Genomic DNA, 55,553 nt, shown 5'->3' with positions numbered 1-55,553 from the left:
GTACACAGTTGCTGACCCGTCGGGCCTGGCTGGTCGCCGCGCTCCAGCAGCTCCAGACGGCTCAGGCCCGCCCGTTGCTCCAGCCGCAGTGGCAGGCGCCGAGGCCGCCCGGCCCGACGCCCGGCGCAGGCCCCCGCCCCGACGCGAGCGCACCGAGCGTGCAGAACGTGCTCCTGGTCCTCGGCGGCCTCCTGCTCACGGTCGCGGCGATGGTGTTCACGCTGGTCAGCTGGGGGCAGATGGGGATCACCGGCCGGGCCCTGGTGCTCGGCGCGGTCACCGTGGCGGCACTCGGCTCCCCGCTTCTCCTGCTGAAGCGCGGGCTGCGCTCGACGGCCGAGTCGGTGGCGGGCCTCGGCCTGGCCCTGACGGTCCTGGACGCGGTCGCGCTGCACGGGGCCGTGTTCCCCGAGACCGCCGGCGCCCCCTACACGGCTCTCGCCTCCGCGCTGCTGGCCGGCCTGTGGACGGCATACGGCCTCCTGCCGGGCGCCGACACCCTGCGTCTGCCCCGCCCGGCCGCCGTGGTCGCGGCCCAACTCCCGCTGCTCTTCTGGGCGATCGCGGCTGACGCCGGCTCCTTCGGGATCACGGCGGTGCTTCTGGTGACGGCCGCCTGCGACACCCTCCTGGCACTCCGGGTGACGCGCGGGTCCGTCCGCGTGGTCGCCACGGTGGGCGCGTACGGCGTGGGCGCCGCGGGCACCCTGGCGGCCGGCTGGCTGACCTGGACAGCCTCCGGCCCGAGCGCCGCCGCCCGTGCGGCGGCGCTCCTCCTCCTCGCGAGCGCGATCGCGCTGGTCGCCGCCTGGCAGGGCAGCCGTACGCCGACCCGCGCGCCCGGCGCGGAGCACTCCCTCGGTCTCGCCCTCACCGCCGGTCTGCTCACGGTGGCCGCCCTCGGCGGCGTGGCCCGGTCCGTGCTGCCCGAGGTGTGGACGGTCCCGGTCCATCTGGCCCTCGGCATCGCCCTGTTGGCGGCGCTACGGGCCGACCGGCTGCCGGAGACGGTACGGCGGGGTCTGCTGTGGGCGTCCGGTTCGGTGCAGGCGCTGTCCCTCCTGTGGACGCTGCCCGTGGTCGGCCTGGTCGTGCTGGGGCCGCTCTCCTGGGCCTCGCAGGCGTGGACCGGCACCCCGCCGGATGCCCGCGCCGCGGTGACCGCCCACCTGACGTGGCCGCCGTACGCCGGGACGGTCCCGCTGGTCCTGGCGGCCCTGGCCGGCGTCCTGTTCCTGGCCGTGCGCGACACGACCTGGCGTCCGAGGGCCCTGACGGCCGCTCCGATCCTGGCCTGGACCGCGCTCCTCACCGTCCCTGCGGTACTGGAACTGCCCTACGCGGCAGGCCTGTTGATCCAGGGTGCCGCGACCGCGGGTGCCCTCGCGGTGGCCGTGTCGCGGTCCCGGACCGTCGAGCTCGTCCCGGCGCTGGTCGCCTCCGCAAGCCTCGCCCTCCTGTCCCTCGCCACCCAGTCGGCGACCATCGTCACGCTGGGCGCCCTGGTCGTGCTGTTCGCGGCGGCCTCCTGGCGGGCCGCGGCCGTCACGGCACCGACCGCCCTCGGGTACGCCGCCGCCCTCGCCTGCGCGACCGGCGCCGCCGCCGACTGGTCGGCCCCGCACACGGCCCTGCTCGTCCTGACGGTCCCGGCGGCCGCGGCCCTGCTGGCCTGGCGGCTCGGCGACTCCCCCGCCACTGTGCCGATCGAACTGACGGGAGCCGCGACGGCACTCGTGGCGATCGTCATGACCGTCACCGACCTCCCGATGTTCGCCCTGGTCCTGGCCCTGTGCGCGGTGATCACCGCGGGCACGGCGATCCGTGAGGACCGCCGCCCCCTCGGCTACGCGGCCACCGCCCTGTTCCTCCTGGCGACCTGGGTCCGGCTGGCGGCCTGGGAGGTCGACATCCCCGAGGCGTACACCCTCCCGGTGACGATCCCGGCCCTGCTCCTCGGCCACCTCCGCAGGCGGCGCGTCCCGGAGACCTCGTCCTGGACGGCGTACGGCCCGGGTCTGGCCGCCACTCTGCTGCCGAGCCTGGTCATGGCCTGGGACGACCCCGGCTGGACCCGCCCGCTGCTCCTGGGCCTGGCGGCGCTGTCCGTCACCCTGATGGGCGGCGGCTACAACCTCCAGGCCCCCATGGTCCTGGGCGGCTCGGTCCTGACCCTGGACGCCCTCCATGAACTGGCCCCGTACATAGTCCAGGTGGCGGACGCCCTCCCCCGCTGGGTACCCCCGGCGCTGGCAGGCCTCCTGCTCCTCGCGCTGGGAGCGACCTACGAGCGCCGGATCAGGGACGTCCGAAGGATGCGGGACATCCTGGGAAGGATGAACTGACTCCCTGGGGGCGTGGGGAACTGCGCGACCAGCCACGATGGTCGCGCAGTTCCCCACCGCCTCAGCCCCTACGAAGGCATCTTGTCCCCGAGCAACGCCAGGTTCTCAATGGCGGCAAGCCCGTACAGCGCGGTGTCGTTGCTCGACACCCAGGCCGCCTCACTGCCCGCAACCAAGGACACCGGCCCGCTCAACGCCTCCGTCTTCCACGGCGCCGACTCCTTGTACCCGTCGGAGTTGTAGAACTTGTCCCACGCCCGAGCGGCCAGCTTCGCGTCCCCGGTCTTCACCGCCGCGTACGCGTCGAGCCGCGAGTGCCCCTGGAACAGCAGCAGCGTGCCGAAGTTGGACCCGTACCGCGCCGCCTGCTCGGCCTTGGTCGCGTTGAAGTACCGGCAGTAGTCGAAGTACGCCTCATTGAACTTCGGCATGTCGACGAGGTCGATCAGCTCGGCGCACAGCTCGTTGAGTCCGAACACCGCGGACAGGTGCGAGACGCCCACGACCGGCGCAGAGGCGACCGCGAACCTGCCCGTGTCGAGGTCGTACAGCCCACTGCCCTGCACGAACCCGTTGGGCTGGGCGGCGATGCCCTCCATGGTCGACAGCACGCGCGCCTTGGCCTTCTCCCACTTCGGACCCTTGCGCTCCCACTCCGTCAGCCAGGCCGAGACCAGCCCGCTCCAGTCCGTGCCGAAGCCGATGGACAGGGCGTGCCGGTCGGGCGTGTACGGATCGGTGCGTATCTTGCGCAGCGGGTCGAGTACGAGGAACGTCTCGTCGGAGTCGACGTTGGCGTGCATGAGGTCGCCGACACGCTCGTCCGCGGTGAGGAAGTAGTAGTAGCGCCGGTACGTCGTGTTGGCGATGCGCTGCTGCTTGGCGCTGTCGGCGTAGTGCTGCACTCCGTGCCGGGTGCCGAGGCCTGCCCACTTGCCCAGGTGGTACACGTCGACCTCACCGGTGTGCCGGGTCATGGACTCGGCGAAGCGGAAGATGTCCGCCCGGCCCGACCTGAGGTAGGCGAACCAGAGCCAGAGGTCGGGCGACAGCTCGGAGTTGTCCCAGGCGTAGCCGCCGATGTCGTAGCGCCACTGGTGCCGGACGGTGTCGTAGGTGTGCATGATGTCGCCGTGGTCCCAGAAGCCGTACCAACGGCGTTGCTCCACCTGGTCCTTGTAGTAGGTGAAGAGGAAGTCGAGGTGGTCCTCGATCTTCGCCTTGGCCGGGGTGGAGCGGTCGGGCTCGGAGTACAGGCCCGGCCCGAAGACCTTCGCCTTGATGAGCTGCTTCGGCTCCGCGGCTAGCTGCGGCAACACCCGTACGGCCGCGACCTGTTCGGCCAGGATCTCCGGTGTCGGCGTGGACTCGTTGGCCCAGAACAGCAGTTCCGAGGTGCGGGCGATGCCGTAGGGCGTGCCGAACTCGGGTTCGTAGTCCTCGTAGGTGATGTTGAGGCCTTCGAGCTGTTCGGCGAAGGTGTCCTGGCCCATGCCGTCGTGGTAGAAGCGCAGGTCCATGGGCTGGGCTTCGGGCGACCAGAGCCAGAGGGTGACCTCGGCCTCGTCGGTCTGGGCGTCGCGGATGTCGAGCTGGGAGGGGTGGCGCTCCCAGAAGTCCCGCAGTCCGAAGGAGAGTCCGCCGCTCGCGCCGCCGACGTACCCGAAGCCGGAGGCCCGCCGGCCGCCGCCGGCGCCGATCCAGCCGTGGCCCTTCTTGGTGCGCTTGCGCAGGGTGAAGCCGTCGGCGGAGAGCTGGGAGAGGGTGTAGTCGCCCCATTCGGGGATGTACTGGAGCCGGGTGGTGACCCGCTGGTCCCAGGTGGCGGGGTCGGGCAGCTTCCTGCCCGCGTACTGGGCCTCCTGCACGGCGATGCCGGGGTCGCGCCGCAGCCCGGTGATGCCCTTGACGGCCTCGCGCAGCAGTCCGGTGCCCTCGCCGCCGATGCGGATGTGGCGGTCGTACGCCTGGTCGCGCATCGGCACGGTGAAACGGACGCCGAGACCGCGGATGAAGTCGCCGCTCGCCTTGCCGGGCTCCTGTGTGCCGTCGTAGGTGATGGTGTGCACCATGCGGAAGGAGTCGGCGCCCGCGTAGAAGTAGAGGCGGATCGAGAACGGCAGCCAACTCCGCTTGCCCTTGCGGTGCTTGCCGTCGATACGGACCACCGCCCGTACCGGACCGTCCTGTTCGACGGCCACGGAGGAGATGGCACCCTCGAAGCGCTCGGTCCGGACCGTGCCCTGGTCCTCGTCCTCGATCTCGGGCTGGCGGATCAGGACCAACCGGCCGTTCCTGGCGATCTCCGTCGAGCCGCGGGTGACCGACTTGACGATCGTGGCGCCCGAGGTGCCGATCCTCGCGGTGATGACCCCGGTGGAGACGGTGATCACGCCGCCGCTTCTGCCGACGGTGACCTTCCTGTCGGGTACGGCGGCCTCGCCCGCGGTCAGGGAGAGCTTGCCCTGGCCCGAACCGACCGCGTGGGCCGTCCACTTGAGCGAGCCGTCGGGCCAGTAGGCGAGTGGCCAGGACTGGACCGGTACGGCCTTGCCGTCCGCGTCGGTGACCGCGAACTTCTGGTCCTCCTGGTGGACGCCCTTCGGCCAGGGGACACCGACGGTTGAGCCGGGTGCGGCACCGAGGCCGCCGTCCTCCAGCCAGTCCAGGGTCACGGGTGAGTCGTCGGCCTCGGCGGCTCTCGGCGCGGCCTGCGCGTCCTTGGTCCCGAGCGCCCAGCTGAACTGCGCGGCGGCACCGGCGACGGCGGCGGCTTTGAGGAGGGACCTGCGGGGAATGGGGGACATGGCCGTTCCTTTCCATGGACAAGCTGGTCAGGGGCATGACAGAGAGAGGTGCGGCGCGCACGGCACCGACCTTGGGACGAGGGCGGAGGCTCGTCAGCGGCGCCGGTAGCGCTCCTCCACGGCGACGGCCGCCGCAGCGAGGGCTCCGAGCACGGGAACCGCCAGCGGTGCGAGGAACCCCGCGGTCAGGGCCACGACAGCCAGACCGGCGACGAGCAGGAAGGACCCGGCGGGGTCGCGCAGGGTCCGCCGTACGGCGTCGGCGAGCAGCGCCCGCCAGGAGGCACCCGGCGTCCAGACCGCCGCCGCGCGCAGCCCGGCCACCACGAGGCCGATCAGCGCGAGCAGTCCGACGGCTCCGACGAGCGGGCCGCCGGGGATCCCGGCCCGGGCGGCCTGGACGTCGACCCGGACCGCGGCGGCCACGGCCCACCCGGCGACCCCGACGAGCCACCCGCGGCGCACGGCCGTACGGAAGTCCGCGACGAACTCCCGCAGGCCACCGCCCTCGTGGCGCGTGCGGCGCCGCAGATGCCGGGCACCCGCGGCGAAGGCCGCGGGGTAGGTGACCAGCCCGAGACAGGCCACGGCGATCCACACGCCGGTGAGCAGGGTCTCGGCGAAGACCGCGAAGCGCTCACCGCCGAACACCGAGGCCCTGCGGGCCTTCACACGTGCTTGCGCCATGCTGACCGCCTCACTTCAGTCCGGACGTGGCCATACCGTCGATGAGGTAGCGCTGGAAGGCCATGAAGAAGGCGATGACCGGGATCAGCGCCACCAGCGACATCGCGATCATGCTGCCGTAGTTGGAGATGCCCTCCTGGTCGCGGAACATCATCAGGCCGAGCGAGACGGTGTACTTGTCGGGGGTGTTGAGGTAGATCAACGGGCCCATGAAGTCGTTCCACGCGTTGATGAAGGTGAAGATCGCGCTGGTGATGAGGGCCGGCCGGCACAGCGGCAGCACGATCGACCAGTAGGTGCGCAGATGGCCGCAGCCGTCGAGCTTGGCGGCCTCGTCCAGCTCGCGCGGCAGCCCGCGCATGAACTGCACCATCAGGAAGACGAAGAACGCCTCGGTGGCGAGGAACTTGCCGGCCACGAGCGGCACCAGCGTGTCGACGAGTTCCAGCTTGCGGAACATCACGTACTGCGGGATGAGCAGGACGTGGTACGGCAGCAGCAGGGTGCCGATCATCAGGGTGAACAGCAGGTTCCGCCCGGCGAACCTGATCTTGGCGAAGGCGTAGGCGGTCAGCGAACTCGACAGCACCACACCGGCCACGGCGAGCCCGGCGTACGTCAGCGAGTTGAGGAAGAAGGTGCTGATGGAGATGCCGGAGATGCCGTCGGCGAGACCGGAGAAGTTCGCCCACACCGGCTTGGCCGGCAGCAGGTCGATGCTGGCGACGATGTCCTTGCTCGGCTTGAACGAGGCACCCAGGACCCAGATCACCGGGTAGAGGATGACCGCGAGGACGACGAGCGCGCCGAGGTGCCAGGCGAGCGAGCCGAGGCGCCGCCGCTCGTTCGCGGTGCGCACGGCAGGGCTGGTGGCGGTGGTCACTTGGCGGCCTCCTCGTAGTGCACCCATTTCTTCTGCGACCAGAACAGGACCGCCGTGACGAGGGCCACAGCGAGCACCAGCGTCCAGGCCATGGCGGCGGCGAAGCCCATCTGGGCCTCCTTGAAGCCCTTCTGGTAGAGGTAGCAGGTGTAGACGAGGGTGGCGTCGGCCGGCCCGCACTGCGTGTTGGAGACGACGTACGCGGAGCCGAACACCTGGAACGCGTGGATGGACTCCAGCAGCACGTTGAAGAAGAGCACCGGGGAGATCATCGGCAGGGTGATGTTCCAGAACCGCCGCAGGGGCCCGGCCCCGTCCATCTCGGCGGCCTCGTACAGCTCCTGCGGGACCTGCTTGAGACCGGCCAGGAAGATGACCATCGGCGCCCCGAACTGCCAGACGCTCAGGGCCACCAGGGAGTAGAGGACGTAGTCCGGGTTGCCGATCCAGCCGCCCACGTCGACGCCGAAGACCTTCTGCGTGCGGTCCACGATCGCGTCGTCGGAGAACAGCGCGCGCCACACGAAGCCGACGGAGACACTGGCCCCGATGAGCGAGGGCATGTAGAACGCGGCCCGGTACAGGCCCTGTCCGCGCCGCTTCTGCGCGAGCAGCATGGCGACGCCCAGGGCCAGCAGCAGCTTGAGCGGGGTGGCCACGACGACGTACTTGAGCGTGACCTCCACCGACTTCTGCCAGCGCGGGTCCTGGAGCATCGTGGTGAAGTTGTCGAGGCCGACCCACTCGGGCGGCGTGAACAGGTTGTACCGGGTGAACGCGTAGTACAGCGACGCGACCATCGGCCCCGCCGTGAGCAGCAGGAACCCCGCGAGCCACGGCGACATGAAGAGATAGCCGACGAGGTTCTCGCGGCGCCTGCCGTGCCGCCCGGCGGCGGGAGCGGCGGACCGCTTCCCGGCCGGGCGTACGGGCGCTTCCTTGACGAGCGTCATGGTGGTACGTCCCCTCAGCCCGCGAACGCGGCCTTGGCCTCGCCGAACAGCGCCTTGGCCGCGTCGGCCGGCTTGGTCTTGCCCTGGGCGACCTCACCGCCGATGCGCAGGAAGGCCGCCTCGACGACGTCGGCGCCGGACGGGTGCGGGGTGATCTTCCCGAGCACCCCGGCCTTGGCGACCTCGTCCTCGTAGGCCGCGACCCCCTTGTTGTTGGGGTCGGTGGGCTTGAAGGCGTCGTACTGCTCGGTGGTGGCGAGGATGCCGCGGTCGTAGCCCATGATCTTGCCGACCTCGGGGTCGTGGACCATGAAGGAGATGAACTGGGCGGCTTCCTTCGGATGCTTGGTCCCGGCGAAGGCGCTGAGCATCAGCGAGCCGAGGTACTGGCCGGTCTGCTTGCCGTCCGTGGTAGGGATCGGCGCGAGGCCGTAGTCCGAGGCGCCCTCGCCCTCGTAGCGGATGGAGAAGTTGTCCCAGGTGAACTCGGAGGCGGCGAGACCGGCCGAGAGGCCCGACTTGGGCTGGACCTGCTCGATCTTCTTGGGGTCGGCGACCAGCCCGGACTTCACCCGCTTGTAGCCGTCCGCCCACCACTGCGTCAGGTCGTCCTCGGTGAACCCGAGACCGGACTCGGTGAAGAAGGCCTTGCCGTGCTGACGCAGATACAGGTCGTAGAGGTACATGATGCCGAAGTAACCGGTGTCTCCGGCGATCTTCAGCTTGTCCTGGACGGTCTGGAGCGCCTCGAAGTACTCGTCCCAGGTCCAGCCGAACTTCGCCTCGACACCCGCCTTCTTGAAGGCCCTGAGGTCGATGACGAGCGCCATGGTGTTGGCTCCGACGGGGACGCCGAGCTGCTTGCCGTCGACCTGACCGTTCGCCAGAACACCGTTGCGGAAGTTGTCCAGGCTCAGATTCCCGGCGTCCGCCTGGGTCTTGAGATCCAGCAGAACACCGCGCTTGTCGTACTTGCGCAGGAAACCGACCGCATTTTGGAAAACGTCCGGCGGATTCCCGCCGGAGGCCTGGGTCTGGAACTTCTCCCAGAACGCCGCGTAATCGGTGAATTCAGGCTTGATCTTGATCTTCGGGTACTTCTTCTCGAAGAGCGCGATGGACTTCTTGATGGCGATGGTGCGCGGCTCGCCGCCCCACCACGCATAACGGAGTGTCACATTCCCGTCTCCGGAACTGCCGCTGCCGCCACCGCACCCGGTCGTCGCGGCCAGCCCCAGCGTCGCCGCCGTCGCCCCGGCCGCCTTCAAGATCGTTCGCCGCTCGACATTTCTGCTGGTTCCCACGGTCGGACCCCTCCCCGCAGCGTCGCCGCCTGCATGAATCGTTTCAAGTAAGCGCTTGCTGGCACAAGCTACGGAGGGCCCGGAGATGCGTCAATGATTCGGACAGGAATTTCTTGAGAGGCCGGTGAGAGACCGGTGCGCCTCCAACCACCCAGCGCAGTGCGGAATCTGACGATGCCGCAGGTGAGGGGCGCCGGATCGACCGGTCGAACGGGACGCACGCCGCCGTACGAGATCAGTGGGCGGCCGGAAAACGACGGAGGGCGGGAGACGCTCGCTGCGGACCGTCACACCCGCGGACCGTCATACGTGGGGGACCGTCATACGCGGGGGCCGTCATCCGCATGGGTCATACGCGGGGGGGGAGCCCGCCTGCCTGACCTCGGCGTCCGGCCGTGCACACGCCGACGGCCCGTCCGCGATCTCGCAGACGGGCCGTCGGTCCGGGTGGGCGATACTGGGTTCGAACCAGTGACCTCTTCGGTGTGAACGAAGCGCTCTCCCACTGAGCTAATCGCCCGGACGCAGGAAGAACATTACCCCATGTCAGGGGGTGCCCCGTCGCACGTGCCGCTCTCCCCCGCGCGCCTCACTGGTCCTTGATGTTCCAGGGCATCTCGAAGCCGAACTTCCAGAGGTAGACCCCGAGGATCGCAGCGATGATCACCAGGCCGATCGAGGTCAGGATGATGTTGCGACGGCGCACCTTGGGATCGAGGGCCCGCTGGGCCGCCTCGGTCACCTTCCGCTTGGTCCAGCGGAGCACGAGCTGCGCCCAGACGAACTCGGTCGCCCAGATCGCCATACCGGCGAAGATCACGACCCAGCCGGGTCCCGGCAGCGGCAGCATGACGATGCCGGCGGCCACGACCGCGAGACCGATGACGAAGACCAGAACCTGCCAGCTCAGATGCAGCAGACGCCTCGACTTGATGAACTCCGGCGCCTTGGAACCGAGCCCCTGTCCGTCCGGCGTCTCGTCCGGATTCCGGCCAATCCGCTCGTCAGGTGCCACGGCGACCTCGCGCGGTTCGTCACTCCCCGTATTCATACAGACAAACCCTACCCGAGAGAAACCGGTCACCGGAATGGTCGTACCCCCCGAAGGACCTCTCGGCCGGAAGAGTTACGTAAAGGCACGCAAAACACTCAGAGGGGTTTACAACGGCACCGTAGGTGGCATGTCGATTTCGCCGACGTGCGAATCCCCGAGCGCACACTGAGCGAAAGGCCCTGGCGCTTATGAACACCACGGTCAGCTGCGAGCTGCACCTGCGCCTCGTTGTGTCGAGCGAGTCCTCCCTGCCTGTCCCCGCAGGCCTGCGGTACGACACGGCCGACCCCTACGCCGTGCACGCCACCTTCCACACCGGAGCCGAGGAGACCGTCGAGTGGGTGTTCGCCCGCGACCTTCTCGCGGAGGGCCTCCACCGGCCCACCGGAACCGGCGACGTCCGAGTCTGGCCGTCGCGCAGTCATGGTCAGGGCGTCGTGTGCATCGCCCTGAGCTCCCCTGAGGGCGAGGCGCTGCTCGAGGCCCCGGCGCGGGCCCTGGAGTCCTTCCTGAAGCGGACGGACGCCGCCGTGCCCCCGGGCACCGAGCACCGCCACTTCGATCTGGATCAGGAGCTCTCGCACATCCTGGCGGAAAGCTAGGGGCGAGACCGCACAGAGCCGCCCGGCGCCGTCCACTCGGGGAGACGGCTCGGGCTCGTACAACCGAATAGAGAATGACAGGCGCCGTGGCTGCGGAGCGCTCCGCAGCCACGGCGCCTGTCGTGCGGCCCGCCACCGGGGCCCTGCGAGCCGTTACCATCGGCCAGCATCGGCGGGCGTCCGCCCGACCCCCAGGCCAGGGAGCGAATCGTGCTGATCACCCACGACACCCGGTGCGCCCTCGACACCGTGGTCGATCTGGTGAACACCGCACCGGAGGACGACGCGGCGCCGGAGGCGCTGCCCGATGTCGCGGCGCTGGAGGATTTCGTACGAAACCACGACATCAGTGATGTCGGGGTGCTCTCGGAGTTCGACCTGTCGGCGGTGCGCAAGATCCGCGGACGGTTCGCCTCCGTCTTCGCCGCGCCGGACGCCCGGGCCGCCGCGAACCTCATCAACGACCTCGTCGCCGCCGCGGGCACCACGCCCCGGCTCACCGACCACGACGGCTACGACTGGCATGTGCACTACTTCGCCCCCGGCGCCTCGGTCGCCGATCACCTGGCGGCCGACTGCGGGATGGCCCTGGCGTTCTTCGTGGTCGCCGGTGAACAGGAACGGCTGCGGCGCTGCGAGGCACCGGACTGCCGGCGCGCCTTCGTCGATCTGTCCCGCAACCGCTCGCGGCGCTACTGCGACAGCCGGACCTGCGGAAACCGTCTGCATGTGGCCGCGTACCGGGCGCGCCGCAAGGAGGCCGCAGGCTGAGGCCCGGGCGGATGCGACGTGGTCCCCGGCGGGTGGCGCCGGGGACCACGGGTACGGCTCAGAGCAGCAGCAGGTCGTGCAGCGCAGCCATGAGCAGCAGACACCCGATCACCGCAAGGAAGATCATCAGCGGTGGCTGGGAAAGGGCGAAAAGGCATCCACGCGGCTCGTCCTGAGGCGGCGCGGCGTCGCTCTGTGTCGTATCCAGCATCTCGCCGCGATGATGACGCAGCCGACACCCCCGACGCGATCAACACGCCCGGAATAGGCGGGAGTTCGCCGGATTCCGTGATGTCCGTTTCGGTTCGTGATCACTTACGGACGGGCCCGGATCCCCCTGCGAACGTTTCCGTCCGCACGGCGGACGTCATATGCCGTGCTTCTTGAGGATGGCCTCGATGTCGCTGAAGTCGTCCGTGGGCCTCTGGCTGGCCTGCGGCTTGTTCGCGGGACGGGCGGCCTGGGTGCGAGCGGCGGGACCGAGCGAGGGCGCCGAGGCGGTGGGGGCCACCGCCTCCTGGGACCGGGCACCCCGGGCCGCCCTGCGCTCCTTGCGGGTGCCACCCCTGCGGCGCTCCACCGCGCGCGTGGTCGAGAAGAGCACCCATGACAGGCCGAGCACGCCGAAGCCCGCCCACGCGGTCGGGCTGAACGCGGTGTCGGCGAGCCAGTCGACCACCCCGGTCATCACCAGGCCGAGCGGGACGAGGGAGTAGGCGGCGATACGGGTGGCCGCGAGGAAGCGCTTGCGGTACGCGGTGACCGCCGCGATGCCCAGGCCGGCCGCGGCGACTGCGGAACAGACGGTCTCGGCAATCATCCGGTCCTCCAGGCAGGGTTCGGCAGTCTGTGTGCCACTTCGTCACTGTCCATCCTGCACCTCCCGGCCCCCGCCGAGCCATCCTCCGGCAGGACATCAGGGACATCTCCGGGTCGCCTCCTCCCAGGGTGCCGGTCCGGGCCGTAGCGAGGAGGCGGACGGCTCCGGAGGATTACGGCGACCCGGCACGGGGGGCGTGACCGGGGGCGATTCGGGGCGGTGGCGCGGAGCTGGGAGACTGGGGGCATGAGCGACCTCTCCCCCGCCGCACCCGTGCTCGACGTGTGGTGCGAGCTGCAGTGCCCCGACGGCCGCAGCGCCCTGGACGACCTGCGCGCCCTGCGGGCCCGTTACGGCGACCGTCTGGAACTGCGGCTGCGGCACTTCCCGCTGGAGAAGCACAAGCACTCCTTCGCCGCCGCCCAGGCCGCCGAGGAGGCGCTGGAGCAGGGCAAGGGCTGGGAGTACACCGAGGCCGTGCTCGGGCGGGTCGAGGAGCTGGACCGTCGGGGAGAACCCTTCCTGGTCGAGATCGCCCGTGAACTGGGGATGGACGCCGAGGAGTTCGACACCGCGCTGATCGACGGCCGGCACATCCTGATCGTGGACGCCGACCAGGCCGAGGGCAAGGCGATCGGCGTGACCGGCACCCCGACGTACGTCATCGGCGGCGAGCGTCTCGACGGCGGCAAGAGCCAGGACGGCCTGCGCGAGCGGATCGAGGAGATCGCCGACCGGCTGCTCGCCGGCCAGGACTGAATCCGCCTCGGCGCAGGCTCTCCCGGTCAGACAAGGCTCTTGTACATCGAGTAGCCGACCGTCTCGTATCCGAGGGACTCGTACAGCCGCTCGGCCGGGGTGTTGCCCGCGAAGACGTTCAGGCCGAGGACCCGCCGCCCGGAGGCGATCGCCTGGCCCTCGGCCAGCAGCATCAGGGAACGGCCGTGCCCGCGGCCGCGGAAGGGCTCCTCGGCCTCGACGTCGTAGACGAACGCCTTCTCGCCGATGAACTCCACCCACAGGAACCCGACCCGGACGCCGTCGTGCTCCAGGATGCTGTACAGGGCCTCGTCGGTCGCCAGGCCGCGCGTGACGAGCTGGTGGTGGTCCTTGCGCGACCTCTCCTTCGCCTCGGCCTCGGGCACCCCTCGCTCGCTCCAGTCCCGGGCGTACTCCTCGATGCCGCGCTCCGCCCACGGGCCGAACTCGGCCTGCGTCATGGGCCTGCTGCGGCTGCCTGCGGGCAGTTCGGGCGCGGTGGGGCCGAGCCGTTTCTCCATGCCGCGGTTGCGGTGGACGTAGCCGAGCGCGGTGGCGAGCCGCAGCGCGGGAGCGGCGTCGGCCGGGACCCGGATCTCCAGCTGCCCGCAGCCCCAGCCTCGTGCCACCTCCTCGGCGGCGAGCGCGGCGACCGCGCCCCGGCCGCGTCCGCGGTCCGGCTCCTCGATGCGCAGGTCCTTGATCTGGGCGACGGTCCGCCCGAAGGAGGGGTGGGTCGCGAGATGTATCGCTCCGACGGGACGGCTGTTCACGCACACCGTGTAGTGGCGGGACAGCGCCCCGTCGGCACCGCGCTGAAGCGGCTCGGTCGGCCGCAGGGTGGTGGTCATCAACGGAGTTCTACCCGCTGACGGACGCCGGGGCAGCTCAATATCGCGGCCCTTTACGGCCTCTTACGGGTAGGGGCTCTCACGGGTACGGGCCTGTCACGGTACGGCCGCTCACGGATCGAGGTCGTCCCCGGCCCGCTCGTCGAAGATCCGCATGGCCTTCGCGGTCACCGGCCCCGGCGCGCCCGGCAGTTCGCGCGCGTCGACGCGGTGCACGGCCTGGACGTCCCGCAGGGTCGACGTGAGGAAGACCTCGTCGGCCCGCTCCAGGACGTCCAGCGGCAGCTCGGCCTCCCTGGCCCCGGTCCATTCGACGGTCAACGCGCGCGTGATGCCCGCCAGACAGCCGGAGGCGAGCGGCGGGGTGTGGATCTCGCCGTCGAGCACCACGAACACGTTCGACCCGGTGCCCTCGCACAACTGCCCGACGGTGTTGGCGAACAGCGCCTCGGAGGCACCGTCGGCACGCGCGCGGGCGAGCGCGACGACGTTCTCGGCGTACGACGTGGTCTTGAGGCCGGTGAGGGCGCCGCGCTCGTTGCGGGTCCACGGGACGGTGATCACGGCCGTGGAGTCGGGCCGCGGGGTGGACTCGCCGAGCGCGACCACGAGAGTCGGTCCGTGCTCCCCCCGGTCGGAGCCGAGCGGACCGTGGCCGCCGGTGTAGGTGATGCGCAGCCGGCCCAGCGGCATCGGATTGGCCTCGAGCACGGCGGCGCAGGCGCGGCGCACCTCGTCGTGGTCGGGATCTGGCAGCCCGAGACCGCGTGCCGACAGGGTCAGCCGGTCGAGATGCCGGGTGAGCGCGAAGAGCCGGCCGTCCACCGCCTTCACGGTCTCGAAGATGCCGTCGCCCACGGTCAGCCCGTGGTCGAAGACCGAGACGCGGGCGGTCTCGATGTCCTGAAGCCCGCCGTCGAGCCAGATCTTCACGTCAGGGTCCCTCCACTCGCCTCGTACGCCCCCGACGCTACCGCGAGCAGCCGGGCCGCCTTCAGTTCGGTCTCCCGCCACTCCCCCTCGGGGTCGGAGCCCCAGGTGATCCCGGCGCCGGTCCCGAAGCGCAGCGCCCCTTCGGCGCGGTCGATCCAGAAGGTACGTATGCCGACGGCCAGCTCCGCGGTGCCCCGGTCGGCGTCGACCCACCCGATCCCCCCGCAGTACGGCCCCCGGGGCGCGGCCTCCAGGGCGTCGATGATCCGCAGCGCACTGGACTTGGGCGCGCCGGTGACCGAACCGGGAGGAAAGGCCGCGTCGAGCAGCTCGGCCCAGCCGGCTCCCTCGCGCAGCTCGCCCCGCACGGTCGACACGAGATGGACCAGGCCCGGATGCTTCTCGACGGCACACAGGTCGGGGACGGTGACGCTGCCGGTGGCGCACACCCGTCCCAGGTCGTTGCGGACCAGGTCCACGATCATCACGTTCTCGGCGTAGTCCTTGGCCAGCAGGTCGTCCTCGGTCCGGCCGGTCCCCTTGATCGGCCCCGACTCCACGACCCGCCCCTCCCGGCGCAGGAACAGCTCGGGGGACGCGGTGGCGATCTCCACCCCGTGCCCGGGCAACCGAATCGTTCCTGCGTACGGCGCCGGGTTGCCCCGGGCGAGCAGTGCGGTCAGCGCGTCCACGTCGGCGCCGGGCGCGAGCGGCGCGCTCAGGACACGGCAGAGGTTGGCCTGGTAGACCTCGCCGGTCGCGATGTGCGCGCGAATCCGCCGTACGCCCTCCATGTACGCGGCGCGATCGAGGGACGACGTCCAGTCACCGGCCGTCGGCCCCCGCCATTCTCCCGGCACCGGAGCGGGCACCGGTTCCCGGCGTACGTCGGCGAAGCGGGCGCAGGTCAGACCGCCCTCGAAATCGGCGGCGACGGCCCAGAAACCGGCGGAGTCCAGCGCCGCGGGGTCGCTGGTGACATCGAGGAGGCCGGTGGCGAGGCGGTCGCCGAAGCGGGCGAGAGGAGCGAGGTCGAGCACGTGGACGAGTCTATGGCGGGTGTCCCGCAGGTGACCTGGCCATGTCGTTCAGGGCGCCCTGACCGCACACGTCGACATGCGCACCGCAGCACGCTGCGCAAACGCGTTTTTGTACTGGCCCCGGAATCCGCTAGAGTTCAACACGTCGCCGAGCCGCGCAAGCGGATCGGAAGGACAGGCGAACGTAGCTCAGTTGGTAGAGCGCAACCTTGCCAAGGTTGAGGTCGCGAGTTCGAACCTCGTCGTTCGCTCGGAAGAGCAAGGGGATCATCCCGACCCCCAACACTCCTGGTGGAGTGGCCGAGAGGCGAGGCAACGGCCTGCAAAGCCGTCTACACGGGTTCAAATCCCGTCTCCACCTCCACGGACGATTAGCTCAGCGGGAGAGCGCTTCCCTGACACGGAAGAGGTCACTGGTTCAATCCCAGTATCGTCCACTGGATCTTCGACGGATCGTCGAAGGTCTGACCCGCGCGATTAGCTCAGCGGGAGAGCGCTTCCCTGACACGGAAGAGGTCACTGGTTCAATCCCAGTATCGTCCACTGGATCTTCGACGGATCGTCGAAGGTCTGACCCGCGCGATTAGCTCAGCGGGAGAGCGCTTCCCTGACACGGAAGAGGTCACTGGTTCAATCCCAGTATCGCGCACACACCGAAGCCCCCGGCCCTGCGGCCGGGGGCTTCTTCGTCTCTGCCGACCGGTACCGGTCAGCTGGAGAACAGCATGTGGCCGAAGCCGCGGTTGCGGTGGTGGCCGCCGTGATGACCGCCGTGGCCGCCGTAGTGACCGCCGCCGTGCTGCGGGGCACCCCAGGCCGGGGCGCCGGGCTGGGCCGGGTACTGCGGAGCGGCCGGCGGCGGCGGAACGGCGGGACCACCGCCCCACTGCCCCTCCAGGCGGGTCAGCGCCTCCAGCTCGCCGTAGTCGAGAAAGATCCCGCGGCAGCCGCTGCACTGCTCGATCTGGACACCGTTGCGGTTGTAGGTGTGCATCGGTGCGTGACACTTCGGACACTGCATCGTCGGCTCAACTCCTCGCCCGTTGGTCCTGCTTGGCATTTCCCCAGGACAGACTCCGTCCAGCCCTGGTCGGTTGCACCTTACTTCGCGAAACGGTCAGCCAACTCCGGCGGGACCGAACTCATCCGGTCACAGGCGTCCACGACGGCCCGCTCCACGTCGTCCAGCGGCCGGCCGGCGTCGATCGCCTTGGCGACGGCCCGTGCCGCGGTCTGCACGGTGAGGGCGCGGGCGGGCACGTCCAGGGCGGGCCACGGGTCGCCGTCGGCCGGTACGGCCGGTCCGCCGGCCGCGCGGTAGGCGGCGAGGAAGAGGTCCCAGTCCTCGGGGGACAGCAGGCCGCAGGCGTACCAGGCGGCGGGACGGGCGAGGTCCCAGGCGGGCTCCCCCACGCCCAGATCGTCGACGTCGATGAGACGCCAGGGGCCGTCCGAGGCGGGGTGCCGCACGAGTTGTCCGAGGTGCAGGTCGCCGTGGCAGAGGGTCGTGGTGTCCCGCATGGGGCTCTCTCCCCGTGCCCAGGACGGCAGCGCGGACCAGGCTCGGAGAACGGGGGCGAGGGCGGGGTGGCGGTCCTGCCGGGCGGCGCCGAGCAGCCGGGCGACGGCGAGGGCGGCCTTGGCCGGGCCCCGCATGGCGGGCAGGCCGGGTGGGGCGGGGGTGCGGTGGAGCCGGGCGAGGAGGGTGGCGGCGGGTGCCCATGGGGCGGCGTCGGGATCCTCCGGGTCCACGGGTTCGCCGTACGGCCAGAACGTGACGAGTCGGCCGTGCAGGTCGACGTGCGTCGCCTGGAGCGGGGGCAGGAGGATGCCGGGGAGGTGAGCGGCCGCGGAGAGGCGGTGCGCGAGGTCGGCGGCGGCCGTGTCGGGAGCGTGCGCCTTCGCGACGGTGCGGGCGTGCCGGACGACGGTGGCGTCGGGGCGGTCGGCGAGGGTGGCTGCGCCGCAGGGGCAGGTCGCGGGGTCCCTCGAGTGAGCCTCGGCTCTGACTCTGAGAGTGAGCTCGGTGAGGAGGGGGTGCGTCACGGAGCGGCTCCCTGGGCGGCGGGGGTCTGGCGCCTCAGTATGTGCCGCTCCGCTGCGCTGGGCTTGGGCCGAGCGCCTGTGGGGGTGCCGGGTTCGGTTGTCGGGCGGCTTGAGGTCCGTCGTGGCTGGTCGCGCAGTTCCCCGCGCCCCCGCTGCGCTGGGCTTGGGCCGGGCGCCTGTGAGGGTGCCGGGTTCGGTTGACGGGCGGCTTGAGGTCCGTCGTGGCTGGTCGCGCAGTTCCCCGCGCCCCTGGGACCTGCGCCACGACGGGGACGGCAGCTGCGCGCGCCCGCCCCCACCGGGCCGCAGGCAGAACCGGCTCGACCGCCGGAGGCAAAAGCAATGCCGGCGCAGCTCCCCAGCTGCGCCGGCATTTTGCCGTCCGCCGCACCCCCGTCCCCACGGGGTTTCATGGGTGGATGTCCCCGCCCGGACCGCTCTTCCGGGCCTGGGGTCGCCGCTCAGCGCCCCAGCATCACTCCCACGGACGACGCCTGTGTGGCCACTGTCTCCCAGCCGTCGAAGACGACGAGGAGCAGGACCGCCAGCGGGAGGGCCATGAGCGTCGCCACCAGCGGGTGACGGCGGCCCGTACGGCGGGGCTGACGTGTGCGGGACAGTGTCCGCGGTGCCGTAAGAGCCATGGTCCCTCTCCTGACCGTTCTGTTGTCGTTGGCAGCGGCGGGTGTCTGACCTCGGGGGACGAGTGCTGCACCCGCCGCTTGACTTCAAATCTAGGCGTCACGGCCCCGCGGCACGTCATGCCTTCGTACCGATTGCCGGGCCTCCCCGAGGATGAGCCGTCACCGGTGACGTACTCCCATGGGTGGAGACGAGGACCTAGGACTCCGGGTCTTCCCGGAGGGGTCGCCCGCTCTGTGCCGCTTTCTCCGAGCCGTCCTCCCGCGGCACCGGCTGCTCGACCAGCGCCAGCACCCTCGTCGCCATGAAACGGGCCGTCCGGACCACCGAGCCGTTGCGAGTGACTTCGCTCACTTCCACTACGCCTCGTCGTACCGCGGTCTCGACCCGGCGGCCCGCCCTGCTCGCCACCACCTCGTAGGTACGTGTCGTGTCCCCTGCGTCCACGACTATCTCCACGCGATCACCCTTCACGCGTTCAATCCCCCTTCTTGGACGGGTGGTTGGGATCACATCCGAACCGAAGTCCGCCCGCCCTCCGGCTCCCTGACCACCTCTCAATTCTCCCACCCGGCACTGACAATCCATCGGGACGAGAGGGCGCGGCCTCTGCGCGCGGCGGCCCGTCACTACGTAAGCTGTCGCTCGTCACACGGACCGGGCAGCGGGGATGAACATGGCGATGATGCGCCTGAGGCGCGAGGACCCGCGCGTCGTCGGCTCGTTCAGGCTTCACAGACGGCTCGGCGCGGGCGGGATGGGTGTCGTCTACCTGGGCTCCGACCGCAAGGGGCAGCGGGTCGCGTTGAAGGTGATCCGGCCGGATCTGGCCGAGGACCAGGAGTTCCGGTCGCGGTTCGCGCGCGAGGTCTCGGCCGCCCGGCGGATCCGCGGGGGCTGCACGGCCCGGCTCGTCGCGGCCGACCTGGAGGCGGACCGTCCCTGGTTCGCCACCCAGTACGTCCCCGGGCCCTCCCTGCACGACAAGGTCGTGGACGAGGGTGCGCTGGGCGCCGCCGAGGTCGCCGCCATCGGGGCCGCCCTCTCCGAGGGGCTCGTCGCCGTGCACGAGGCGGGGGTGGTGCACCGCGACCTCAAGCCGTCGAACATCCTGCTGTCCCCCAAGGGCCCGCGGATCATCGACTTCGGTATCGCCTGGGCCACCGGGGCCTCGACCCTCACCCACGTCGGGACCGCCGTCGGCTCGCCCGGCTTCCTCGCGCCGGAGCAGGTGCGCGGCGCCGCGGTGACGCCGGCCACGGACGTCTTCTCCCTCGGCGCGACCCTGGCGTACGCGTCGATGGGTGACTCGCCCTTCGGGCACGGCAGTTCCGAGGTGATGCTGTACCGCGTGGTGCACGAGGAGGCGCAGCTGCACGGCGTGCCCGACGCGGTCGCCCCGCTCATCCGCGCCTGTCTGGCGAAGGACCCCGAGGAGCGGCCGAGCACCCTCCAACTGTCGCTGCGGCTCAAGGAGATCGCGGCGCGCGAGGCGCAGGGCCTGCCCGACCTGCGCCCGCCCGCGCCCCGTGCCGCCGAGGCGGACCGGCCCACCGGGCGGATCGCCGACACCTATACCGACCGGCCCGCGCAGCGCCGCCCGCAGGGACCGCAGGGGACGCAGGGCAGCCGCGGCGACAGCCCGTCGCGCGGTTCCGGCCCGGCGCGCGGCGGCACTCCCTCGCGCGGTGGCGTCCCGTCCCGGGGCGGCAGCGGGTCCGTCCGCGGCAGCGGCGCGCCCGCGTCTCGTTCCGGTGCGGCCCGGCCCACTCCGTCCGGGCGGAACACGACCCGTTCCGGCAGCGGCAGCCGTCCCGCCCCCCGCAGCGGCACCGGACGTCCCGCGCCGCGGAACACCGGTACCGGACGTCGGCCCGCCAACCCCCGGCTCCTGCGCCAACGGTTGTTCGTCTTCGTCGTCGTCACCCTGTTCGTGGCGCTCGGCATCGCGGCGGCGCAGGGATGCGAGGGGCCGTCCCGTGGCCTCGGCGGCGACAGCGGTGTCGTACGGGAGCAGCGGCAGGGTCAGGGGCAGGTGAACGCGCCGCCGCCGGGGGCGCAGCCAGACCCGGAGCCGGCCGGCGGCGCGACGGACTGACCCGGACGCACGGCCGGGCACGGCCCCGTGGCCCTTGGTCAGGCCTGCGGACGTCCCGTGGCCACCGCGTAAAAGGCGACAGCCGCCGCCGCGCCCACGTTGAGGGAGTCGACGCCGTGGGCCATCGGGATGCGGACCCATTCGTCGGCGGCGACCAGGGCCTGGGTGGTGAGGCCGTCGCCCTCGGCGCCGAGCATCAGGGCGACCCGGTCCATCTTGTGCGGGGCGGCCTCGTCGAGGGTCTTGGCCTTGGCGTCCGGGGTGAGGGCGAGGAGGGTGAAGCCGGCCTCGCGGACCGAGTCCAGGCCCTTGGGCCAGGTGTCGAGACGGGCGTAGGGCACGGAGAAGACCGCACCCATGGAGACCTTGACGCTACGGCGGTACAGCGGGTCCGCGCAGTCCGGCGAGAGCAGGACCGCGTCCATGCCGAGGGCCGCCGCCGAGCGGAAGATCGCACCGATGTTGGTGTGGTCGTTGACGGACTCCATGACCACCACGCGACGGGCGGTCTGGAGCAGTTCGGCCGCCGTGGGCAGGGGTTTGCGCTGCATGGAGGCGAGCGCGCCGCGGTGCACGTGGTAGCCGGTGACCTGTTCGGCGAGTTCGGGGCTCACGGCGTAGACGGGGGCGGGGAGTTCGTCGATGACGTCCCGCATGACGTCGACCCACTTGGCGGAGAGCAGCATGGAGCGCATCTCGTAGCCCGCGTCCTTGGCCCGGCGGATGACCTTCTCGCCCTCGGCGATGAACAGGCCCTCTGCGGGTTCGCGTTTGCGGCGCAGTTCCACGTCGGTCAGGCCCGTGTAGTCGTGGAGGCGCGGGTCGTCGGGGTCATCGACGGTGATGAGATCGGCCACAGGGTGATACTGCCTTGTCCTGGGAGCGGTGCCAACGGCTGGGAACGAGTTGTGTTACCCCGGGTTACGTCAAGGGCTTCGGCCCCACGGCGACGACCTCGCCCACCACGATCACGGCCGGGGGCTTCACGTCCTCGGCGACGACCACCTCGGCGACCGTCGCCAGCGTCGCGTCGACCCGGCGCTGGGCGGCGGTCGTGCCCTCCTGGACCAGCGCGACCGGGGTCTGGGGCGACTTGCCGTGGGCCATCAGGGTCTCGGCGATACGGCCTATCTTGTCGACGCCCATCAGGATCACCAGGGTGCCGGTGAGCCGGGCGAGCGCGGGCCAGTCGATCAGGGAGCGTTCGTCGTCGGGGGCGACATGGCCGCTGACCACGGTGAACTCGTGGGCGACCCCGCGGTGGGTGACCGGGATGCCGGCCGCGCCCGGGACCGAGATGGAGCTGGAGATGCCGGGCACGACGGTGCAGGGGATGCCGGCCTCGGCGAGGGCGTGCAGCTCCTCCATGCCCCGGCCGAAGACATAGGGGTCGCCGCCCTTGAGCCGTACGACCGACTTGCCCTGCTTGGCGTGCTCGATCAGGGCGTTGTTGATGGCCTCCTGGGCCATGAAACGGCCGTAGGGGATCTTCGCCGCGTCGATCACCTCGACGTGCGGGGGGAGTTCGGCGAGGAGGTCCCGGGGGCCGAGGCGGTCGGCGATCACGACGTCGGCCTCGGCGAGCAGGCGGCGGCCGCGGACCGTGATGAGGTCCGGGTCGCCAGGGCCGCCGCCGACGAGGGCGACGCCGGGGGTGCGGGTGCGGTAGTGGGGGGCGACGAGGGTGCCGTCGCGCAGGCCCTCGACCACGGCGTCCCGGACGGCCGCGGTGTGACGGGGGTCGCGGCCCTTGGCGTTCGTCGTGAGCACGGCGACCGTGACGCCTTCGCTGTGGCCGGTCGCCGGGGTCCAGGCGGTGGCGGCGTCGGCGTCGTCGGAGCGGACGCACCAGACGCGGTGCCGCTCCCCCTCGGCGGAGGCACGGCTGTTCGCCTCGGGGTCGCTGGTGGCGATCAGGGCGTACCAGGCGTCTTCCAGGTCGCCTTCCCGGTACGGCCGACGCTCCCAGGTGATCTCGCCCGTGTCCGCCATCGCCTCCACGGAGGGAGTCGCCGCGGGGGACACGAGCAGGACCTCCGCGCCGGCCGCGATCAGGGCCGGGAGGCGGCGCTGGGCCACCTGGCCGCCGCCGAGGACGACGACCTTGCGGCCGGTGAGGCGGAGGCCTACGGGGTAGGCGGGGTGTTCGGCCATGAGGTGCGGCTCCTCGTCCTGGCAAAGGCGATGGGTGCTACGGCGCTGGAGCAGCCCTGACGTGCAGATTTTAGAGTCGGGTTCAGCGTACGGCCGGGGTGGGGTGCACGCAGGAACGCGTACCCCACCCCGGTTCCGGAGCTACTTCTCGGTGACCCCCGCCGAGTCGAACGTCGCCACCTCGTGCATGGCCCGGGCCGTGCTCTGGACCAGCGGCAGGGCCAGGAGCGCGCCCGTGCCCTCGCCCAGGCGCAGGTCGAGGTCGACCAGGGGGCGCAGGCCGAGCTTGTTCAGGGCGGCGACATGGCCGGGTTCCGCGCTGCGGTGGCCCGCGATGCAGGCCGCGAGGACCTCCGGGGCGATGGCGCGGGCGACCAGGGCGGCGGCGCCGGCGCTGACGCCGTCGAGGATGACCGGGGTGCGCAGCGAGGCACCGCCGAGCAGCAGGCCGACCATGGCCGCGTGCTCGAAGCCGCCGATGGCCGCGAGGACGCCGATCGGGTCGGCGGGGTCCGGCTGGTGGACCTCGATCGCGCGCCGCACGACCTCGGTCTTGCGGGCCAGCGTCTCGTCGTTGATGCCGGTGCCGCGGCCGGTGACCTCGGCGGGGTCGGTGCCGGTGAAGACGGAGATCAGGGCGGCGGACGCGGTGGTGTTCGCGATGCCCATCTCACCGGTGAGCAGGGCCTTGTTGCCCGCCGCGACCAGGTCGCGGGCCGTCTCGATGCCCACCTCGATGGCCTGCTTGGCCTCCTCGCGGGTCATCGCGGGGCCGGTGGTCATGTCGGACGTGCCGGCCCGGATCTTGCGGGGCAACAGACCGGGCGTGGCCGGGAGTTCGGCCGCGACACCGACGTCCACGACACAGACCTCGGCGCCCACCTGGCCGGCGAAGGCGTTGCAGACCGCGCCGCCGCCGAGGAAGTTGGCGACCATCTGGGCCGTCACCTCCTGCGGCCAGGGGGTGACGCCCTGGGCGTGCACACCGTGGTCGCCGGCGAAGATCGCGACGGCCGCGGGCTCCGGGATCGGCGGCGGGCACTGGCGCGAGAGCCCGGACAGCTGCGCGGAGATGATCTCCAGCATGCCGAGCGCGCCGGCCGGCTTGGTCATGCGCTTCTGCCGCTCCCAGGCCTCGCCGAGCGCCTTGGCGTCCAGCGGGCGGATCTGCGCGACGGTCTCGCCGAGCAGGTCGTGCGGCTCCTCACCGGGCAGGGCGCGGCGGCCGTACGTCTCCTCGTGCACGACCCAGGACAGCGGGCGGCGCTTGGACCAGCCGGCCTGCATCAGCTCGGGCTCGTCCGGGAACTCGTCGACGTAGCCCACGCAGAGGTACGCGATGACCTCCAGGTGCTCGGGGAGCCCCAGCGCGCGGACCATCTCGCGCTCGTCGAAGAAGCTGACCCAGCCGACCCCGAGGCCCTCGGCGCGGGCGGCGAGCCAGAGGTTCTCGACGGCGAGGGCGGCGGAGTACGGGGCCATCTGCGGCTGGGTGTGCCGGCCGAGGGTGTGGCGGCCGCCGCGGGTGGGGTCGGCGGTGACGACGATGTTCACCGGGGTGTCGAGGATGGCCTCGATCTTCAGTTCCTTGAACTGCTTGGCCCGGCCCTTGGGCAGCGACCTGGCGTACGCGTCGCGCTGGCGCTGGGCCAGTTCGTGCATCGCGCCGCGCGTCTCGGCGGAGCGGATGACGACGAAGTCCCAGGGCTGCGAGTGGCCCACGGAGGGCGCGGTGTGGGCGGCCTCCAGGACGCGGAGCAGCACCTCGTGCGGGATCGGGTCGCTGCGGAAGCCGTTGCGGATGTCCCGGCGCTCCCGCATGACTTTGAGCACGGCCTCGCGCTCGGCGTCGTCGTAGGCGGGCGCGGCGGGACCCGTGGACCGGCGTGCTTCTGCCACGGGGGCCGTGCTCACTTCCGGTGCTTCCTGGTCCTCCTGCTCGGCCGCCCTGGTGTCCAGGTCGTCCGCCTGCTGTACGAGTCCGGCGTCGCCGTCCGCCTCCCGCGGGCCCGGGACCACGGACTGCTCCGCGGGGAGCGTCAGGGGGTGGGGCGGGGTCGGCGCGAGGTGCGGGGTGGTGGGCACCGAACCGTCCACCGCCACGAACTCGCCGAGCGGCTGGCCCGGGTGGGGCTCCATGGGAACCGCGCTGGGCAGGACTCCGGGAACCTCTGCGCCGCCGGGCACCGCGAACTGACCCTGCGTGTCGGCGACCTCGGCCAGAAGCGGCTGGGGGGCGGGCTGCGGGCCCTGCGGGGCGCTCTCCGGGGCCACGGTCGGCTCCGGAGCGTCGTAGTGGCTCGCGTGAGCGGGCTCGGGAAGCGGCTCGGGCAGCGGCTCCACGAAGGACGGTTCCTCGGCGGGAGGAGCGATCTCGACCGGTGCCGCGGGGTCCGCCGGCTGGGCGGTGGGCTCGGTCTCCGTGGGCTCGGGGGTGACCGCGGGTGCCGTGTCTTCGGCGTCCTCGGCGGGGAGCGGGGTTTCCAGAGCCGGCGCCTCCGGTGCGGTTGCTTCAGGAGCGGCCGCTTCAGGATCCATTGCTTCCGGAGCGGTTGCCTCGGGTGCCGTGAGGGCTTCCTCTGCGAGAAGGGCGGGCTCGGGGGCGGTCACGGGCTCCTGGGGGGCGTCGGCTTCCGGGGCCTGGGGCGTTTCCGGGGCGGCTTCCTGGACGGCGTCCGCTTCCGGGGTCGCGGTGACTTCGTAGGCGACCTCGGCGACCGGAGGGACAGCGGGCTCCTCCACAGCAACTGTTTCTGGAACGACTGCTTCAGCGACAGCGTCGGCTTCCTCGGGGGCGCCGACTGTGGCGCCGACCTCTTCCGGCACCTCGGGAGCCTCCGGTGCGGCGTCGGCCTCCGGTGCAACAGCCTGCGGGGCCGTCTCCGGCTCCGCCGCCGGGGTCTCTCCGTCCGGCACGACGGACGGGGCCTCGGGTGCGGGTTCGGCGACCTCGCCCACCTGCGCATCCTCGGCCACCGGCTCGGCACCCGGGACCTGCTCCGGCTCCTCGTCGGGCACGGGTCCGCCGACCGCGGCCGGGTCGGTGACGGGGACGTCCTGGCTGCCGGGCACCTGCCCGGCGTCGGCCGCATCGCCCTCCGCGGCCGGAACCGCCTCGGGCAGATCGCCGTCACCCGGCGTCTGCCCCGGGTCCGGCTCCTCGGCCGCGACCGGCGCTGCCTCGGCGCTCACGGCCTGCTCCCCGTCCGGGCCCAGGTCGGCCACCGCGCCCGTCTCCGGGCCCGGCAGCGGCTCGGGGGCCGCCTCGTGCACGGCTTCCGGGACGGCGGGCACGGGAGCCTGCTCCTGCGGCGCGTACCCGACGGCGCCCGCCTCGGACGCCAGCCGGGCCACGGCCGCCTGTGCCGCGCCCACCGGCTCCGCGACGGGAGCCGGCGCCGGAATGACCGTTTCGGCAGCCGGGGCCACCGCGCTCACCGGCGTCTGGACGGCCGTCGGCGCGCCCCACGGGACCGCGCCCTGCGGCTGGGGGGCGTCGAAGTACTCGGGACCGGCCGTGACGGGCTGCCGTACCGGCGCGCCCGCGGGGCCGCGGTCGGCGAGGGAACGGACCGGGCTCGCGGAGGAGTCGGGGATCGGCGGGCCGAGGTGCAGCGGCCGACGGGGGGTGATGGGCGGGATCGGCACCGTGGGGGCCTGCGGCTGGGGGGTGCGGACGGCGCTGAGGTCGTGCGCCCCGCTGTCGCGGCCTGCCATCTCGTGCGGTCCCGGTTCGTGGAGGGTCTCGACGACCGGTTCCGGCGCGGGCGGGGCGACCTCGTTGCCCCAGGGGCTCTGGGCGCCCGGCAGCAGCAACAGGTCTTCGTCCTCGGCGGGGGTCTCGGAGAGGTAGGTGTACGCACCCGGGACGCCCGGCTGTTCCACCATGCCTGCGTTCTCCGGCAGTCCCTCGCCCGGAACCTGGCCGGTGTCGGTCATGCGTACCCCTCGCCCATCGGTTAGTGCTTCTACGACCAGCTCACCGGGGACGGCGCACCGACCGCCCCCGCAGTGAAGAACGAGCGTGCGTGCCCAGCGGCACGAACGGCCCGCCGAGAAAGACGACAAAGCCATTAACTGGCATTGTCCCGGCCGTTCCCCCGTCGCGACAGCTTGATCCGCGACGACCCGCTGTGGACTGCGCCACGTTGCGCGTCCTCCGGTTGTGCCGTACCGCACCCACCCCAAAACGGGCGCGCTTTCCGGACATTGACGAACGAATGCCGGGCCACTTGCTGCGGTACAACAGTCGGCCAGCCTACCGCGCGCAGTACGACAACAGGATCACGGGGACGGCGAACCGGGTCAGACCGTACGGTCGGGAAGGACCCCGCTCAGCAGGAACGCGACGCTCCGCTCCGTCTCCGTCCAGGCCCTGGTGTCGAGTTCGACGGACTGGAGGAGGGCGCACTCGACGCGGTAGCCGTGTTCGGTGAGGTCCCGGCCGACGAGTTCGGCCTCGTCGCGGGTGGCCGCGTGGGCGACGATCCGCTGCGGGCGGCGGTCGGCGACCGCGGAGACCACGGCCACTCCCCCGCCGCCGACGCGGACGACGTCCGGTTCGGGGAGGTTCTCCAGGACGTGCGGGGCGGTGCCGGCGACGATCTGGACCTGGAGCCCGAAGGCCCGGGCGTTGGCCTCGGTGCGTTCGCAGGCCCTGAGGTCGCGGTCGACGGCGATGACGGCGGCCCCTGCCCGGGCGGCCTCCGTGGCGAAGGCGCCGCTGCCGCAGCCGATGTCCCACACCAGGTCGCCGACGCGCGGTCCGAGCCGGGCGAGTTGGGCCGCGCGGAGCGGTTCCAGTTCGCCTTCGCCCATGAGGCCGCCGTAGGACTCGGCGGGCAGGGTCCAGCCGCGCGGTGCGGCGGCCGGGTCGCGGCCGGCGATCCAGCCGCCGTCCGGTGTCACGGAGGCCGTGCCGCCGATGACGATGACGATGTTCGGGTCGCGCCAGGTGTGGTCGGCGGCCTTGTCGGAGGTGACGACGGTGACCTGTTCGCGGTCGGTGCCGAGTTCCTCGCAGATGACGAAGGTGCGGTGGACGCCCTCCATCAGCAGGCCGAGCTCGGCGGGGCCGGCTCCGGGTGAGGTGAAAACGGCGACCTTGGTGTGGGCCCGGCACACGTTCACCGCGCGGCGCAGGGTGCGGCGGTGTGCGACGACCACCTGGGCGTCGTCCCAGGGCATTCCGGCGCGGGCGAAGGCGGCGGCGACCGAGGAGACGCCGGGGACGACCTCGACCTCCAGGCCGAACTCGGGTGCGCGCAGGGTCCGTACGACGCCGAAGAAGCCGGGGTCGCCGTCGGCGAGCACGACCGCGGTGCCGCGGTGGCCGGTGATGCGGCGGGCGGCGAGGGCGACGCTGCCGAGACGGATGCGTTCGGCGGTGGGCGGCACCTCGGGAAGTGCCAGGTGGTGGGCGGCGCCCGCCACGAGGGTGGCCGCGCCGAGGGCGGAGCGTGCCGCGGCGGTCAGCGGCGAGCCGTCCCAGCCGATCACCGTGACCCGGTCGGCCATCGTGTCTCAGTCTCCAGGAATATGCGCAGGTGTTCGTCGGGAGGTTACCCCGTCGGACGGGGAAGCGCTTTCGCCGAACTCGGTCAGTTCCAGTCCGAATAGGGCGTGAAGCCGTCCGCGTCGGCCATCTGCTCGCCCGCGCCGTCGAGGTCCTCGGGCAGCAGGCTCCACACGATGAAGTCGGTGCGGACGTCGCTCCAGGTGCCGTCCTCGGCGCGGACGTGCGCTATGCAGGCGCCGCGCAGGACGCCCTCGCTGATACAGCCGATCTTCTGGGCGACCTGCTGGGAGGCGGTGTTGTCGGCCGCCGTGCGCAGCTCGATGCGCTCGAACTTCTGGTCGGTGAACAGCCACTGGGCGGTGGCGAGCGCGGCCTCGGAGGCGTAGCCCTCGCCGCGGGCCCAGGGGGCGACGATGTACGACAGCTCGGTGGAGCGGACGTGCCAGTCGGTCTTGGTGAGCTGGACGATGCCGACCAGGCGCTGGGTGAGGAACTCGGTGACGGCGAGGTCGAGTCCGCGGCCGGACTCCCGCTCGGCGGGCGCGTACCGGGTGATCCAGCCGCGCGCCTGCTCCTCGGAGTAGGGCTGCGGGACGTCGGTCCAGGCCCCGACCTGCTCGTCGTTCATCATCTCGGCCAGCGCGGGCACGTCGTCCTCGTCGAGGGGGCGCAGCACCAACCGCTCCGTGCTGATGGAGATGTTGGGGAAGGTGCCTGTCATGCGCCGCTCCGTAACCGTCGGAAACCTCGGGGCTTGCCTCAGTGTCTGCCTCAGTGCCTGCTGAACTGCCCAGCATGCAGCATGAAAGCACCGCACCGCATCACGGGGTCCACACATGGTGAGCGAGTGGACCCCGTGCGTGGCGATACGTCGTATACGCGCCGGGCAGCCCGGAGGCGGTCAGAAGGACGCGATGACCGAACCGGCGTACTTGTCCTGGATGAACTTCTTGACCTCGGGCGAGGTGAGCAGCTCGGCGAGCTTCTTCACGCGCGGGTCGCTCTCGTTGCCCTCCTTCACCGCGAGGAAGTTGCCGTAGGGGTTGTTCTTCGCGGACTCCAGGACCAGGGCGTCCTTGGCGGGCTTGAGGTCGGCCTCGATGGCGTAGTTGCCGTTGACGACAGCGGCGTCCACGTCGTCCAGGGAGCGCGGGGTCTGGGCCGCCTCCAGCTCCTTGAACTTGAGGTTCTTCGGGTTCTTGGTGATGTCGGAGGGGGTGGCCTCGTTGCCCACGCCGTCCTTGAGGGTGATCAGGCCGTTCGCGGCGAGCAGCTTGAGGGCACGGGCCTCGTTCACGCTGTCGTTGGGGACGGCGACCGTCGCGCCGCTCTTGAGGGCGTCGGCGCTCTTGACCTTGTGGGAGTAGAGGCCGAGCGGCTCCAGGTGGACCGTGACGACGGGCACGATGTGGGTGCCGCGCTTCTTGTTGAAGTCGTCGAGGTACGGCTGGTTCTGGAAGTAGTTGGCGTCGACCGAGCCGTCCTCGGTGGCCGTGTTGGGGGTCACGTAGTCCGTGAACTCCTTGACCTCCAGGTCGAGGCCCGCCTTCTTCGCCAGGTTCTCCTTGACGTAGTTCAGGATCTCGGCGTGCGGGGTGGGGCTGGCGGCGACGACGAGGGGACCGCTGGTGTCCGAGGCGGAGCCCGAGCCGGACGAACCGCAGGCGCTGAGCCCGAAGGCGAGGGCTCCGGCGGCGAGCGCGGCGGTGGTGAGCTTTACGGTGTTACGCACGAAAAGTGCCTTTCCTTTTGGGTGCAGCGATCCCGTGATGGGGTGCACGGGACGAACAGGGGTTGCCTCAGACGGTCTTGGTGTCCGCCGTGGCGGCCTTCAGGAGCCGCAGCTTCGGCGCCGGACCGGAGCGTCCGCCCCGGCGGTGCAGCGAGCGGGCCGCGTAGTCGCCGGCGAACTGGATGATCGAGATGACGACGGCGAGGATCGCGACCGTGATCCACATGAGCTGGGTCTCGAAGCGCTGGTAGCCGTAGCGGATGGCGATGTCGCCGAGGCCGCCGGCGCCGACCGTGCCGGCCATCGCGGAGTAGCCGATCAGCGCGACGATCGTGGTGGTGGTGCTGGCGATCAGCGAGGGCAGCGCCTCCGGGACGAGGACCTTGCGGACGATGGTCCAGGTGTTGCCGCCCATCGACTGCACGGCCTCGACGAGTCCGCCGTCCACTTCGCGGACAGCCGTCTCGACGAGGCGTGCGAAGAACGGGATGGCGCCGATGGCGAGCGGCACGATGGCGGCCTCGCGGCCGATGGTCGTCCCGGTGATCGAGCGGGTGAAGCCCATGAGCGCGACCATCAGGATGATGAACGGCATCGAGCGGGCGACGTTCACGACCTGCCCGATCACCTTGTTCGCGACGACGTTCTGGAGGAGTCCGCCCCGGTCGGTGAGGACGAGGAGCACACCGAGCGGAAGGCCGCCCACGACGGCGATGACCGTGGACCAGCCGACCATGTACAGGGTGTCCCAACACGCCTGCTCCAGCAGGGGCTGCATCTCGGACCAGGTCACTTGGCACCTTCCTTCACCGGCTGGGACTCACCGACGACGTCGATCTGGAGGCCCTTTTCCCGCAGGAAGCCGACCGGTACGACGTTGTCCTCGTAGCGGCCGGGCAGTTCGATGCGCATCCGGCCGACCTGGAGCCCGCCGACGGTGTCGATGGCCGCGCCGAGGATCGAGATGTCGATGTTGTAGGTGCGGGACAGCTGGGAGATGACGGGCTGGGTGGCCGCCTCGCCCTGGAAGGTGACGTCGAGGACGGTCCGGTCCTCGCCGGTCGCCTCGCCGCCGACGGGGAAGAGCGCGGAGGCGAGTTCGGAGCCGGGGGTGGCGAGCAGTTCGCTCACCGTCCCGGACTCGACGATGCGTCCGTTCTCCATCAGGGCGGCCGAGTCGCAGATCGACTTCACGACGTCCATCTCGTGGGTGATGAGCAGCACGGTGAGCCCGAGCTGCCGGTTCAGGTCGCGCAGCAGCTGGAGGATCGAGCGGGTGGTCTCCGGGTCGAGCGCGCTGGTCGCCTCGTCGGACAGCAGCACCTTGGGGTCGCCGGCGAGGGCGCGGGCGATGCCGACGCGCTGCTTCTGGCCGCCGGAGAGCTGGGCGGGGTACGCCTTGGCCTGGTCGGCGAGCCCTACCAGGTCCAGCAGTTCGAGTGCCTTGCGGGAGCGCTCCTTTCCGGAGGTGCCGAGGATCTCGAGCGGCAGCTCGACGTTGTCCTGGACGGTCCGGGTGGAGAGCAGGTTGAAGTGCTGGAAGACCATGCCGATCCGGCTGCGCGCCTGCCGCAGTTCCCGGCCGGCGCGCGGTCCGCGCCCGGCGAGGGCGGTGAGGTCCTGTCCGGCGACGGTCACGGTGCCGGCGGTGGGGCGCTCCAGCAGGTTGACGCAGCGGATGAGCGAGGACTTGCCGGCGCCGGACTGGCCGATGACGCCGTACACCTCGCCTTCGCGGACATGGAGGTCGACGCCGTCCAGGGCGGTGACCTCACGGCCGCGCGAGCGGTAGACCTTCGTGAGGCCTGATGTCGTGATCACTGGGTTTCCATCACTGTCGAGTAGCGCAGGGCGTGGGTGTGCCCTGGTACGGGAGGACGTCGTGCGCGGGCACAGGGGTCACGTACGGGATGTTCACGGCGTACGGACGTGCCGGGGCGGCTCGCTTCGGGGCGCGAGGCTCACAGGGGTGGTGCGGGGGCCCTCTAACAGGCGCGCATTCGACACATACAACGAGCACCGGGCGTCAGGGTCGCCTCGGTCGCAAGGGTGCGGCAGCTCGTCGTGGTCATGCGATCAGTAAAGCAGAAGTACGGTCCTGACAAAGCGCCGCTGTCCGCATTCTGGACAGCGGCGGACAGGTCAGGGGCGCCGGGCGATCTCCACACCACCGGACGTGACCAGCGCGGACAGGGCCGACAGGTTCTCGACCACTAGGTCGGCGTCCAGTTCGTGAGACGCGTGGGTTGTGGTCAACGCCACGGTGGTCATTCCGGCGGCGCGTCCTGCCCGCAGGCCGGCGGGGGCGTCCTCGAAGACGACACAGCGGGCCGGGTCGACACCGAGCTCCCTGGCGGCGAGCAGGTAGGGCTCGGGGTCGGGCTTGCCGCGGGTGACGTCGTCGGCGGCGATCAGTGTCTTGGGGAGGATGCCGACGGCTTCGAGACGGGCCTCGGCGAGCCGGCGGGTGGCGGAGGTGACGACGGCCCAGCGGTGCGCCGGGAGCGAGTCGAGGAGGTCCCTGGTCCCGGGGAGCAGATGGACGCCCCCGTTCGGCACGTCCTCCACCTCCAGCTGCTCGATCCGTGCGAGAGCCTGCGGCACCACGTCGGCGGGAAGCAGTTCGGCGGCTATCTCGACGGCCGGACGCCCGTGCAGTTCGACCTGCGCGAAGGCCTCGGGGGTGATGCCGAACTCCTCGGCCCAGCGCGTCCAGCAGCGGTGGACGGATTCGAGGGAGGAGACGAGGGTTCCGTCGTTGTCGAACAGGAGGGCTTCGGCATGGATCTTCATGGCTTCGACCCTACGGTGCCGGGCGGGGGCGGCCGCATCAGGCCTTTTGGGCCGTAATAGGCTCGCCGCATGTTTGATTCCCTGACGCTGGTGACCGGCGTCGCCGCGCTGCTGCTGGCCGCCTGGTGCGGCTGGGCCGCGTACCGGGACCAGCCGACCAAGGACTGGCACTTCATCGGGATGGCCGCGGTGTCGGTGCTGGCGCTGGTCCAGCTGGTGATCGGGATCGTGCAGCTCGCGCGGGGCGAGAAGCCGGAGCAGGGCACGACGATCTTCGTCGCCTATCTGCTGGGGGCCTTCGCGTGTGTGCCGGCGGCGGGGTTCATGTCGCTCGCGGAGCGGACGCGGTGGGGGTCGGTGACGGTTGCCGCCGGCGGGGTGGTGCTGGCCGTTCTGGAGGTGCGGCTCTATGACATCTGGGGAGGCTGAGGTGACTCGGCGGCGGCGCTTGGCCAGCGGGCCGGGAACGCTTCTCGTATGGCTGTACGGCGTGATGGTCGTGGGAGCGGTGTCGAGGTCGGCGTACCAGATCTCCACCGAGTTCGACCGGGCGCCGCTGGCGTATTCGCTGTCCGCTGTGGCGGGTGTCGTGTACGGGTTCATCACGTACACGCTGGTGCGGGGCGGAGAGACGGCTCGCAAGGTGGCGCTCGCGTGCTGCATCGCGGAGCTGGTGGGTGTACTGACCGTCGGCACATGGACGTTGATCGAACCGTCCGCGTTTCCGGATGCCACCGTGTGGTCGGACTTCGGGATGGGTTATTTGTTCATTCCCGTACTGCTGCCGCTTTCCGCCATTTACTGGTTGCGGAAGGGCGCGCCCAAGGGGGATGCCGCCTGAGGTCTGATCGGCGGCATCCGGTCCGTTGTGGCTGGTCGCGCAGTTCCCCGCGCCCCTGGTGGGTAATCAGGCCGTCGCTGCGTATGTTCCTGCGGGCTTCTCCAGGACGATCATCGGGACGCCGTCCTCGCCCTCCGACGTGCCGACCGTCTGGTAGCCGACCTTGCGGTAGAGGCGGAGGTTGCCCTCGCTGCGGTGGCCGGTGTGGAGGCGGAAGCTGGTGGCCCCGCGCTGTTCGGCCAGGGCCGACTCGGCCGCGCGCAGGAGACGGGCGCCGATGCCGTGGCCCTGGAGGCGGGGGTGGACGCAGAGTTTGCCGATGGCGGCCGAGCCGTCCTCGGTGACCCGGCCGCGGACCGAGCCGACCACCTCGTCGCCCAGGCGGGCCACGAAGACGCAGTCCGAAGCCACCTCCGCACGGACCGAGTCCAGGGTCTGGACGAGCGGGTCGATGCGGTAGTTGCCGTACAGCGCCGCCTCACTCTGGAAGCACAGGTACTGCAGCCTGAAGATCTGCTCAGCGTCCTGCTCGGCCGCCGCAGAGATGGTCACGCTCATGCCCATGTGCGCACGCCTCCCGCTCACCTGATCGCCTGTTGTCCCCCACTCCTATCCCCGCCCCCGGCGTGCCGCAACCTCCGGTGTGAGCAATCTGCGAAGACATCCCAGGCATCTGGAACGTTCCGGACCGAGACTGCCCTGTGAGATACCCAACTCCCCCGCGATCTCCCGGTACGTGAGGTCCTTCGGGGAGAGGAGGGCGGCCAGCAGAGAGGGGCAGCGGCCGGGCAGCCGGCGGACCGCGTCACGGACGGCCCGGCGGCGGGCCGCGGCGAGGGTGAGCTGCTCGGGGGTGGGGGCGTCGTCGGCCACGGGCTCGGTGTCGTAGGGCCGTTCGAGACGGGTCGTACGACGGCTGCGGCGGGACTCGGAGCGGACGGCCCGGCGGAGCCAGCCGGGCGGGTCGAGAGGCGGGCCCTGGGTCTCCAGGTGCTCCAGGAGACGGACCCAGACCGCCTGCTCGAGGTCGCCCGGTTCCGTACCGGTGGCATGTGCCTCCGCGGATGCCTCGGCGGTGAGCAGCGGGCGCAAGGTGGTGACCAAGTCGTGCGTCATATGCGGTACGACACGGCCGCCCGGGTCGCGGGTTGCCCGGGCGGCCGTAAGTCACCCCCATCGGGGGCCGGTGGCTCAGCGGTTGACGAAGTCCTGGCGGGCCAGGACGCCGGTGTCCGGGTTGTCGGTGAACACGCCGTCTATGCCGGTGGCGAAGTACCGCTGGAAGGCGCCGAAGGCGTCTCCGTAGGCGTCCGCGTCGGTGCCCTTGCGGTACTCGGCCGGCAGGAACGGGTTCTCGTTGCGCATGGTGTAGGGGTGCAGGATCAGCCCGACCCTGTGGGCGTCGGCGACCAGGGTGGTCTCCTGGTCGAGGCTGCCGTCCGCCTTCTTCGTGACGACGAGGTCCAGGGTCGGGCCGATGCCCTGGGCGTAGCCGGCGATCTCCCGCAGGCCCTTGGGGGTGATCAGGTCGGCGACCGTGCGCGGGTCACCGTTCTCGACGAAGTCGAACGGGCGGGTGTTCGCCGCGGACAGGAGCACGACCAAGGGGTTGTCGACGAGCTTGTTCAGGCGCTGGATGCTGGTGGGCTCGAAGGACTGGAGGATGACCGGCGAGTTGCGGCGGTCCTTGCCGTGCTTGTGGAGGAGCTTGGCGACCCGCTCCTCAAGGCCCAGGCCGAGCTTGCGGAAGTAGGTGGGGTGCTTGGTCTCGGGGTAGATCCAGACCTGCTTGCCGCGCCTGCGGGTCTGCTCGTCCTGCCACTTGAGGACTTCCTCGAACGTGGGGATCTCCCAGCGGCCGTTGTAGAGCGTGTTGTGCGGGCGGTTGGCCGGGATGCGCTCGATCGCGCGGAGCGTCTTCAGTTCGGCGAGCGTGAAGTCCTCGGTGAACCAGCCGGTGGTGGAGACGCCGTCGAGGACCTTGGTCGTCCTGCGGTCGGCGAACTCCTTGTGGTCGGCGACGTCGGTCGTGCCGCCGATCTCCGGCTCGTGACGGCAGACCAGGTGGCCGTCCCTGGTGGGGACGAGGTCGCCGGCCTCGACGATGTCGGCGCCCAGGTCGAGGGCGAGCTGGTAGGAGCCGAAGGTGTGCTCGGGGCGGTAGCCGCTGGCGCCCCGGTGCCCGATGACCGTCGGCACGGGCAGGCTCCGGAGGCCGCCCTCGCCGTGTCCGGCGGATCCCGCGGTCGCCGCTCTCGCCGTGCCCGAGAGTCCCAGGACCGCTCCCCCGGCGCCGAGCATCGCGGCTCCGAGAAGCGCCCGTCGTCCGGTGCCGTCCGTGTGCGCGTCCTGCGATCCCATGTGAACCCCTTCTTCCGTCGCCTCTTCGATGCGGGCCGATCGTAGGTCGCCATCCGTGACGGACGGGAGACCTGCGGCGGAACACGCGGGTGACGAGGGATGTCGCATGGGAACAGATGTCTGACGACTCGTCGGCTTCGGGGCGTGGAGCCGGGGTACGCGTCCGTCGGGGCGACGTCCGTCACATCGTTCCGACCGGGTTTCCGGCAGGCAACGCGGCCTCGCCGCAGGTAAACGAGCGTCAACAATGCGTAAGACCTCGGTGAACCCGCGGTGCTCGATGTGCACGATTCCCCGAGCCGCGAGTAATGTCCTCACCTGCACAGACTCATACAGTTTCCTTGGCCGTTCTCTTGACATCGGAGGGCCCGTTGTCCCGCTTCGTGTTCATCAAGGCAGTGCTCGGACCGATCATGCGCCTGATGTTCCGCCCGCAGGTGGAGGGCGCGGAGCACATCCCGGGCGACGGTCCCGTCATCCTCGCCGGCAACCACCTCACCTTCATCGACTCGATGATCCTGCCGCTGGTGTGCGACCGGCAGGTGTTCTTCATCGGCAAGGACGAGTACGTCACCGGAAAGTCCCTCAAGGGCCGCCTCATGGCCTGGTTCTTCACCGGGGTCGGCATGATCCCGGTGGACCGCGACGGCGGCCGCGGCGGCGTGGCCGCGCTGATGACGGGCCGGCGGATCCTGGAGGAGGGGAAGATCTTCGGCATCTACCCCGAGGGGACCCGGTCGCCCGACGGGCGGCTGTACCGGGGCCGTACGGGGATCGCCCGGCTGACCCTGATGACGGGCGCGCCCGTGGTGCCGTTCGCAATGATCGGCACGGACAAGTTGCAGCCGGGGGGTTCGGGGATGCCCCGTCCCGGGCGGGTCACCGTGCGGTTCGGTGAGGCGATGGAGTTCTCCCGCTATGACGGGATGGACCGGGACCGGTATGTGCTGCGGGCCGTCACGGACTCCGTGATGACTGAGGTCATGCGGTTGTCGGGGCAGGAGTACGTGGACATGTATGCGACCAAGGCGAAGGCCGCGTAGGGGTTCGTTGTCGGGTGCGGCCCGGTGGGGCTTCTCGCGCAGTTCCCCGCGCCCCTAGAAGCCCAACCGTTGGTTCTTCAGCATGAACCAGGCTGCTATTGACGTTGCCAGCAGGACTGCCGCTCCCGCGCCGGCGGCGATGGTGAGACCGTCGACGAAAGCCCCTCGGGCTGACATCAGGAGGTCCTGCGCAGCAGTCACCGGCATGCCGGACGCCGCCTCCACTGCTCCACCGAGCGACTCGTGCGCCCCGGCCGGTGTGCCCGGCGGCGCCGTGAAGCCCTGGTAGACGCCCGTCACGATCGAGCCCAGTACCGCGATGCCCAGGGCCGCGCCCAGTTCGTACGCCGTCTCCGAGACCGCCGAGGCCGCGCCCGCCTGGTCCTTCGGGACGCTCGACAGGATCACGTCGGACGTGACCGTGAAGGAGAAGCCGGCGCCCACGCCCACGACCAGCAGGGCCGCGCCCAGGACCGGGTAGCCCGTGGACTCGTCGAGCACGGTCAGGGAGGCCAGGGCCAGGCCGATGGCGGCCAGACCACCGGAGACCACCGCGCGGACCGAGTAGCGGCGCGCCACCGCGCCCGCGACCAGCCCCGCCACCACCGCTCCGACCGCCGCCGGGAGTTCGGCCAGACCCGCCTCCAACGGGGGCCGTTCCTGGACCAGTTGCAGGTACTGGGAGAGGAAGAAGACCAGGCCGGAGAGGCCGAGGATGGTCAGCAGGTCGGCCAGGACGGCACCGCTGAAACCGCGGTTGCGGAAGAGCCGCATGTCGAGGAGCGGGGCCGGCAGCGTCAACTGGCGGCGGACGAAGGCGTAGAGGGCTGCCGTGCCCAGGAGGCCCGCGGCGATCGGCTCCGCGGTGACGCCGTGCGAAGCGGCCTCCTTGACCGCGTAGACCACGGCGATCATGCCCACCAGGGACAGGACGACGCTGATCATGTCCCAGGGGCCCGGGTTCGGGTTGCGGGACTCCGGCAGCAGCTTGATGCCGACGAGGACCAGGACCGCCATCACCGGCAGGTTGATCAGGAAGACCGAGCCCCACCAGAAGTGTTCGAGGAGGAAGCCGCCCACGATGGGGCCGACCGCCGTACCGGCCGACGCGGTGGCGCCCCAGATGCCGACGGCGAGACTGCGCTCGCGCGGGTCGTGGAAGATGTTGCGGATCAGGGCCAGGGTGGCGGGCATGAGGGTCGCGCCGGCGACGCCGAGCAGGGCTCGCGCCAGGATCATCAACTCCGGTGTTGTCGCATAGGCGTTGAGGACGGACATCGCGCCGAACGCCGTCGCGCCGAACAGCAGGATCCGCTTGCGGCCGATCCGGTCGCCGAGGCTGCCCATCGAGACGAGCAGGCCCGCGATGACGAAGGAGTAGACGTCGCCGATCCACAGGAGCTGGGTGCCAGTCGGCTTCAGGTCCTCGCTGATGTAGGGGGTCGCGAGACCGAGGACGGTCGCGTCGACGGCCACCAGCAGCACGGCGAGCACCAGGACGGACAGCGCGAGCCAACGGCCCGGACGCTGCACCGCCTCGGTCGTGGTCGCCGGCCGCAGGGTGCTGGTCATGATTCCTCTCTCCGTAGGGCGCCGCCGAGCAGCAGCCCGGTGATCATGTGGGTGAAGTCCTTGGGGGCGACGCGGCCCGCCTGGGTGGCCCAGGCGCACGAGGCGACCAGACCGTAGAGCGCCTCGGTGAGCCAGACCGGGCTGAGGTCGATGCGGAACTCGCCGCTCTGCTGGCCGCGCACGAACACCGAGGCGATCCGGAGGTCCAGCCGCGACCAGGGGTCACTGCCGCCGTCCTCCCACAGTTCGTTCTCGCCGTAGAGGAAGGCCAGCAGTCCGGCGACGGGTTCGATCTCGTGGACGAGCCTGCCGACGGCTTCGCTCGCGGACCCTTCGTCGAGGCGGGCCGCGTCGAGGGCGGCCTCGCACTCGGCGATGCCGTGCTCCTCCAGCGCCTTCACCAGAGCGTCCCGTCCGGCGAAGTGGCGGTGCAGGGTGGCCCGGCTGATCCCGGCGGCCTTGGCGACCTCGTCCATGGTCGCGGTGGATTTGCGGGTCAGCAGGGCCGCGGCACTGCGCAGCACGTGGTCACGATCGACAGCCATGAGACAAGAGTACCTCGCATGAGACGTTTGTGTCTCATGCGAGGTACGGAGGTCTCATCCACGTCGACCGGAGCCGGGTTCCTCTCAGTGCCAGGGCAGCTGCCCGCGCCGTTGCCAGTAGGCCTGCGGCTCCTCCGCCAGCTGTGCGAGCCGGGACAGCTGCCCCTCGTCCAGGTCGACCACGGCGGCGTGGAGGTTGGAGGCGAGCTGGCTCGTCGTGGCCGCGCCGGACAGGACCACTCCCGCCCAGGGCTGCCGGAGGACGAGTGCGAGGGCCACCGAGTCGCAGCCGAGGGACGTCTCCTCGGCCACGGCCTTCAGGGCGTCAGGCGCGTGGGGTGCGGCGAGCCTGCCGTTGGCCATGCCCTCCTTGACGATCACCGTGAGTCCGGCGTCGTGGGCCTCGGCCAGGGCGGGGGCGGCCGAGGTCTCCAGGGCGTTGTACGTCGACTGGACCGTACGGAAGAGGGGTTCGCCGTCGACCGTCACCTCCAGCGCGGCGCGGATCGCGTCCGCCTGGGCGGGGCCGCTGGTCGAGAAGCCGATGGTGGTTCCCTCGGCCGCGGCCTCCGCGAGCCTCGCGTGGAGGTCCTTGTCGGTGAGGGCCGGGCTGTCCGGGGTCACCGAGTGGATCTGGTAGAGGTCCAGGTGGTCGCCGAGGAGTTCGGCGGTCTCGGCGCGCTGGCGGTCGTACGTCCGGACGCTGTGGTCCTTGACCTCGTGCTTCTCGGCGTCGGTGGTCCAGCCGGCGGTGTAGGTGTAGCCCCACTTGCTGCCGATGACTACGTCGTTTCGGCCGGGGGTCCTGTTGAGCCAGTCCGCCAGGAACTCCTCGCTGCGGCCGTAGGAGCGGGCGACGTCGAAGTAGCGGACGCCTTGGAAGTAGGCGGCGTCGAGGAGTTCGTGCGTGCGGGTGCGGAGGGCCTCTACGGTGCGGTCGTCTCCGAGGTCACTGTCTCGGCCCAGGTTGATGTAGCCCGGGCGGCCCACTGCGGCGAGACCGAGGCCGATGTGGGAGGTGGGGGTTGTGGCGGTGGCGAGTCTGGCGAAGGGCATGCCGCCAACGTAACGCGGGATGCCCGTTCGCCTCACGGGGTGATTGTTCGGCGCGTTGGCGGGTGCGGCGACGTCGTGGCTTGTCGCGCAGTTCCCCGCGCCCCTAAAGGCCCTGCGCCCGAACCCACTCATGCTGTGCTGCCAGGTTCGCCTTCACCTCTGCCAGCTGGACCGCCACCGCGCTCGGAGCCGTTCCGCCCCTGCCGTTCCTCGATGCCAACGCACCCGGCACGTTCAGGACCGTGCGGACCTCGGGGGTCAGGTGGGCGCTGATCTTCGCGAACTGCTCGTCCGTCAGGTCGTTCAGTTCCTTGCCCTCGGCCTCGGCGGCCTTGACGCACTCGCCTGCGACCTCGTGGGCGACCCGAAAGGGCACGCCCTGCTTGACCAGCCATTCGGCGATGTCGGTGGCGAGGGAGAAGCCGGCCGGGGCCAGTTCCTCCATGCGCTCCCGGTTGACCGTGAGGGTGGCCATCATGCCGGTGAAGGCGGGGAGCAGGACCTCCAGCTGGTCGCAGGAGTCGAAGACGGGCTCCTTGTCCTCCTGGAGGTCGCGGTTGTAGGCGAGGGGCAGGGCCTTGAGGGTGGCCATCAGGCCCGTCAGGTTGCCGATCATGCGGCCGCTCTTGCCGCGCGCCAGCTCCGCGATGTCCGGGTTCTTCTTCTGGGGCATGATCGACGAGCCCGTGGAGAACGCGTCGTGGAGGGTCACGAAGGAGAACTCCTTCGTGTTCCAGATGATGATCTCCTCGGCGATCCGGGAGAGGTTGACGCCGATCATCGCGGTGATGAAGGCGAACTCCGCGACGAAGTCACGGGAGGCCGTGCCGTCGATGGAGTTGCCGACCGAGCCGTGCTCGAAGCCGAGGTCCTTCGCCACCGCCTCCGGGTCGAGGCCGAGGGAGGATCCCGCGAGCGCTCCCGAGCCGTACGGCGAGACCGCCGTCCGCTCGTCCCACTGGCGCAGCCGCTCCGCGTCCCGGGACAGGGACTGGACGTGCGCCAGGACGTGGTGCGCGAACAGCACCGGCTGGGCGTGCTGGAGGTGGGTGCGGCCGGGCATCGCCACGTCCGGGTGGGCCTCCGCGAGACCGACGAGCGCGTCCTGGAGCTCGGCGATCAGGCCGCCGATGATCCGGGCGTGGTCCCGCAGGTACATGCGGAAGAGGGTCGCGATCTGGTCGTTGCGGGAGCGGCCTGCGCGCAGCTTGCCGCCGAGGTCGGGGCCGACGCGCTCCAGCAGGCCCCGCTCCAGGGCGGTGTGGCAGTCCTCGTCGGCGATGGTGCCCACGAAGGAGCCGTCGGCCACGTCGGCCTCCAGCTGGTCGAGTCCGGCGAGCATGCGCTGGAGCTCGTCCTCGCTCAGCAGGCCCGCCTTGTGCAGCACGCGCGCGTGGGCCCGCGAACCGGCGATGTCGTAGGGCGCGAGCCGCCAGTCGAAGTGGACGGACGCGGACAGCTTGGCCAGGGCCTCGGCGGGGCCGTCGGCGAAACGACCGCCCCAGAGCCGGACGTCACCGCTGTTGCTGCTCACTTGCGTTGCTCCTCACCGCTGCACTCAACGTTATGCATGATTATGCAGAGCTCTGCATGATTCGTCAATTCGGGATTCGGGGGCGGAGAATTTGCGGTCCCTTTGAACACCCGAAACCGCTTGCCCGTACTTCACGCCGAACGCAGGCGCCGCGTTTGTCAACGAAGACCACTCCCGACCCCGAGTGAGGCATCCGCATGTCCAGGGCTCTTCCGAAGTACAACCAGCGCCGCGTGGCGATCATCGGTGGCGCCGCCGCCGTGGCTCTGACCGGCGCGATCGTCGCCGGTACCGCCCTCGCCGGGGAGACCTCCAAGAGCAGCGGCAGCACCACCGCGCGCACCCTCGCCTCCCCCGGCAGCATCTCCTGCCCGGACGTGGCCTCAAAGCTGCCCGCGATCCCCGCCTCCGCCCAGGCCGAGGTCACCCGCAACCTGACCCTGCTCCAGACCCAGATCGACGAGGCCAACAAGCGCCTCGTCGACACCGTCGGACAGGGCGGCCCCAACTTCGTCAACAACGCCATCCTCGGCCCGCTGAAGGACAAGCGCGTGGCCACGGTCAACCGCATCGCCACGGCCATCGGCCGTACCGCGGCCAAGCCGCAGGGCCTGGACGCGCTCGCGCCCTGCGCGCTGAACGGCGCCGGAGCGGCCGCCAACAACGGCAATGCGAACGCCAACGCGGGTGGCAACGCCAACGCCGGCAAGGGGAACGGCAACGCGAACGCCAACGCGGGCAACGGGAACGCCAACGCGGGCAACAACGCGGCCGCCGGGGGCAACGCCGCGGTCGGCACGATTTCCTGCCCGGACGTGGCCTCGAAGCTGCCCGCGATCCCGGCCACCGCGCAGGCGGAGGTCACCCGCAACCTGACCCTGCTCCAGACCCAGATCAACGAGGCCAACAAGCGCCTCGTCGACACCGTCGGACAGGGCGGCCCCAACTTCGTCAACAACGCCATCCTCGGCCCGCTGGCCGACAAGCGGAAGTCGACCATCGACCGCATCGCCATCTCCATCGGCCGTACCGCGGCGAAGCCCCAGGGCCTCGACTCCCTGGCCGCCTGCACGCTCACCAAGTGACGTGACAGGCGCTGTGGCCGCCCCGTGTGAGCGCCGGCCGGGGCGGCCACGGGCAGGTCCGCGCAAGCGGACGCCCCAATTGCTTAGACAGGCAAAAGGTTTGGACCCATAATGCTTAGACATGGGAAAGACCTATGAGCGCATAGACGGCCGGCTGCGCACCTTCATCGAGGCGCAGCCCCTCTTCTTCACCGCGACCGCCCCGCTCTCCGGCGACGGCACGGTCAACCTCTCCCCCAAGGGTCTGCGCGGCTCCTTCGTGATCCTCGACAAACTGACCCTGGCCTACCTCGACTTCGCGGGATCCAACGCCGAGACGATCGCGCATCTGCGGGAGAACGGCCGGATCACCCTGATGTGGTGCGCGTTCCAGGGACCGCCGAACATCGTGCGGGTGCACGGACGCGGTGAGCCCGTCTTCCGGGACGACCCGCGCTTCGCGGACCTGCTCTCCCGCTTCCCGGACATCGACCCGACCCTGCACGGCCTGCGGGCGATCGTCGTCGTGACGGCCGAGGTCGTCCGGGACTCCTGCGGTTACGCGGTGCCCTACATGTCGTACGACGGCGACCGCGAGCTGCACGGCAAGCGCTTCGCGCGCGAGGACGACGACTCCCTGAGCGCGTACTTCGCCAAGAAGGAGCACATCGCCACGAGCCTGGACGGGCTCCCCGGACTGCCGCTGCCGTTGCCGCCCTCCGCGGTCTGACGTTCACCCGCTCACGAGCCGGACCGTGAACGTCGTCGATCCCGGTCGGCTCTCCACGGTCACCTCTCCCCCGTGCGCCTCCACCACCGCGGCCACGATCGACAGGCCGAGGCCCGCGCCGCCGGTGGGGGCCTTGGTGCTGCGGTCGGCCCGGGTGAAGCGCTCGAAGACGCCCGGCCGGATGTCGTCCGGGATGCCGGGACCGTCGTCGTGGACCGTCAGGGTGGCCTTGGTGCCGTCGGTCTCCAGGGCCACCGTCACCTTGGTGCCCGCCGGGGTGTGCAGACGGGCGTTGGACAGCAGGTTGGCCAGGACCTGGTGGAGGCGGTGTTCGTCGCCGGTGACCGTGACCGGGTCCTCGGGGAGGTCCAGCTCCCAGCGGTGACCGGAGCCGATGGCCCGCGCGTCCGAGAGGGCGTCGAGGACCAGACGGGTGAGGTCGACGGGGGCGGACTCCAGGGGACGGCCCGCGTCCAGGCGGGCCAGCAGGAGCAGGTCGTCGACCATCGCGCCCATGCGGGTGGACTCGGCGGCGATGCGTTCCAGGGCCCGGGTGACCTCGGGCGGGACCGGGCCGGGGTGCAGCAGGGCGAGTTCGGCGTGGCCGCGCACCGATGCGACCGGGGTGCGCAGTTCGTGGCTGGCGTCGGCGGCGAAGCTGCGCAGCCGCTCCTCACTCGCGTGCCGTTTGGTCAGGGCGTCCTCGACATGGCCGAGCATGCGGTTGAAGGCGCCCGCGACCTGGCCCACCTCGCTGCGCGGGTCGGACTCGGGGGCCCGGGGCGGCAGGGCCACCTCCCCGCTGGCCAGCGGGAGTTCGCTGACCCGGGTGGCGGTCGCAGCGACCCGGCTGAGTGGGCGCAGGGCCCAGCGCACCCACAGGGCGCCCGCGACGCCGGTGGCGGTGAGGGCGGCTCCGAACACGATCCCGGCGACCAGGACGAGGCGGTGGACGGTGGCCTCGACGGGCTCCAGGGGCAGACCGGTGACCAGGATGTCGCCGTCCAGGCCGCGGGAGGCGAGCATGCGGTAGTCGTCCAGCGCGGAGAGGTCGACGCTGTGGCCCCGGCCGTCGGCCGGGATCGCGGCGAGCCGGGCGCGGTCGGCGGCGGTGAGGTCGACGTTCATGGTGCCGGCGGAGCGGACCACCGCCGCGTTGGTGACGCCGCCGTCCACCAGCCGGGCGCCGAAGGTGCCGGTGGCCTGCCTCCGGGTGTCGCCGTGCTCGTCGCCGTCGTGGTCGTCCTTCACCGGTTGCCCCTGGTGTTCCAGGCTCACCGCGAACCTGTTCCCGGCCTCCGTCAGCTGCTCGTCGAGGCGGCTGGTGAGGAAGCCCCGCAGGCCGAGCACCGCGGCGCCGCCGACCGCGGCACAGCTGACCGCCAGCAGCACCACGAGGCCGAGGGTGAGCCGGGCCCGCAGGGTGTGCGGCCACGGGGTCCTCACGACGTCACCGGTTTGAGGACGTAGCCCGCCCCGCGCACGGTGTGGATCATCGGTTCGCGGCCCGCGTCCACCTTTCTGCGCAGGTAGGAGATGTACAGCTCGACGACGTGGGCGCGGCCCCCGAAGTCGTAGGACCAGACCCGGTCGAGGATCTGCGCCTTGCTGAGCACCCGGCGCGGGTTGCGCATGAGGAACCGCAGCAGCTCGAACTCGGTCGGGGACAGTTCGATCAGATCGCCGCCGCGGGTGACCTCGCGGGCCTCCTCGTCCATGACCAGGTCGCCGACGGTGAGCCGCGGGCCCTCGTCCAGCTGGCGGGCCATGCCCGCGCGGCGCAGCAGTCCGCGCAGCCGGGCGACCACCTCCTCCAGGCTGAAGGGCTTGGTGACGTAGTCGTCGCCGCCCGCCGTGATGCCCTTGATGCGGTCCTCGACGGCGTCCCGTGCGGTCAGGAAGAGCACGCAGACGTCCGCCTTCACGGTGTGCAGGTCCCGCAGGACGGCGAAGCCGTCGGTGTCCGGGAGCATCACGTCCAGGACCACGGCGTCCGGCAGCAGCTCCCGGGCGGCGGCCACCGCCGAGGCGCCGTCCCCGGCCGTACGGATCTGCCAGCCCTCGTAGCGCAGGGCGCCGGAGAGGACCTCGGCGAGGTCCGGGTCGTCGTCGACGACGAGGACACGCAGCGGGGTGCCGTCGGGGCGGGTGAGGGCGGGGCGGCCGGAGCGGGTCGTGTTCATGGCCCTACCAGGATCTCCCCCGGAGCAGCGGTCGGACAGCGCGGGATGCTCTGAGTTTCCTCTGAGTGGGCTCAGCGGGCGCCCGTTCAGAGGGTCCTCAGAGGTTGCCCTCGCACAGTGGTGTCCAGGACAGGCGAAAGGACACCGTATGACCACCGTGTACGAGCGGCGGGCCGCACCGGCCGTGGCGCCGCCCGCGCGACGATCACCCGCGGGTGTCGTACTGGCCCTGCTCTGGGCGGGAGCGGCGGCCGTGCTCGCCCTGTGGTGGTCGGACACCGGTTCCGTGGTCGGTACCGCCGGATGGCTGACCGGCGCCGGGCGGATCGCCGGGCTGCTGTGCGGGTACGCCTGCGCGGTGCTGGTGGGCCTGATGGCGCGGGTTCCGCTGCTGGAGCGGCGGATCGGCTCGGACCGGGTGGCCCGGTGGCATGCGATGGCCGGCCGGTACACGGTCTGTCTGCTGCTCGCGCACGTCGGGCTGATCCTCGCCGGGTACGCGGCCCAGGACGGGGCCTCGCTCTGGCACGAGACGCTCACGGTGGTCCTGGACTACCCGGAGATGCTCAAGGCCACCGCCGGTACGGTGATCCTCCTCGCCGTCGGCGTCACCTCCGCGCGGGCGGTGCGCCGCCGCACCAGCCACGAGTTCTGGTACTACGTCCATCTCCTCACCTACGCGGCGGTGTTCCTCGCCTTCGGTCACCAACTGGCCCTCGGCAACGACTTCAACGGCAACACGGCGGCGACAGCGGCCTGGTACGCGCTCTATCTCGGCGTCGCCGCCCTGGTCCTGTGGTTCCGGATCCTCGCCCCGGTCCGGCTGAACCTGCGGCACCGGCTGCGGGTGGAGTCGGTGCACCGGGAGGCGCCCGGGGTGTACTCGGTCGTGGTGCGCGGCCGGCGGCTGGACGAACTGGGCGCGCGGGCGGGGCAGTTCTTCCGCTGGCGGTTCCTCGGGGAGGGCATGGGCTGGACCTCGACGCCGTACTCCCTGTCGGCGCCGCCCCGCCGCGACCGGATGCGGATCACCGTCAAGGCGCTGGGCGATCACAGTACGGCCGTCGCGCTGCTGCGGCCGGGCACCCGGGTGTGGGCGGAGGGGCCGTACGGCTCGCTGACCGGGGACCGGCAGTCCTCGCACAAGTCCCTGCTCGTCGCCGCGGGTGTCGGCATCACGCCGATGCGGGCCCTGTTCGAGACGCTCCCGGGCGAGGTCACCCTGCTCTACCGGGCCCGCACCGCGGAGGACCTCGCTCTCGGGGGCGAACTGGAGGCCCTGGCCCGCTGGCGCGGCGCGAAGGTGCTGTACGCGCTCAACGGGCCGGACGGCCGCCGCCCGGATCTGTCCGCCCACTCCCTGCGGTCGGCCGTCCCGGACCTCGCGGGTCACGACGTCTACCTCTGCGGCCCGCACGGCTTCGCCCGGGACCTCTACGAGGAACTGCGGGCCGCCGGGGTCCCGGACAGCCGGATCCACCACGAGTCGTTCGAACTCTGAGACCTGTGAGGCCGTAGAAGTGCACGCGCTGAAGAAGAACCGTCCGCTGCGCCGGATCGTGCTGGCGAGCGCCGCCACCCTGTCCGGGATGGTGATGCTGCTGTCGCTGAAGCCGCACGCTTCGCCGCAGGCCGCCCTGGCGCTGCCCGCGCCCTCGGGCAGCGCGAGCGCGTCGAGCGGCACCGGGGGGACCGGCACCGGCACCGGTACGAGGACCGTCACCGGTGACACGATCCAGACCCGCTGGGGTCCCGTCCAGGTCCGTATCACCATCAAGGACCGCAGGCTCACCGACGTCACGGCGGTCGCCTACCCGACCGACAACCCACGGGACCAGGAGATCAACAGCTTCGCCCTGCCCCGGCTGCGGACCGAGGCGCTGACGGCCCAGAGTGCGAACATCGACACGGTCTCCGGGGCCACGTACACGAGTGACGGTTACCGCCAGTCACTCCAGTCCGCACTGGACTCCGCGGCAGGCTGAACACAGTGGCGTCACGGCACGTATCCAAGGACCAAGGGACCACGCCCACCCCCCTTGCCCCCGTATCCGGAGGAAACGTGACCACGACGCTCGCAGGCGGCCGCGCCGCCCGCCGCCAGACGATGCGCCGCATCCGCCCGCGCCGTTCCCCGGCGACCGTCCTGCTGATCGCCGTATGGGCGGGCGCGGCCGGTGTGCTGTGGCTGTGGTGGCACAACACGCCGTCCGTGGCCGACGACAACAGCAAGATCCTCAACGCGGGCCGGATCACCGGTCTGCTGGCGGGCTATCTGATGGCGCTCGTGGTGCTCCAGATGGCCCGGGTGCCCGCGCTGGAGCGCCGGGTGGGATCCGACCGGGTCGCCCGCTGGCACGCGATGACCGGCCGCTACACGCTCTGCCTGGTCGTCGCCCACGTCTTCCTGATCATGTGGGGCTACGCCCTCCAGGCGGGCAAGGGCCTCGGCGACATCGTCCAGCAGACGACGGACTCCATCAACCAGCTGCCCGACATGGGCAAGGCGGCCATCGGCACCGGTCTGCTGTTCCTCATCGGGCTGATCTCGATCGGCGGGGTGCGCCGGCGCATTCCGTACGACACCTGGTACCACGTCCACCTGCTGACGTACGCGGCGGTCTTCCTGACCTTCTGGCACCAGCTGACCACCGGCAACGACTTCGCGGTCGAGCCGGTCGCCAAGACCGTCTGGTACGGGCTGTACGGCTCGGTCACCGCGCTGGTCGTCTGGTACCGCATCCTCACCCCGATCCGGCTGAACCTGCGGCACCGCATGTACGTCGAGGCGGTCATCGAGGAGACGCCCGGCGTGGTGTCCGTCCTGATCGGCGGCCGGAAGCTGCACCGGATGGGCGCCGAGGCGGGCCACTTCTTCCGCTGGCGGTTCCTCGCGCCGGGCATGCGGTTCAGCTCCCACCCCTACTCGCTGTCCGCGGCGCCCCGACCGGGCATGCTGCGGATCACGGTGAAGGCGATCGGCGACCACAGCGAGCGGCTGCGCGAGCTGGAGCCGGGCACCAAGGTGTGGGCCGAGGGCCCCTACGGCGCCATGACCGCCCAGCGCCGCAGCCGCGGCAAGGTGCTGCTGGTGGCCGGCGGTGTCGGCATCACGCCGATGCGGGCCCTGTTCGAGACGCTGCCGGGCGCGGCCGGTGACATCACCCTCCTGTACCGGGCCAACACCACCCAGGACCTGGCCCTGTGGGACGAGCTCGCCGTCATCGCGGAGGAGCGCGGGGCCCGGCTGATGTACGCGGTCAACAGTCCGGACGGGGAGCGCCCGGACATCTCCGCGGAGTCCCTCCAGCGCAAGCTCCCCGACATCGACAAGCACGACGTGTTCATGTGCGGGCCGAACGGCTTCGCGCAGACCGTGTACGAAGCACTGCGCGGCGCGGGTGTGCCCGCCCGCCGCATCCATCACGAGTCGTTCGAGATGTGAGCGACGGGAATCCAGGAGCTGTTGAAGCGATGAGGAAGTCTCACCCCGTCCGTCGAGTCGTGCTCGCGACCGCCGCCACCGTCTCCGGTGTCGTGCTGATGCTGTCGCTGAAGCCCTCCTCGGACCCGGCGTCCGCCCAGGCGGGCGGCACGCTGCCGCAGCAGACGGCGGCGGCGCAGGAGTCGGCCCAGGGCGGCACGGGGGCGGCCGCGGGCGGTCAGGTCACCGGTGACGTGGTCCAGACGCAGTACGGCCCGGTCCAGGTCCGGATCACCGTCAGCGGCAACAGGATCACCAAGGCGGAGGCGGTCCAGGCGCCCAAGGGCGGCGAGAGCGACGCGAAGACCGCGCTGTCCATCCCGAAGCTCACCCAGGCCACGGTCGCCGAGCAGAAGTCCGACGTCGACACGGTCTCCGGGGCGACGTACACCAGCGAGGGCTACAAGAAGTCGCTCCAGTCGGCGATCGACAAGGCGAACGCGGCCGCCCAGCAGGCCCAGCCGTCGGCGCAGCCCTCCAAGCCGGCGGGCGGCGGCGGAGCGGCGGCGGCCAAGACGGTCACCGGCGCGGTCGCCCAGACGCAGTACGGGCCGGTCCAGGTCCGCATCACGGTCAGCGGCGGCAAGATCACCAACGCCGAGGCGGTCCAGGCGCCCAAGGGCGGGACCAGCGACCAGAAGACGGAGCTGTCGATCCCGAAGCTCAACCAGGAGGCGGTGGCGGCGGGCAGCGCGGACATCGACTCGGTGTCCGGGGCGACCTACACCAGCGAGGGCTACAAGAAGTCGCTCCAGTCCGCGCTGGACCAGGCCGGTGGCTGACACGGTGACCGAGCCGGCACAAGCTCCCGCCGCGGTACGTCACGTGGAGGAGGTCATGGGGACGGTCTTCTCCTTCGACGTCCGCGGCGGGGAACCCGTCGCCGTACAGACGGCGGTACGGGAGGCGGTGGCGCAACTGCACCGCGTGAACGAGGTGTTCAGCACCTACCGCGACGACAGCCAGGTCTCCCGGCTGGCCCGCGGTGAGCTGACGGTCGCCGAGTGCGACCCCGAGGTCGCCGAGGTCCTGGAACTCGGCGCCGAGGCCGAGCACTTGAGCGACGGCTGGTTCAGCATGCGCTACGAGGGCCGCCTCGACCCGACGGGCATCGTCAAGGGCTGGGCGGTGGAACGCGCGGCCCGCCGGGTCGCTCTCGCGGGACCGACCGGGGTGAGCGTCAACGGCGGCGGGGACGTCCAGCTGCTGGGCGTGCCGGGCCCCGAACGCCCGTGGCGCGTGGGCGTCTCGGACCCCCTGCGCCCGGGCGGCCTGGCGGCCGTGGTCTCGGCGGCGGGAGCGGCGGAGCTGGCGGTGGCGACCTCGGGCTCGGCCGAACGCGGCGCCCACATCGTCGACCCCAGAACGGGCCGCTCGGCGGTCACGGACCTGGTGGCGGTGACAGTAGTGGCCCCCACCCTGACCTGGGCGGACTGCTGGGCGACGGCGGCCTTCGCGATGGGTTCGAGGGAGGGCCTGGCCTGGCTGGAGAGCCTGCCGGACACGGAGGCCCTACTGATCACGGCAGGCGACGAGGTACTGATCACGGGGGGCCTGGCAGCAAGGCTGGGGTGAAGGCCTTTAGGGGCGCGGGGAACTGCGCGACCAGCCCCCACACACCCGCACCCGACGAACAACCCTCAGTGCCCGTTCTGAGCCAACCGCAACAAATGCTCGGCCAGCGCCTGACCCCCCGTAGGATTCCGGCTGATCAGCATCAACGTGTCGTCACCGGCGATCGTCCCCAAGATGTCATGCAGCTCAGCCTGGTCAATAGCCGAGGCCAAGAACTGCGCAGCCCCCGGAGGAGTCCGCAGGACCACCAGGTTCGCCGAAGCCTCCGCAGAGATCAGCAGCTCCTGCGAGAGCCGCCGCATCCGCTCCTCCTTCGCCGACTCCCCGAGCGGCGCCCGAGGGGTCCGGAAACCCCCCTCGCTCGGCACCGCGTAGATCAGGTCGCCGTCGGTGTTGCGGATCTTCACCGCGTTGAGCTCGTCGAGGTCCCGGGAGAGCGTCGCCTGCGTGACGCTCAGCCCGTCGTCGGACAGCAGCTTCGCCAACTGGCTCTGCGACCGCACCGGTTGCCGGTTGAGGATGTCCACGATCCGGCGGTGGCGCGCGGTCCGCGTCTGCGGCACGGCAGGCCCGGCGCCCCCGTTGTGCTCGTGCTCCTGCGCATGACTCATCGTCGTCTCATTCTCCGGATCATCCGTCTCCCTCGGCGGCACCCAGGATGCCGGGAAGAGCCTGAAGAAGCGCGTCCACTTCGTCGTCGCCGAGGTTCAGCGGCGGCATCAGCCGTACGACATCGGGGGCGGGCGCGTTCACCAGGAGACCGGCGTCCTGAGCCGCCTTCTGCACCTGCGGTGCCAGCGGCTCGGTGAGCACGATACCCAGGAGGAGTCCCGCACCCCGGACATGGTCGACCAGCGGGTGTCCCAGCGACTCGATCCCGTCCCGCAGCTTCTCGCTCTGCCGCTTGACGTTCTCCAGCAGGCCGTCGGTCTCGATGGTGTCGAGGACGGCGAGTCCGGCCGCGCAGGCGACCGGGTTGCCGCCGAAGGTCGTGCCGTGGTGGCCCGGCTGGAGGAGTTCCGCGGTCCGGCCGAAGGCGACGGTCGCGCCGAGCGGCAGTCCGCCGCCGAGCTGCTTGGCGAGGGTGACCACGTCCGGCAGCACGCCTTCGTGGGCCTGGTACTCGAACCAGTGCCCGGTGCGGCCGATGCCGGTCTGCACCTCGTCGAGGACCAGCAGGGCGCCCTTGGCGGCCGTGATCGCCCGGGCCGCCTTGAGGTAGCCGGCCGGGGGCACCACGACGCCGTTCTCGCCCTGGACGGGCTCGATGACGACGAGGGCGGTGTCCTCGGTGACCGCGGCGGCCAGGGCCTGCGCGTCGCCGTAGGGCACATGGGTGACGTCACCCGGCAGCGGCAGGAAGGGGGTCTGCTTGGCCGGCTGGCCGGTGAGGGCGAGGGCGCCCATGGTCCGGCCGTGGAAGCCGCCGTCGGTCGCGACCATGTGGCCGCGTCCGGTGAGCCGGCCGATCTTGAAGGCGGCCTCGTTGGCCTCGGCGCCGGAGTTGCAGAAGAAGACCTTGCCGTCCCGGCCGAAGAGCTGGAGCAGCCGCTCGGCGAGGGCGACGGTGGGCTCCGCCATGAAGAAGTTGGAGATGTGGCCGAGGGACGCGATCTGGCTGCTGACCGCTTCGACGATCGCGGGGTGGGCGTGGCCGAGGGCGTTGGTGGCGATGCCGCCGACGAAGTCGAGGTACTGGTTGCCCTCGCTGTCCCAGACCCTGGTGCCCGCACCGCGCACGAGGGGCAGCCGGGGGGTGCCGTAGTTGTTCATGAGCGCGCCCTGCCACCGCTGGGTGAGCTCCTGGTTGCCGGTCATTCGGCGTCCCCCTCCTGCGCGTCCGGCACGACCATGGTGCCGATGCCCTCGTCGGTGAAGATCTCCAGCAGGATCGAGTGCTGGACCCGCCCGTCGATGACCCGGGCCGTGGTGACGCCGTTGCGCACGGCGTGCAGGCAGCCCTCCATCTTCGGGACCATGCCGGAGCTCAACTCCGGCAGCAGTTTCTCCAGTTGGGAAGCGGTGAGGCGGCTGATCACCTCGTCGCTGTGCGGCCAGTCCTCATAGAGGCCCTCGACGTCCGTGAGGACCATGAGAGTCTCCGCTCCAAGAGCAGCAGCGAGTGCCGCAGCCGCCGTGTCAGCATTGACGTTGTAGACATGTCCGTCGTCCTGGCTCCGGGCGATCGAGGAGACGACCGGGATCCGGCCGTCGGCGAGCAATGCCTCGATCGCGCCCGTGTCGATCGCGGTGATCTCGCCCACCCGCCCGATGTCGACCAACTCGCCGTCGATCTCGGGCTGGTGCTTGGTGGCGGTGATGGTGTGAGCGTCCTCGCCGGTCAGTCCGACGGCGAGCGGCCCGTGTTCGTTGAGCAGGTTCACCAGCTCGCGCTGCACCTGCCCGGCCAGCACCATCCGTACGACGTCCATGGCGTCCTCGGTGGTGACGCGCAGGCCGGCCTTGAACTCGCTGACGATGCCGTGCTTGTCGAGGGCGGCGCTGATCTGCGGGCCGCCGCCGTGCACGACGACCGGCTTGAGCCCGGCGTGGTGCAGGAAGACGACGTCCTGTGCGAAGGCGGCCTTGAGGTCCTCGTCGATCATGGCATTGCCGCCGAACTTGATGACGACGGTCCTGCCGTTGTGGCGGACCAGCCAGGGCAGCGCCTCGATGAGGATCTGGGCCTTGGGGAGCGCGGTGTGCTTGCGGGTCACATTGCTCATGACGAGTACGCGCTGTTCTCGTGGACGTAGTCGGCGGTGAGGTCGTTGGTCCAGATGGTGGCGGTCTCGGAGCCGGCCGCGAGGTCGGCGACGATGTGCACCTCGCGGTAGCGCATGTCGACCTTGTCGCGGTCCTCGCCGACGCCGCCGTTCTTGCAGACCCAGACGCCGTTGATGGCGACGTTCAGCTGGTCCGGCTCGAAGGCGGCCTTCGTGGTGCCGATCGCGGAGAGGACGCGGCCCCAGTTGGGGTCCTCGCCGTGGATGGCGCACTTGAGGAGGTTGTTGCGGGCGATGGAGCGGCCGACCTCGACGGCGTCGTCCTCGCTGGCCGCATTCACGACCTCGACCTTGATGTCCTTGCTGGCGCCCTCGGCGTCCCGGATGAGCTGCTGGCCGAGGTCGTCGCAGACCTGCCGTACGGCCTCCGCGAACTCCGCGTGGTCCGGGGTGACTTCGGAGGAGCCGGAGGCGAGCAGCAGCACGGTGTCGTTGGTGGACATGCAGCCGTCGGAGTCGACGCGGTCGAAGGTGGTCCGGGTGGCGGCCCGAAGTGCCGTGTCCAGTACGTCACTCGACAGGTCGGCGTCCGTGGTGAGGACGACCAGCATGGTGGCGAGACCGGGGGCGAGCATGCCGGCGCCCTTCGCCATGCCGCCGACGGTCCAGCCGTCCCGGGTGACGACGGACGTCTTGTGGACGCTGTCGGTGGTCTTGATGGCGATCGCGGCCTTCTCGCCGCCGTGCTCGCTCAAGGACGCGGCCGCTGCTTCAACTCCCGGCAGCAGCTTGTCCATCGGGAGCAGCATGCCGATGAGCCCGGTGGAGGCGACGGCGACCTCGATGGCGCCGATGCCGAGGACCTCGGCGACCTTCTCGGCGGTGGCGTGGGTGTCCTGGAAGCCCTTCGGGCCCGTACAGGCGTTGGCACCGCCGGAGTTGAGGACGACGGCCGTCAACTGGCCGTCCTTGAGGACCTGTTCCGACCACACCACCGGCGCGGCCTTCACACGGTTGGAGGTGAAGACGCCGGCGGCGGCGCGGCGGGGCCCGGTGTTGACCACGAGGGCCAGGTCCGGGTTGCCGTTCTCCTTGATTCCGGCGGCGATGCCCGCCGCCTGGAATCCCTTGGCTGCCGTGACGCTCACGGTGCGACTCCGATCGTGGAAAGACCGAGCTCCTCGGGGAGTCCGAGGGCGATGTTCATGCTCTGGACGGCACCGCCTGCGGTGCCCTTGGTCAGGTTGTCGATGGCGCTGATCGCGATGATGCGGCCCACGGCCTCGTCGAGGGCGACCTGTACCTGAACGCCGTTCGAACCGTAGACGGACGCCGTCGCGGGCCACTGGCCCTCGGGGAGCAGGTGGACGAAGGGTTCGTCGGCGAAGGCCTTCTCGTAGACGGCCCGGACGCCCTCCGCGGTCACGCCGGGCCTGGCGGCGGCACTGCACGTGGCGAGGATGCCGCGGGGCATCGGCGCGAGGGTCGGCGTGAAGGAGACGGAGACCTTCGCGCCTGCCACCGCGCTGAGGTTCTGGATCACCTCGGGCGTGTGCCGGTGGCCGCCGCCCACGCCGTACGGCGACATGGAGCCCATGACCTCGCTGCCCAGCAGGTTCGGCTTCGGCGCCTTGCCCGCGCCGGAGGTGCCGGAGGCGGCGACGATCACGGCCTGGTCCTCGGCGATGCCGGCGGCGTAGGCCGGGAAGAGGGCGAGGGTGACGGCGGTGGGGTAGCAGCCGGGGACCGCGATGCGCTTGGACCCCTCCAGCGCGGTGCGGGCACCCGGCAGTTCGGGGAGGCCGTAGGGCCAGGTGCCGGCGTGCGCGGAGCCGTAGAACTTCTCCCAGTCCGCCGCGTCCTTCAGCCGGAAGTCGGCGCCCATGTCGACGACGAGGACGTCCGGGCCGAGCTGTTCGGCGACGGCGGCGGACTGGCCGTGCGGCAGGGCGAGGAAGACGACGTCGTGGCCGGCGAGGGCGTCGGCGGTGGTCTCCTGGAGCACGCGGTCGGCGAGCGGCAGCAGGTGGGGCTGGAGCGAGCCGAG

53 protein-coding genes and 6 tRNA genes (2 of these 59 only partly in view) are annotated in these 55,553 nt (G+C 71.1%); 20 read left to right on the top strand and 39 right to left on the bottom strand.

Features of this window, described 5'->3' with window-relative positions; translation table 11 throughout:
- A protein-coding gene (locus H295_RS0124805) for an SCO7613 C-terminal domain-containing membrane protein (RefSeq protein WP_028809715.1) crosses the window boundary here: on the top strand, nt 1–2,345 show its 3' portion. The gene continues 109 nt to the left of window position 1, outside the view; the window shows 2,345 of its 2,454 coding nt (coding positions 110–2,454); its start codon lies off the left edge, out of view; its stop codon occupies nt 2,343–2,345.
- Nucleotides 2,346–2,413: 68 nt separating this feature from the next.
- Here the strand turns inward: H295_RS0124805 and H295_RS0124800 are convergent, their stop codons facing one another.
- The 7 genes from H295_RS0124800 to H295_RS0124770 form a co-directional block, all read right to left on the bottom strand.
- Entirely contained in the window at nt 2,414–5,152 is a 2,739-nt protein-coding gene (locus tag H295_RS0124800; RefSeq protein WP_020138050.1) for a hypothetical protein, read from the bottom strand.
- A gap of 93 nt (nt 5,153–5,245) precedes the next feature.
- On the bottom strand, nt 5,246–5,839 hold the full coding sequence (locus H295_RS0124795; RefSeq protein WP_028809714.1) for a hypothetical protein: 594 nt from the start codon (nt 5,837–5,839) through the stop codon (nt 5,246–5,248).
- A 10-nt stretch (nt 5,840–5,849) separates the two neighbouring features.
- Complete coding sequence (locus H295_RS0124790) at nt 5,850–6,722, bottom strand: carbohydrate ABC transporter permease (RefSeq protein ID WP_020138048.1); 873 nt, start codon at nt 6,720–6,722, stop codon at nt 5,850–5,852.
- Nucleotides 6,719–7,675: a carbohydrate ABC transporter permease gene (locus H295_RS0124785; RefSeq protein ID WP_020138047.1), complete on the bottom strand. Its 957-nt coding sequence runs from the start codon at nt 7,673–7,675 to the stop codon at nt 6,719–6,721. The genes H295_RS0124790 and H295_RS0124785 overlap by 4 nt, the downstream gene beginning before the upstream one ends.
- Nucleotides 7,676–7,689: 14 nt before the next feature.
- Complete coding sequence (locus H295_RS0124780) at nt 7,690–8,979, bottom strand: extracellular solute-binding protein (protein ID WP_028809713.1); 1,290 nt, start codon at nt 8,977–8,979, stop codon at nt 7,690–7,692.
- Between the two features lie 448 nt (nt 8,980–9,427).
- Nucleotides 9,428–9,499: transfer RNA gene (locus tag H295_RS0124775), tRNA-Val, on the bottom strand.
- A 69-nt stretch (nt 9,500–9,568) separates the two neighbouring features.
- Entirely contained in the window at nt 9,569–10,030 is a 462-nt protein-coding gene (locus H295_RS0124770; RefSeq protein WP_028809712.1) for a TIGR02611 family protein, read from the bottom strand.
- Between the two features lie 191 nt (nt 10,031–10,221).
- On the opposite strand from H295_RS0124770, the gene H295_RS0124765 reads away from it, so the two are divergent.
- Complete coding sequence (locus H295_RS0124765) at nt 10,222–10,635, top strand: SsgA family sporulation/cell division regulator (protein WP_004002642.1); 414 nt, start codon at nt 10,222–10,224, stop codon at nt 10,633–10,635.
- 210 nt (nt 10,636–10,845) lie between these two features.
- Nucleotides 10,846–11,406 (top strand): CGNR zinc finger domain-containing protein, encoded by a 561-nt coding sequence (locus H295_RS0124760; protein WP_020138044.1) that lies wholly within the window; start codon nt 10,846–10,848, stop codon nt 11,404–11,406.
- 58 nt (nt 11,407–11,464) lie between these two features.
- On the opposite strand, the gene H295_RS47570 is transcribed toward H295_RS0124760, so the two are convergent.
- Nucleotides 11,465–11,617 (bottom strand): hypothetical protein, encoded by a 153-nt coding sequence (locus H295_RS47570; RefSeq protein WP_020138043.1) that lies wholly within the window; start codon nt 11,615–11,617, stop codon nt 11,465–11,467.
- Nucleotides 11,618–11,773: 156 nt separating this feature from the next.
- Nucleotides 11,774–12,226, bottom strand: coding sequence for a hypothetical protein (locus tag H295_RS0124750; protein WP_020138042.1), 453 nt, complete (start codon nt 12,224–12,226; stop codon nt 11,774–11,776).
- Between the two features lie 246 nt (nt 12,227–12,472).
- Between H295_RS0124750 and H295_RS0124745 the strand changes: the two genes are divergently transcribed.
- Nucleotides 12,473–12,985, top strand: a complete 513-nt coding sequence (locus H295_RS0124745) for a DsbA family protein (protein ID WP_020138041.1) — start codon at nt 12,473–12,475, stop codon at nt 12,983–12,985.
- Between the two features lie 26 nt (nt 12,986–13,011).
- Here H295_RS0124745 and H295_RS0124740 read toward each other — a convergent pair whose 3' ends face one another.
- The 3 genes from H295_RS0124740 to H295_RS0124730 form a co-directional block, all read right to left on the bottom strand.
- Nucleotides 13,012–13,839: a GNAT family N-acetyltransferase gene (locus tag H295_RS0124740; protein ID WP_020138040.1), complete on the bottom strand. Its 828-nt coding sequence runs from the start codon at nt 13,837–13,839 to the stop codon at nt 13,012–13,014.
- A 108-nt stretch (nt 13,840–13,947) separates the two neighbouring features.
- Nucleotides 13,948–14,769: an aminotransferase class IV gene (locus H295_RS0124735; protein WP_020138039.1), complete on the bottom strand. Its 822-nt coding sequence runs from the start codon at nt 14,767–14,769 to the stop codon at nt 13,948–13,950.
- Nucleotides 14,766–15,809 (bottom strand): chorismate-binding protein, encoded by a 1,044-nt coding sequence (locus tag H295_RS0124730; RefSeq protein ID WP_020138038.1) that lies wholly within the window; start codon nt 15,807–15,809, stop codon nt 14,766–14,768. The genes H295_RS0124735 and H295_RS0124730 overlap by 4 nt, the downstream gene beginning before the upstream one ends.
- Before the next feature lie 178 nt (nt 15,810–15,987).
- Between H295_RS0124730 and H295_RS0124725 the strand changes: the two genes are divergently transcribed.
- The 5 genes from H295_RS0124725 (at nt 15,988) to H295_RS0124705 (ending at nt 16,458) form a co-directional block, all read left to right on the top strand.
- A tRNA-Gly gene (locus H295_RS0124725) sits at nt 15,988–16,060 on the top strand.
- A gap of 39 nt (nt 16,061–16,099) precedes the next feature.
- Nucleotides 16,100–16,173: transfer RNA gene (locus H295_RS0124720), tRNA-Cys, on the top strand.
- Between the two features lies 1 nt (nt 16,174).
- A tRNA-Val gene (locus H295_RS0124715) sits at nt 16,175–16,246 on the top strand.
- A 37-nt stretch (nt 16,247–16,283) separates the two neighbouring features.
- Nucleotides 16,284–16,352: transfer RNA gene (locus H295_RS0124710), tRNA-Val, on the top strand.
- A gap of 34 nt (nt 16,353–16,386) precedes the next feature.
- A tRNA-Val gene (locus H295_RS0124705) sits at nt 16,387–16,458 on the top strand.
- Between the two features lie 60 nt (nt 16,459–16,518).
- On the opposite strand, the gene H295_RS0124700 is transcribed toward H295_RS0124705, so the two are convergent.
- The 4 genes from H295_RS0124700 to H295_RS0124680 form a co-directional block, all read right to left on the bottom strand.
- Nucleotides 16,519–16,830 carry a zf-TFIIB domain-containing protein gene (locus tag H295_RS0124700; RefSeq protein WP_037899326.1) on the bottom strand — a complete coding sequence of 104 codons (312 nt, stop codon included), beginning with the start codon at nt 16,828–16,830 and terminating at the stop codon, nt 16,519–16,521.
- Nucleotides 16,831–16,910: 80 nt separating this feature from the next.
- Nucleotides 16,911–17,855, bottom strand: a complete 945-nt coding sequence (locus H295_RS0124695; RefSeq protein WP_020138036.1) for a phosphotransferase family protein — start codon at nt 17,853–17,855, stop codon at nt 16,911–16,913.
- 461 nt (nt 17,856–18,316) lie between these two features.
- Nucleotides 18,317–18,499 carry a hypothetical protein gene (locus H295_RS0124685; RefSeq protein ID WP_028809711.1) on the bottom strand — a complete coding sequence of 61 codons (183 nt, stop codon included), beginning with the start codon at nt 18,497–18,499 and terminating at the stop codon, nt 18,317–18,319.
- A gap of 196 nt (nt 18,500–18,695) precedes the next feature.
- Nucleotides 18,696–18,971 (bottom strand): hypothetical protein, encoded by a 276-nt coding sequence (locus H295_RS0124680; RefSeq protein ID WP_028809710.1) that lies wholly within the window; start codon nt 18,969–18,971, stop codon nt 18,696–18,698.
- Between the two features lie 196 nt (nt 18,972–19,167).
- Here H295_RS0124680 and H295_RS0124675 point away from each other — a divergent pair, with 196 nt between their 5' ends.
- Complete coding sequence (locus tag H295_RS0124675) at nt 19,168–20,595, top strand: serine/threonine-protein kinase (RefSeq protein ID WP_020138034.1); 1,428 nt, start codon at nt 19,168–19,170, stop codon at nt 20,593–20,595.
- A gap of 38 nt (nt 20,596–20,633) precedes the next feature.
- Here the strand turns inward: H295_RS0124675 and H295_RS0124670 are convergent, their stop codons facing one another.
- From H295_RS0124670 to H295_RS0124630, 9 genes are all read right to left on the bottom strand, one after another.
- Nucleotides 20,634–21,452, bottom strand: coding sequence for a TrmH family RNA methyltransferase (locus H295_RS0124670; protein WP_020138033.1), 819 nt, complete (start codon nt 21,450–21,452; stop codon nt 20,634–20,636).
- Between the two features lie 64 nt (nt 21,453–21,516).
- On the bottom strand, nt 21,517–22,749 hold the full coding sequence (gene cobA, locus H295_RS0124665) for a uroporphyrinogen-III C-methyltransferase (RefSeq protein ID WP_020138032.1): 1,233 nt from the start codon (nt 22,747–22,749) through the stop codon (nt 21,517–21,519).
- 141 nt (nt 22,750–22,890) lie between these two features.
- On the bottom strand, nt 22,891–26,688 hold the full coding sequence (gene cobT / locus H295_RS0124660) for a nicotinate-nucleotide--dimethylbenzimidazole phosphoribosyltransferase (protein WP_020138031.1): 3,798 nt from the start codon (nt 26,686–26,688) through the stop codon (nt 22,891–22,893).
- A 366-nt stretch (nt 26,689–27,054) separates the two neighbouring features.
- Nucleotides 27,055–28,266 carry a precorrin-6y C5,15-methyltransferase (decarboxylating) subunit CbiE gene (gene cbiE, locus H295_RS0124655; protein ID WP_020138030.1) on the bottom strand — a complete coding sequence of 404 codons (1,212 nt, stop codon included), beginning with the start codon at nt 28,264–28,266 and terminating at the stop codon, nt 27,055–27,057.
- An 83-nt stretch (nt 28,267–28,349) separates the two neighbouring features.
- Nucleotides 28,350–28,988 (bottom strand): GNAT family N-acetyltransferase, encoded by a 639-nt coding sequence (locus H295_RS0124650; protein ID WP_020138029.1) that lies wholly within the window; start codon nt 28,986–28,988, stop codon nt 28,350–28,352.
- Nucleotides 28,989–29,168: 180 nt separating this feature from the next.
- Nucleotides 29,169–29,999, bottom strand: a complete 831-nt coding sequence (locus tag H295_RS0124645; protein WP_020138028.1) for a MetQ/NlpA family ABC transporter substrate-binding protein — start codon at nt 29,997–29,999, stop codon at nt 29,169–29,171.
- A 67-nt stretch (nt 30,000–30,066) separates the two neighbouring features.
- The gene (locus H295_RS0124640) at nt 30,067–30,792 is read right to left on the bottom strand and encodes a methionine ABC transporter permease (protein WP_020138027.1); all 726 of its coding nucleotides are present in this window, start codon (nt 30,790–30,792) and stop codon (nt 30,067–30,069) included.
- Nucleotides 30,789–31,820, bottom strand: coding sequence for a methionine ABC transporter ATP-binding protein (locus H295_RS0124635; protein WP_020138026.1), 1,032 nt, complete (start codon nt 31,818–31,820; stop codon nt 30,789–30,791). Before H295_RS0124635 ends, H295_RS0124640 begins: the two co-directional genes overlap by 4 nt.
- Nucleotides 31,821–32,141: 321 nt before the next feature.
- A complete protein-coding gene (locus H295_RS0124630) occupies nt 32,142–32,792 on the bottom strand; it encodes an HAD family hydrolase (RefSeq protein WP_020138025.1) in 651 nt (216 codons plus the stop codon).
- Between the two features lie 69 nt (nt 32,793–32,861).
- On the opposite strand from H295_RS0124630, the gene H295_RS0124625 reads away from it, so the two are divergent.
- Together H295_RS0124625 and H295_RS0124620 are read left to right on the top strand one after the other, a co-directional pair.
- Nucleotides 32,862–33,221 carry a hypothetical protein gene (locus tag H295_RS0124625; RefSeq protein WP_028809709.1) on the top strand — a complete coding sequence of 120 codons (360 nt, stop codon included), beginning with the start codon at nt 32,862–32,864 and terminating at the stop codon, nt 33,219–33,221.
- Nucleotides 33,202–33,633 (top strand): hypothetical protein, encoded by a 432-nt coding sequence (locus H295_RS0124620; protein WP_020138023.1) that lies wholly within the window; start codon nt 33,202–33,204, stop codon nt 33,631–33,633. The genes H295_RS0124625 and H295_RS0124620 overlap by 20 nt, the downstream gene beginning before the upstream one ends.
- A gap of 66 nt (nt 33,634–33,699) precedes the next feature.
- Here the strand turns inward: H295_RS0124620 and H295_RS0124615 are convergent, their stop codons facing one another.
- The 3 genes from H295_RS0124615 to H295_RS0124605 form a co-directional block, all read right to left on the bottom strand.
- On the bottom strand, nt 33,700–34,197 hold the full coding sequence (locus H295_RS0124615) for a GNAT family N-acetyltransferase (protein WP_020138022.1): 498 nt from the start codon (nt 34,195–34,197) through the stop codon (nt 33,700–33,702).
- 45 nt (nt 34,198–34,242) lie between these two features.
- Complete coding sequence (locus H295_RS0124610; RefSeq protein WP_020138021.1) at nt 34,243–34,749, bottom strand: sigma-70 family RNA polymerase sigma factor; 507 nt, start codon at nt 34,747–34,749, stop codon at nt 34,243–34,245.
- A 75-nt stretch (nt 34,750–34,824) separates the two neighbouring features.
- Complete coding sequence (locus tag H295_RS0124605; protein ID WP_020138020.1) at nt 34,825–35,994, bottom strand: glycerophosphodiester phosphodiesterase; 1,170 nt, start codon at nt 35,992–35,994, stop codon at nt 34,825–34,827.
- Between the two features lie 371 nt (nt 35,995–36,365).
- Between H295_RS0124605 and H295_RS0124600 the strand changes: the two genes are divergently transcribed.
- Nucleotides 36,366–37,037 (top strand): lysophospholipid acyltransferase family protein, encoded by a 672-nt coding sequence (locus tag H295_RS0124600; protein WP_020138019.1) that lies wholly within the window; start codon nt 36,366–36,368, stop codon nt 37,035–37,037.
- Between the two features lie 54 nt (nt 37,038–37,091).
- On the opposite strand, the gene H295_RS0124595 is transcribed toward H295_RS0124600, so the two are convergent.
- From H295_RS0124595 to argH, 4 genes are all read right to left on the bottom strand, one after another.
- Complete coding sequence (locus H295_RS0124595) at nt 37,092–38,609, bottom strand: MFS transporter (protein ID WP_020138018.1); 1,518 nt, start codon at nt 38,607–38,609, stop codon at nt 37,092–37,094.
- Nucleotides 38,606–39,154 (bottom strand): TetR/AcrR family transcriptional regulator, encoded by a 549-nt coding sequence (locus tag H295_RS0124590; RefSeq protein WP_020138017.1) that lies wholly within the window; start codon nt 39,152–39,154, stop codon nt 38,606–38,608. The genes H295_RS0124595 and H295_RS0124590 overlap by 4 nt, the downstream gene beginning before the upstream one ends.
- 84 nt (nt 39,155–39,238) lie before the next feature.
- Nucleotides 39,239–40,210 carry an aldo/keto reductase gene (locus H295_RS0124585; protein ID WP_020138016.1) on the bottom strand — a complete coding sequence of 324 codons (972 nt, stop codon included), beginning with the start codon at nt 40,208–40,210 and terminating at the stop codon, nt 39,239–39,241.
- A gap of 103 nt (nt 40,211–40,313) precedes the next feature.
- Entirely contained in the window at nt 40,314–41,744 is a 1,431-nt protein-coding gene (gene argH / locus H295_RS0124580) for an argininosuccinate lyase (protein ID WP_020138015.1), read from the bottom strand.
- Between the two features lie 197 nt (nt 41,745–41,941).
- Here argH and H295_RS0124575 point away from each other — a divergent pair, with 197 nt between their 5' ends.
- The gene (locus H295_RS0124575) at nt 41,942–42,829 is read left to right on the top strand and encodes a hypothetical protein (RefSeq protein ID WP_020138014.1); all 888 of its coding nucleotides are present in this window, start codon (nt 41,942–41,944) and stop codon (nt 42,827–42,829) included.
- Between the two features lie 121 nt (nt 42,830–42,950).
- Entirely contained in the window at nt 42,951–43,538 is a 588-nt protein-coding gene (locus H295_RS0124570) for a pyridoxamine 5'-phosphate oxidase family protein (RefSeq protein ID WP_020138013.1), read from the top strand.
- A 3-nt stretch (nt 43,539–43,541) separates the two neighbouring features.
- On the opposite strand, the gene H295_RS0124565 is transcribed toward H295_RS0124570, so the two are convergent.
- Both H295_RS0124565 and H295_RS0124560 read right to left on the bottom strand, forming a co-directional pair.
- On the bottom strand, nt 43,542–44,984 hold the full coding sequence (locus tag H295_RS0124565) for a sensor histidine kinase (protein WP_020138012.1): 1,443 nt from the start codon (nt 44,982–44,984) through the stop codon (nt 43,542–43,544).
- Nucleotides 44,981–45,721 (bottom strand): response regulator transcription factor, encoded by a 741-nt coding sequence (locus tag H295_RS0124560; RefSeq protein WP_020138011.1) that lies wholly within the window; start codon nt 45,719–45,721, stop codon nt 44,981–44,983. The genes H295_RS0124565 and H295_RS0124560 overlap by 4 nt, the downstream gene beginning before the upstream one ends.
- A gap of 148 nt (nt 45,722–45,869) precedes the next feature.
- On the opposite strand from H295_RS0124560, the gene H295_RS0124555 reads away from it, so the two are divergent.
- The 5 genes from H295_RS0124555 to H295_RS0124535 all read left to right on the top strand — a co-directional run bounded on the left by H295_RS0124555 (nt 45,870) and on the right by H295_RS0124535 (nt 50,780).
- On the top strand, nt 45,870–47,222 hold the full coding sequence (locus H295_RS0124555; RefSeq protein WP_020138010.1) for a ferric reductase-like transmembrane domain-containing protein: 1,353 nt from the start codon (nt 45,870–45,872) through the stop codon (nt 47,220–47,222).
- 19 nt (nt 47,223–47,241) lie between these two features.
- Nucleotides 47,242–47,706 carry an FMN-binding protein gene (locus H295_RS0124550; RefSeq protein WP_020138009.1) on the top strand — a complete coding sequence of 155 codons (465 nt, stop codon included), beginning with the start codon at nt 47,242–47,244 and terminating at the stop codon, nt 47,704–47,706.
- Nucleotides 47,707–47,783: 77 nt separating this feature from the next.
- Nucleotides 47,784–49,166: a ferric reductase-like transmembrane domain-containing protein gene (locus H295_RS0124545; protein ID WP_020138008.1), complete on the top strand. Its 1,383-nt coding sequence runs from the start codon at nt 47,784–47,786 to the stop codon at nt 49,164–49,166.
- 29 nt (nt 49,167–49,195) lie between these two features.
- Nucleotides 49,196–49,987: an FMN-binding protein gene (locus H295_RS0124540; protein WP_043217907.1), complete on the top strand. Its 792-nt coding sequence runs from the start codon at nt 49,196–49,198 to the stop codon at nt 49,985–49,987.
- A complete protein-coding gene (locus tag H295_RS0124535) occupies nt 49,980–50,780 on the top strand; it encodes an FAD:protein FMN transferase (RefSeq protein ID WP_234021671.1) in 801 nt (266 codons plus the stop codon). The genes H295_RS0124540 and H295_RS0124535 overlap by 8 nt, the downstream gene beginning before the upstream one ends.
- Before the next feature lie 65 nt (nt 50,781–50,845).
- Here the strand turns inward: H295_RS0124535 and H295_RS0124530 are convergent, their stop codons facing one another.
- The 5 genes in view from H295_RS0124530 to argC are tightly spaced (at most 19 nt apart) and all read right to left on the bottom strand, a layout consistent with a single transcriptional unit that may run on beyond the window.
- On the bottom strand, nt 50,846–51,391 hold the full coding sequence (locus tag H295_RS0124530; protein WP_020138005.1) for an arginine repressor: 546 nt from the start codon (nt 51,389–51,391) through the stop codon (nt 50,846–50,848).
- A 19-nt stretch (nt 51,392–51,410) separates the two neighbouring features.
- Nucleotides 51,411–52,598: an acetylornithine transaminase gene (locus tag H295_RS0124525; RefSeq protein WP_020138004.1), complete on the bottom strand. Its 1,188-nt coding sequence runs from the start codon at nt 52,596–52,598 to the stop codon at nt 51,411–51,413.
- Nucleotides 52,595–53,506: an acetylglutamate kinase gene (gene argB / locus H295_RS0124520; RefSeq protein ID WP_043217905.1), complete on the bottom strand. Its 912-nt coding sequence runs from the start codon at nt 53,504–53,506 to the stop codon at nt 52,595–52,597. The genes H295_RS0124525 and argB overlap by 4 nt, the downstream gene beginning before the upstream one ends.
- Entirely contained in the window at nt 53,503–54,654 is a 1,152-nt protein-coding gene (gene argJ, locus H295_RS0124515) for a bifunctional glutamate N-acetyltransferase/amino-acid acetyltransferase ArgJ (RefSeq protein ID WP_020138002.1), read from the bottom strand. Before argJ ends, argB begins: the two co-directional genes overlap by 4 nt.
- On the bottom strand, nt 54,651–55,553 hold the 3' portion of the coding sequence (argC, locus tag H295_RS0124510) for an N-acetyl-gamma-glutamyl-phosphate reductase (protein WP_020138001.1). Its footprint extends 126 nt past the window's final position; only the last 903 of its 1,029 coding nucleotides appear in the window; its start codon lies off the right edge, out of view — the gene reads right to left on this strand; its stop codon occupies nt 54,651–54,653. Before argC ends, argJ begins: the two co-directional genes overlap by 4 nt.

It is taken from the genome of Streptomyces sp. 351MFTsu5.1, from assembly GCF_000383655.1.
In the GTDB taxonomy this organism is placed as follows: domain Bacteria; phylum Actinomycetota; class Actinomycetes; order Streptomycetales; family Streptomycetaceae; genus Streptomyces; species Streptomyces griseorubiginosus.
The sequence above is the reverse complement of the archived record's forward strand: the minus strand, read 5'-3'. Positions and strand labels throughout refer to the sequence as shown.

Excerpts from the sequence above, each read along its gene's own strand:
- H295_RS0124575 (WP_020138014.1), top strand. The coding sequence starts at position 41,942 with ATGTCCAGGGCTCTTCCGAAGTACAACCAGCGCCGCGTGGCGATCATC.
- H295_RS0124525 (WP_020138004.1), bottom strand. The coding sequence starts at position 52,598 with ATGACCGGCAACCAGGAGCTCACCCAGCGGTGGCAGGGCGCGCTCATG.
- H295_RS0124570 (WP_020138013.1), top strand. The coding sequence starts at position 42,951 with ATGGGAAAGACCTATGAGCGCATAGACGGCCGGCTGCGCACCTTCATC.
- H295_RS0124785 (WP_020138047.1), bottom strand. The coding sequence starts at position 7,675 with ATGACGCTCGTCAAGGAAGCGCCCGTACGCCCGGCCGGGAAGCGGTCC.
- H295_RS0124605 (WP_020138020.1), bottom strand. The coding sequence starts at position 35,994 with ATGGGATCGCAGGACGCGCACACGGACGGCACCGGACGACGGGCGCTT.
- H295_RS0124620 (WP_020138023.1), top strand. The coding sequence starts at position 33,202 with ATGACATCTGGGGAGGCTGAGGTGACTCGGCGGCGGCGCTTGGCCAGC.
- H295_RS0124795 (WP_028809714.1), bottom strand. The coding sequence starts at position 5,839 with ATGGCGCAAGCACGTGTGAAGGCCCGCAGGGCCTCGGTGTTCGGCGGT.
- H295_RS0124630 (WP_020138025.1), bottom strand. The coding sequence starts at position 32,792 with ATGAAGATCCATGCCGAAGCCCTCCTGTTCGACAACGACGGAACCCTC.
- H295_RS47570 (WP_020138043.1), bottom strand. The coding sequence starts at position 11,617 with ATGCTGGATACGACACAGAGCGACGCCGCGCCGCCTCAGGACGAGCCG.
- H295_RS0124585 (WP_020138016.1), bottom strand. The coding sequence starts at position 40,210 with ATGCCCTTCGCCAGACTCGCCACCGCCACAACCCCCACCTCCCACATC.
- H295_RS0124765 (WP_004002642.1), top strand. The coding sequence starts at position 10,222 with ATGAACACCACGGTCAGCTGCGAGCTGCACCTGCGCCTCGTTGTGTCG.
- cbiE (WP_020138030.1), bottom strand. The coding sequence starts at position 28,266 with ATGGCCGACCGGGTCACGGTGATCGGCTGGGACGGCTCGCCGCTGACC.
- H295_RS0124685 (WP_028809711.1), bottom strand. The coding sequence starts at position 18,499 with ATGGCTCTTACGGCACCGCGGACACTGTCCCGCACACGTCAGCCCCGC.
- H295_RS0124530 (WP_020138005.1), bottom strand. The coding sequence starts at position 51,391 with ATGAGTCATGCGCAGGAGCACGAGCACAACGGGGGCGCCGGGCCTGCC.
- H295_RS0124625 (WP_028809709.1), top strand. The coding sequence starts at position 32,862 with ATGTTTGATTCCCTGACGCTGGTGACCGGCGTCGCCGCGCTGCTGCTG.
- H295_RS0124555 (WP_020138010.1), top strand. The coding sequence starts at position 45,870 with ATGACCACCGTGTACGAGCGGCGGGCCGCACCGGCCGTGGCGCCGCCC.
- H295_RS0124770 (WP_028809712.1), bottom strand. The coding sequence starts at position 10,030 with ATGAATACGGGGAGTGACGAACCGCGCGAGGTCGCCGTGGCACCTGAC.
- H295_RS0124800 (WP_020138050.1), bottom strand. The coding sequence starts at position 5,152 with ATGTCCCCCATTCCCCGCAGGTCCCTCCTCAAAGCCGCCGCCGTCGCC.
- H295_RS0124610 (WP_020138021.1), bottom strand. The coding sequence starts at position 34,749 with ATGACGCACGACTTGGTCACCACCTTGCGCCCGCTGCTCACCGCCGAG.
- cobT (WP_020138031.1), bottom strand. The coding sequence starts at position 26,688 with ATGACCGACACCGGCCAGGTTCCGGGCGAGGGACTGCCGGAGAACGCA.
- H295_RS0124615 (WP_020138022.1), bottom strand. The coding sequence starts at position 34,197 with ATGGGCATGAGCGTGACCATCTCTGCGGCGGCCGAGCAGGACGCTGAG.
- H295_RS0124745 (WP_020138041.1), top strand. The coding sequence starts at position 12,473 with ATGAGCGACCTCTCCCCCGCCGCACCCGTGCTCGACGTGTGGTGCGAG.
- H295_RS0124540 (WP_043217907.1), top strand. The coding sequence starts at position 49,196 with ATGAGGAAGTCTCACCCCGTCCGTCGAGTCGTGCTCGCGACCGCCGCC.
- H295_RS0124650 (WP_020138029.1), bottom strand. The coding sequence starts at position 28,988 with ATGACAGGCACCTTCCCCAACATCTCCATCAGCACGGAGCGGTTGGTG.
- H295_RS0124590 (WP_020138017.1), bottom strand. The coding sequence starts at position 39,154 with ATGGCTGTCGATCGTGACCACGTGCTGCGCAGTGCCGCGGCCCTGCTG.
- H295_RS0124595 (WP_020138018.1), bottom strand. The coding sequence starts at position 38,609 with ATGACCAGCACCCTGCGGCCGGCGACCACGACCGAGGCGGTGCAGCGT.
- H295_RS0124700 (WP_037899326.1), bottom strand. The coding sequence starts at position 16,830 with ATGCAGTGTCCGAAGTGTCACGCACCGATGCACACCTACAACCGCAAC.
- H295_RS0124675 (WP_020138034.1), top strand. The coding sequence starts at position 19,168 with ATGAACATGGCGATGATGCGCCTGAGGCGCGAGGACCCGCGCGTCGTC.
- H295_RS0124560 (WP_020138011.1), bottom strand. The coding sequence starts at position 45,721 with ATGAACACGACCCGCTCCGGCCGCCCCGCCCTCACCCGCCCCGACGGC.
- argB (WP_043217905.1), bottom strand. The coding sequence starts at position 53,506 with ATGAGCAATGTGACCCGCAAGCACACCGCGCTCCCCAAGGCCCAGATC.
- cobA (WP_020138032.1), bottom strand. The coding sequence starts at position 22,749 with ATGGCCGAACACCCCGCCTACCCCGTAGGCCTCCGCCTCACCGGCCGC.
- H295_RS0124750 (WP_020138042.1), bottom strand. The coding sequence starts at position 12,226 with ATGATTGCCGAGACCGTCTGTTCCGCAGTCGCCGCGGCCGGCCTGGGC.